Genomic DNA, 56,663 nt, shown 5'->3' on the forward strand with positions numbered 1-56,663 from the left:
GGGCGCGGCCCGGGCTGACACCCGGGCCAAGGCTTGTGGCTGGCGTCGTGGAAGAACGATTTCGTTGTTTCGGGGGGAGCGGGTGCAGGAACGCGCTTTTTCAGCAGCCTCATGGCGGCACCGGAAACGGGTGCCGCCACGCTGATCCGTCCGGGCGCGGTCCTAGTCGGAGCCGCCTGCCACCGGGGCCACGGCGTCATCGGTGCCGTTTACCGTGCTGCCCGTTTCAATCGCGGGCAGCTGATCATCGCCGCCGCCCATCACGGCCAGGAAAAAGACGATCAGGACCATCAGCACACCAAAGACCATGGCCCCCTTGATCCCCAGCAATGCGGGCTTGTGACGTTGTTCCTGCTTGTCGATGTTTGTGTCGGGTGCAGACATCAGGGTGTCCTCCGTGTTGTTTGACTTTCGTTCCATTCGCCCCGTTGCAGGGCAGGTCTCATGGTCATAACGTGCAGCCCAACCGAACCGTTCCGGCAAAAAGAGGTACTTCCATGCGCGACGCGGCCCCCAAGACGATCTATCTGTCCGACTACACACCTTTTGGTTTTGTGGTCGACAGTGTTGCGCTGGACTTTGATCTTGATCCGCACAAGACCCGCGTCAAAAGCAGGATCGCCTTCCGCCCCAACCCCGAGGCGACCGACAGGCGGTTCTTTCTGCACGGTGAAAACCTGTCGCTGATCTCTGCCCGCATCGACGGCAGGGATGTCACCCCGGATCTGTCAGAAGACGGGCTGACCTGCGATACCCCCGACGGCCCGTTCCTGTGGGAATCGGAGGTCGAGATCGACCCCGCGAACAACACCGCGCTGGAGGGGCTTTACATGTCGAACGGCATGTATTGCACCCAATGCGAGGCCGAGGGTTTTCGCAAGATCACCTATTATCCCGACCGCCCGGATGTGATGAGCGTCTTTACCGTCACCATCAACGGCCCCCACCCGGTGCTGCTGAGCAATGGCAACCCGGTCAGCACCGCGCAGCACAGCGCCGAATGGCACGATCCCTGGCCCAAGCCTGCGTATCTCTTTGCCCTGGTTGCCGGTGATCTCGTGGCGCATTCCGATCATTTCACCACCATGACCGGCCGCGAGGTGGCGCTGAACCTTTACGTGCGCCCCGGCGACGAGGGCAAATGCGCCTTCGGGATGCAGGCGCTGAAGGCCTCGATGAAATGGGACGAAGAGGTCTATGGCCGCGCATACGACCTTGACCTGTTCAACATCGTCGCGGTGGATGATTTCAACATGGGCGCGATGGAGAACAAGGGGCTGAACATCTTCAACTCCTCCGCCGTGCTGGCCAGCCCCGAAACCTCAACCGACATGAATTTCGAGCGGATCGAGGCGATCATCGCCCATGAATATTTCCACAACTGGACCGGCAACCGGATCACCTGCCGCGACTGGTTCCAGCTCTGCCTCAAGGAGGGGCTGACGGTGTTCCGCGACAGTCAGTTCACCTCTGACATGCGTTCCGCCCCGGTGAAACGCATCCACGATGTGATCGACCTGCGCGCGCGCCAGTTCCCCGAGGATCAGGGCCCGCTTGCCCATCCGGTGCGGCCCGAAAGCTTTCAGGAAATCAACAACTTCTACACCGCCACCGTCTATGAAAAAGGCGCCGAGGTCATCCGCATGCTCAAAACCCTGGTCGGTGATGAGGCCTATGCCAAGGCGCTGGATCTCTATTTTGAACGCCATGACGGTCAGGCCTGCACGATCGAGGATTGGCTGAAGGTCTTCGAGGATACCACCGGCCGGAACCTCGCGCAGTTCAAGCGCTGGTATTCTCAGGCCGGCACCCCGCGCCTGACGGTCACCGAAGACTGGGACGGCAGCACCCTCACGCTGACCTTCCGGCAGGATACCAAGCCCAGCGCGGCCTCCCCCGATCCGAAACCGCAGGTCATCCCCATCGCCGCCGGTCTGATCGGCCCGGACGGGAGCGAAGTGGGCGAAACCCGCATCCTTGAAATGTCCGAAGCCACGCAGAGCTTCAGCTTCGACGGGCTGGCGGCGCGCCCGGTCCCCTCGATCCTGCGCGGCTTTTCCGCGCCGGTGATGCTGGAGCATGATCTCAGCGATGCCGACCGCGCCCATCTGCTGAGCCATGACACGGATCCCTTCAACCGCTGGGAAGCCGCGCGGATGCTGGCCCGCAAGGCGCTGATGCCGATGATCCACGACGGGGCGGATGCCGATCCCGCCTATCTGGCGGCCATCACCACGGTGCTCAGCGACACCGCACTCGACCCCGCCTATCGCGCGCTGATGCTGGGCCTGCCCACGCAATCCGAACTGGCCGCGCTGATCCACGGCGAGGGCGGCACCCCGATGCCAGAGAACATCCATGCCGGTGTCGAGCGGATGCGCGATGCAATGGCCGATGCCCTGGGCGATGCCGCGCAGCAGATCCACGCCGCCAACCTTGTCACCGCCCCCTATGATCCCGGTGCCGAACAGGCCGGCAAACGCAGCCTTGCCAATGCCATGCTTTCCCTGATCACCCGCCGCGACGGGGGCCGGGCCGCACAGGCGCAATATGATGCGGCGGACAATATGACCAACCAGCTGGCAGCCCTCGCCGCCCTGCTGCACATCGGCAAGGGGGAAAAGGCGCTTGCCGACTTCGAGGCGCAATGGAAGGACGACCGTCTGGTGATGGACAAATGGTTCGGCCTGCAGGTGCAGCAGGCAGAGCCCCGGGACGCCGCCGATGTCGCGGAGAACCTGACCCGCCACCCGGATTTCAACTGGCAGAACCCGAACCGCTTCCGCGCGGTCTTTGGCGCGCTGGCCATGCATCACGCCGGGTTTCACCACGGCTCGGGCAAGGCCTATCGGCTGCTGGTCGACTGGCTGATCCGGCTGGACCCGAAGAACCCGCAGACCACCGCGCGCATGTGCTCCGCCTTCCAGACCTGGAAACGTTATGACACGGACCGGCAAAGCCTCATCGCCGCCGAGCTGGACCGGATGCTGGCCACGCCAGACCTCAGCCGCGACACGACCGAGATGCTGACCCGCATCCGGGGCGCGACATGACCCGGCCGGTCTGCCTGATCACCGGGGCCTCCACCGGGATCGGCGCGGCCTGCGCGCGGCTGGCGGCAACACGGGGCTATGACCTGGTGCTGAATTACCGGTCAGACCATGACAGCGCCCATGTGGTTGCCAGCGATGTGGCCAAGGCAGGCGCGCATGCCCTGCTCTGCCCCGCCGATGTGGCCGACCCCGATGCCATCGAGGACATGTTCGCCCAGATCGACGCCGAGTTCGGCCAGCTTGACGCGCTGATCAACAATGCAGGCATCGTCGACCACCCCTCGCCGGTGACCGCCCTGACCCATGACCGCCTGCGGCGGATGTTCGACATCAACGTGATCGGCGCGATCCTGATCGCCGGCGCTGCCGTCAGACGGATGCAGGCACAGGGCGACGGCGGCGCCATCGTCAATATCTCTTCGGCGGCGGCCCGGCTGGGCTCTGCCAATGAATACGTGGATTATGCTGCCTCCAAGGCCGCGATCGACACCTTTACCAAGGGCCTGTCGGATGAGGTCGCAGCCGAGGGCATCCGCGTCATGTCGCTGCGCCCCGGGCTGATCGAAACCGGCATTCACGCCAAGGGCGGCAGCCCCGACCGGGCCACGCGCCTGTCGGGCAATGTGCCCATGCGCCGCGCGGGCACGGCAGAGGAAGTCGCCCAGGCCGCCCTGTGGCTGCTGTCGGACGAGGCAAGCTATGTCACCGGCTCCACCCTTGATGTGTCGGGCGGCAGATAGGCCCCGTGACCGAGGTCCTGACCGACCCCGTCTTCAGCTACCGCCGCGCGGGCCGCAGCCTGCGCGGCATGGCAATCCTGGCCCTGGTCTGGGCCGCGCTGCTCTGCCTGCTGATCGTCCTTGAGGCCGCACCGATGGTGGTGGCGATCCTCGCCGTCTTTACCCTGCCGACACTCTGGGACCTGATCCGCAATCCGCTGGCGGGCATCGAGCTGAACGCAACCCATCTGCGCTGGTTCACCGGCCCGCGCGACGCGCTGATTGCCCTCAGCGAAGTTGACCACATCCGGCTGGACACACGGCTCGACTTTTCCGTGCGCGCCAGCATCGTCCTGCCGAATGGCCGCAAGATCAGGATGCCCTTTGAAGCCACCCCGCCCCATCAGGCGTTCGAAGAGGCGCTGACCGCACAGGGTGTCACCGTGAAACGGTTCCACTTCCAGCTTTTGCAATAATTTCCTGCCGGCGGCTCAGGGGCGTGCGCGGGGCCGGGTCGCGTTGATCGGCTTGCAATAGGCCTGCTGCCGCAGCCAGCCCGCCATCTCGCGCCGCTTGGCGGCAGAGCGCATCGGCCCCCAGTCCGCGCCGACCCCCTTGTTGCCGCGCGGGCCGGATATCACCCCGTCACGCGGCACGGTATGGGCCATGATCCGCACGGCACAGCTGAGATTTGCCGCACCGCTTTTCAGCGCCGCGCCATCCCCTACGTTACATTTGTACCCCCGTGCGGTGCCCGGCAGGATCTGCAACAGCCCGTACCAGCGCCCGCCGCCGCCCACGGCCCAGGGTTTGTAGGTGCTTTCGTGCTTGGCCAGGGCCGACAGAAACCCCACCCAGAAGGCCCGCCGCCTGCGGTCGTCCGCCTTTGGGTAGGCCGGGCACCAGGTTTCGATGTCGCCCGGCACCATGTCCACCAGCGGCTTGCCATGCGCCTTGAGTGCGGCAAGCGCGGTTCGGGTCCACAGCGCATTGCCCGCCATATGCTGCCAGCGGGTGCGCGGCAGGTTCGGCGCGCGTGCCTTCGGGCGGATGAGCGGCGGACCCGGCACAACCAGAACGGGCGCACCGGGAAGCGCAGCCTCTTCCGGCAGTTCAAGCGGAGCAGCCTGCGCCCGGGCCGGAAGCTGCGGGACAGCAGATGCCTCCACCGGTTCAAGCGCCATGCCGTCAACCTGTGATTGTTCGACGGGAATCGCGCGCGGCTGGGTCCGGAGCGGCGAACGCGCCTCGGCCCAGAGCGGCTCTGACATCATGACGAGCCCGATGGTCAACCCGATAAATTTCATGACGCGCACTATGTGCCGCCATTTTCAAGCTGGCAAGTAGACCGCAAACAAGCAGCGATAAAACGCAACAATGACCGCCTTTCGGTCTGATCGGTGTGAGGCCCGGAACAATCGTTAAAGTTTGAGACGCTGATGTGGAAAATACACCCTATGGATGTATTATTTCCCTGATATCTTCGCACGTCAGCCATGTTTCAGCCCGATTGCAAAGGCAAGCTCACTGCAATCGAGAAATCTGCCGGATACTCCCAGAATGAAAACGCTGCGCTCCCTTCTGACCAAACACATCCGCCCGCTGGAAAACCGGCTGCGTCAGCGCCCGGAACCGGAGCAGGTCTTGCCGCTGCGAACCACCATTCTGCGCCGCCGCCCGCGTGCCGCCGCTGGCACGCCCACCGCCATGCTGAGCATTGCCTGCCCCGATCCCACGGCAGAGGAAAAGATTCGCGACCATTACCTCAACATCGGCCAGCGCATGGTCCGGCAGGAGGACTGGGACGCGCTTTCGGAACTGATCTATCAATCCGACGAGAAACGCGAGCTGACACCGGGTTTCATGCCGGTGGCCGAACTGCTGGCCTATGGCGCGCGCGCCGATGTGATCATGGCGGCGGAACATGCGCTGCTCGACGGGAAACCGGCCAAGGGTGCGCCGCTGCTGGCCGGGATCGAGGCGCTGGAACATGTCCTGGCCGAACGCCCCCGCGACCATATCGTCGGCGCAATTGTTGCCCAGGCGCATATGGACATCGGCTGGGCCTGGCGCGGCACCGGCTGGGATGCGGAAATTCCCGAACGCAACCGCGACGCCTTTGCCGCGCATTTCGACCGGGCCCGGGATATCGTGGCCGCCTACCCGGGCAAGGACTACGACTCGCCCCTGCTGGCGGCGACAAACTGCGCCCTGCTGGCCAATGCCTCGCAGAACGAACACCGCATTGCCAACCACTATGAAGCGCTGATCGACCTGAACCCGGCCAACCCCCGATCCATGCGGGCGCTCGGCAACCACATGCTGCCGCGCTGGTTCGGCTCCTACTCCGGGCTTGAACTGGAAGCGCGCCGCACGGCGTCACGGACCGAAAAGATCTGGGGTGCGGGTGGCTATACCTGGGTCCAGTTCGATGCCATCGCCTGCGATGACCAGGCCTGCGCCAACCTCGATGTGGGTTTCTTCATCGAAGGGCTGCACGACATCCTCAAGCGCCGCCCCAATGCCTATACCGCCAACCTGCTGGCCGCCTATTGCGCCAATTCCGTGGGTCAGGCCTTTTCGGGCAACGATCATGCCGACCAGAACCGCATCCAGATCGCGGAATGCGCCCATGACATCGTGCGCGACCACCTGACAGAGCTGCACCCGATGATCTGGGCCCATGCGGCGCAGGGTTTCGACAACAACCTGCGGGTCCGCTCACCCGCCCGTTTTGCCGCCTCTGGCCGCGAAGACGCGATGCGCATCATCACCTCCCTGTTCAGCCGCGAGATCGCCCAGGGCCACCGCATCGTCTTTACCGACACCGGCCCGCAGACCATCCCCGCCTGACACGGCCCGCAGCAGGCCCTTGCGACACATCGCGCGCTATCCTATGACCCGGATAACCCGTTTATCCCAGACCAAGGTGCGCCATGCTTGACCTGACCTATGAAACCCCGAAACCCAAACGCATCGCGGGGGCCAAGGAGGATTGGGAACTGGTCATCGGGATGGAAGTGCACGCCCAGGTCTCCTCCAACGCCAAGCTGTTCTCGGGCGCCTCCACCCTCTTCGGGTCTGAACCCAACAGCAACGTCGCCTTCGTGGATGCCGCCATGCCCGGCATGCTGCCCGTGATCAACGAATATTGCATCGAACAGGCGGTCCGCACCGGTCTGGGCCTGAAGGCGCAGATCAACCTGAAATCGGCCTTCGACCGCAAGAACTATTTCTACCCCGACCAGCCGGCCGGCTACCAGATCAGCCAGCTTTACGAACCCATCGTCGGCGAAGGCGAAGTGCTGGTGGAAATGGGCGACGGCACCGCGCGGCTGGTCCGCGTCGAACGCATCCACATGGAACAGGACGCGGGCAAATCCATCCACGACATGGACCCCGACAGCTCCTTTGTCGACCTGAACCGCGCTGGCGTCTGCCTGATGGAGATCGTCTCCCGCCCTGACATCCGAGGCCCGGAAGAGGCCGCCGCCTATATCCTGAAACTGCGCCAGATCATGCGCTACCTCGGCACCTGCGACGGCGACATGCAGAACGGCAATCTGCGCGCCGACGTCAACGTCTCGGTCTGCCGCCCCGGCGATTACGAACGCTACCGCGAGACCGGCGATTTTGGCCATCTCGGCACAAGGTGCGAGATCAAGAACATGAACTCCACCCGCTTCATCCAGCAGGCGATCGAGGTCGAGGCGCGGCGCCAGATCGCCATCCTCGAAGCGGGCGGCACCGTCGATCAGGAAACCCGCGGCTTCGATCCGGTCAAGGGCGAGACCCGCACCCAGCGCTCCAAGGAAGAAGCGCATGACTACCGCTATTTCCCCGATCCCGACCTGCTGCCGCTGGAGATCGAACAGGGCTGGGTCGATGACATCGCCGCCCGCCTGCCCGAACTGCCCGACGCCAAGAAGGCCCGCTTCATCGCCGACTTCGGCCTCAGCGATTATGACGCCTCCGTGCTGACCGCCGATCTCGACTCGGCGGGCTATTTCGAAGCGACGGCACAGGGCCGCGACGGCAAGATGGCCGCGAACTGGGTCATCAATGAACTCTTCGGACGGCTCAAGAAAGACGACAGCGACATCACCGACAGCCCGGTCAGCCCCGGCCAGCTTGGTGCCATCGTCGATCTCATCGCCTCCGACGCGATCAGCGGCAAGATCGCCAAGGATGTCTTCGAAATCTGCTACACCACCGGCCGCGACCCCGCCGAGATAGTCGAAACCGAAGGCATGAAACAGGTCACCGACACCGGCGCCATCGAGGCCGCGGTGGACGAGATCATCGCCGCCAACCCCGACCAGGTCGCCAAGGCGCGCGAGAACCCCAAGCTGGCAGGCTGGTTCGTGGGCCAGGTGATGAAGGCGACCGGCGGCAAGGCGAACCCCAAGGCGGTAAACCAGATCGTGGCGGCCAAGCTGGGCGCGTAGCGCCCGCTTGGACGACACGATCAGCGCGAGGCAGGGCATCTGAAAGATGCCCGTTCGCGCCCCTTGCCCGCATCGCCACCAACGCAAATAGCCGCCGGAGAAGCCCCCATGAACGCCCCTTTGCGATCCAGCTTGATGACCGTCAAACCGGAATGGATCGACTTCAACGGCCATCTCAACATGGCCTATTACTCCGTGCTGTTCGACCAGGCGGTGGATGAGGTCTATGGCCAGCTGGGCTTTGGTCCCGACTATCAAAAGACCGGCTGCACCACCTATGTGGCGGAATTCCACATCTGCTACCTGCGTGAATTGCATGAGGGAGACCGCGTGAACGCCGCCTTCCATCTGATTGATTTCGATGAGAAACGCTTTCATTCCTATCAGGAATTGTACCACGAGGACGGCTGGCTTGCCGCCACGGCCGAAGGGCTGACCCTGCATGTCGACCAATCCGGCCCGCGCGTCGCCCCGATGCCGCAGAACATCAGGGACGCGCTGGAGGCCTTCAAGGCCCGCCAGGGCGCGCTGCCCCCCGAAGCCCGCGTCGGCCGCCGCATCGGGCTGAAGCGGTAGGGTGGGGTTTGGCCCAGCCTTGTACTTGCAACCGCTCGCGCCGATTTGGGGTGATCGACAACCATAATTCGGGAAATCGGCAAACTTGTTGCCACTTGTGTGACCTGTATTAGCGCATCCTTGCCGACATCGCTGCCCTGCCACCGGAATAATCCCGGCGCTGCGGTGTGCTTTCGGTGTACAGCCCGTGCACGTTGTGTGACCCTTTCCAATCGGTTAAGAACCCCTCCGAAACCCCCGTCGAAGGATGCCCATGCCCCGTTACGAGTACAAAGTCGTCCCCGCCCCCTCCAAGGGGCGCAAGGGCAAAGGTGTGAAGGGGGCTGAGGCCCGGTTTTCCTATGGGTTGCAAGAGCTTATGAACGAGCTTGCGGGCGAAGGCTGGGAATATCAGCGGGCAGAAACGCTGCCCTCGGTCGAACGCGCCGGCCTCACCTCCACCACCACCGAATGGCGCAACGTGCTGGTCTTCCGCCGTCTGCGCAACAATGATGCGGAGGCCTTCTCCCCCGAGCTTCTGCCCGCCCCGGCGAAAGATGATGCGCCCGGGCAACTGGCGGAAAAACCGGCGGCTGTGGCCGCAATAACCCCGGCCGGAACCGCAGCGCAACAAGCCCCCGCGCCGGTGCAGACCCCCGGCGCCGCACAGGCGTCATCCGATGATCAGCCCTGGGACAATGGCGTCGAGGACACCAGTGATGTGCGTGGGCTAAGCGCCTCGCTTGAGAAGCTGGCAGCGGCAAGGAAGCCTTCTGATTCAGCGTCCTAGACGGCACTCCTAAAGCGCCCGACCTTGGACTGAGGCCCGCATACCCTGCCGCGCCTGCGGCGCTCCCGGGACAGTCGTGTCACAGGATAATTCTGGTTAAAGGTCGGGTGCCTTAAACGTCCAGATCAAGCGCCAGCGCGTGGATGCGCCCGATCAGGTCGGGGCCAAGCGCGGCGTGAACGGCACGATGCCGCGCGATGCGCGACTGCCCCTTGAAAGCCGCCGACCGGATGCGCAGGTTGTAATGCGTTTCCCCGCCCTCGCGATAGCCGCCATGCCCGCGGTGGCTCTCGCTGTCGTCCACCACTTCCAGCTCACGCGGATCGAACGCGGTTTGCAATGCCGATCTGATCTCTTCCGTCTTCGACATTTTTACCGTCATTTTCCTGTCAAGCCCCTTCAATCTCTTCGCGGAAAGTCTAAACTCCTCTCTTCGAGTCGAAAAGGTCAATCGCTATGTCCAAACCAGATCCCTTCGGATTCGACATGTCCGTGTCGTCTTCGAAAAAGAAAAACCCGCGCGGCCGGCGCGGCATGTCCGGCGCGTCTGAAACATCGACCCGGATCTGTGATCATGAGGGCTGCGAAGAGGCCGGGAAATACCGCGCGCCGAAAGCGCCCGACGTGCTGGACGATTACTTCTGGTTCTGCCAGCAGCACGTCCGCGAATACAACCTCAAGTGGAACTTCTTTGACGGCACCACCGAGGCGGAGATGAACGCGCAGCTGTCCGAGGACAAGGTCTGGGAACGCAAGACCAAGCCGCTGGGCGATCCGGAGGCGCGTGCATGGGCGCGGCTGGGCATCGAGGATCCGCATCAGGTGCTGGGCAAGAACGCCACCCAGAACCCCGGTCGCGGTGGCCAGGCGGGGCGCAGGCTGCCCCCCACCGAACGCCGCGCGGTCGAGATCCTGGAGGTCAAGGACACGATGACCAAGCCCGAGATCCGCAAGGCCTACAAGCTGCTGATCAAGGTGCTGCACCCCGACATGAACGGCGGCGACCGGTCGCAGGAGGACCAGCTGCAGCAGGTCATGTGGGCCTGGGACCAGATCAAGGGCAGCCGCAGCTTCAAGGACTGACCGGGCCAGGGTGCAGCATGGCTGCACCCGACGCACCAACAGGTAAGCTACGGGTCCCCCGCACCTTACGTCCGGGAAATCAGGTGGGCGGCCCGGCTGGCCGCAACCCCGCCTGCCCAGACCACAAGGACCAGCAGATCATCTGCCAGAACCTCCAGCACATGAAGTGGTCCGACAAGGCTGCCTGCCACCCAGTCCCGCAGGATTTCCAGCGGCAAGACCTGTCGCCAAAGCGAATCGAACGGCATCAGCAACACCGCGATCACCGCCCCCAGCACGGTGGCCCCAAGAAAGCTGAGCAGCGCGCGCAGCAGTCCCGGAACCCCCTGCCCGCCAAAACCGCCAGCCACCAGCAGCCCTGCCAGAAACGCCCCGGCGGTGGCCACCCGCAGGAAACCGGCGTCACCATAGCCGAAATTCCCCTGCCCGATCATCGCCAATGCGACGCCGCCGCCTGCCGCGCCAATCGCGGTCGCCACGGCAAAGCGCTGTTGTAGTGTCAATGTTGTCATGATGCATTCTCCTGTCTTGCCTGAACCGGAATAGCCCCGCCTGGTGCAGATATTGCCCTCCGGTTGCGCATCTTTCGTGCAGCTCTGCGGAATGTTCTGGGCAAGGCCGGCCCGTCTTGGCATGTTCGGGTACGAAAAAAGGAGCATCGCGATGCGCTATCCCTACGATCTGGGCCAATACACACGGGCCGTCACTACAGGCTCTGCCGATGCGCAACGCTGGTTCGACCGGGGGCTCAACTGGACCTATGGTTTCAACCACAAGGAGGCGATTGCCTGCTTTACCAGGGCCGCCGCCGCCGATCCGGCCTGCGCCATGGCCCATTGGGGCCACGCCTATGCCGCCGGGCCGAATTACAACATGCCCTGGGTCCTGTTCGACAGCAAAGGCCGGGCGGAAGCTCTGGCCGAAGCCTTTGATGCGACCCGGGCCGCGCGCGCCGTGATCGACAATGCCAGCCCGGTCGAAGCGGCATTGATCCGGGCGCTGAGCGCCCGTTATCCGCAACGCGACCCGGTGGAGGATATGGCCCCCTGGGACCGCGCCTTTGCCGATGCCATGCGGGCCGTTCATCAGGCCCATCCGACCGATCCGGACATCGCGACCGTCTTTGTCGATGCGCTGATGAACCTGACGCCCTGGGCCATGTGGGACATCGCAGAGGGTGACGTGGCCCCGGGTGCCGAAACGCTGGAGGCGCAGGCGGTTCTGGAAACCCAGATGGCCCTGCCCGGCGGCATGACCCACCCCGGCATCCTGCATCTTTACGTGCATCTGATGGAGATGTCGCCCTATCCCGAAAAGGCGCTGAAAGCCTCTGACGTCTTGCGCAGGCTGGTGCCTGATGCCGGCCATCTGGTGCATATGCCCACGCATATCGACGTGCTTTGCGGTGCTTACGAGAACGTGGTGCGCTGGAACGAGCGCGCCATCGAGGCGGACCTGAAATATTACGAGGCCGAAGGCGCGTTCAACATCTACACCGGCTACCGGCAGCACAATTACCACTTTGTCATCAGCGGGGCGCTCTATCTGGGTCAGTTCGAACCGGCGATGCGTGCCGTCCGGGGCATGCGCGAGACGACGCCGGATGCCTTGCTGCAGATCAAATCGCCACCGATGGCGGATTTCTTTGAAACCATCCTGGGGATGGAGCCACATGTGCTGATCCGCTTTGGCATGTGGGAGGATATCCTCAAGCTGGAGCTGCCCGAGGATACCGAAACCTACATCATGTGCACCGCCTTCATCGAATACGCCAGGGGGCTGGCCTATTCCGCGCTGGGGCATATCGAGGAAGCGGATGCGCAGCTTGATACCTTCCTTGCGGTCAAGGCACGCGTGCCCGAAAGCCGCCTGTTGCACAATGTGCGCGGCGTCGACTTGCTGGAGGTCGCGGCCGCCATGCTTGAAGGGGAACTGGCCTATCGCAAGGGCGACCATGACCTGGCCTTTGCCCATCTGCGGCGTGCCGTGTCACTGGACGATGCACTGCCTTACGACGAACCCTGGGGCTGGATGCAGCCGACGCGCCATGCGCTGGGGGCGCTGCTGTTCGAACAGGGTCACACCGTGGAGGCAGAGCAGGTGTTTCGCCAGGATCTGGGGCTGGTCCCCGGCCTGCCCCGCGCCTGCGTGCATCCTGACAACGTCTGGGCCCTGCGCGGGCTGTACGATTGCCTGATCGCCAACGGCAAGACGGATGAGGCGCCGCATGTCAAACTGCGCCTCGACCTTGCAGAGGCGCGCGCGGACCGGCCCGTCAAGGCCGCCTGCGGCTGCGCGCAGGTTGCCATTGACGCGATCTGCGCCAGTTAGGCTCATGTGACGCAACAAACCCACAGCCCAACCCTTGCACGTACTCAGGATATGTTGCACCAGAGGCGGGCTGATATTTCCCCAATCGGGGCGAAGACCGAAAAGGACGAGGACAAATGGCTGACGGCGCGCTGGACATCAACACCAAACCCACCGAAGACATCAGCGTCCGCGAGGTTTTCGGCATCGACACGGACATGGTTGTCAAAGGTTTCGCCGCCCGGACAGAACGGGTGCCGGAACTGGACAGCACCTACAAGTTCGATCCCGACACCACACTGGCAATCCTGGCAGGCTTCAGCCACAACCGCCGGGTGATGATCCAGGGGTATCACGGCACCGGCAAATCGACGCATATCGAACAGGTCGCGTCGCGGCTGAACTGGCCTGCGGTACGCGTGAACCTCGACAGCCACATCAGCCGGATCGACCTGATCGGCAAGGATGCGATCAAGCTGCGCGATGGCAAGCAGGTCACCGACTTTCAGGAAGGCATCCTGCCCTGGGCGCTGCGCAACCCCACTGCCATCGTCTTTGACGAATATGACGCGGGCCGCGCGGATGTGATGTTCGTGATCCAGCGGGTGCTGGAGGTGGACGGCAAGCTGACGCTGCTGGACCAGAACCAGGTGATCGAACCGCACCCCTATTTCCGCATCTTCGCCACCGCCAACACCGTTGGTCTGGGCGACACCACCGGGCTGTACCACGGCACCCAGCAGATCAACCAGGGTCAGATGGACCGCTGGTCGCTGGTGGCCACGCTGAACTATCTGTCCATCGACGCGGAAACCGCAATCGTTCTGTCGAAGAACCCGCATTACAACAATGCAGAGGGGCGCAAGACCGTGCGCCAGATGGTCACCGTTGCCGATCTGACCCGCACTGCCTTCATGAACGGGGAACTCTCCACCGTGATGTCGCCGCGTACCGTGATCGCATGGGCCCAGAACGCCACGATCTTCCGCAACATCGGCTATGCCTTCCGCCTGTCCTTCCTCAACAAATGCGATGAGCTGGAGCGTCAGACAGTGGCCGAATTCTATCAGCGCCTGTTTGACGAGGAACTGCCGGAAAGCGCCGCAAGCGTCAGCCTGGGCTGATCCCGGCAGGCCCCCGCACCGCCTGAGTGATTGCAGGCCCGGTCGCGCCTGCGATCGGGCCAGCATCCACCGGTCAGACCGTGCGGCGCATCGTGCCACGCACCTGCGGTTTTGCAGCCCCGGGCACGCATTGAACATGCAGGATCATGCAGAGGTTTCCTCTTCCCAGCGCTTCTGCATCTCTTCGGGCGAAACCGCCTCGATGGTTTGCGACAACATCCACCGGTGACCAAACGGGTCCAGCAGCGTCGCTGTGCGTTCGCCAAAGGATTGATCCGCCGGTGCGCGCAGCAGGGTCGCCCCGGCCGCCACGGCCTGCGCCACATCCCCGTCGACGGAGGTGGTGGCAAGGTGGAAGGTCACGGCGGTCCCGCCCAGCGTGTCGGGGCTGACGGCGCCGAAATCGGGATATTCATCGCTCAGCATGATGCGCGACTCGCCGATGACCAATTCGGCATGGCCAATCCTGCCGTCGCCGGGATCGGTCATGCGGAAGTCTTCCACGGCGCCAAACGCCTTTGCATAGAACTGGATGGCATCATTTGCACCTTTGGCAACAAGGTAGGGGACGATGGTATGGGACATCTTTGGAATCCTTGGCTTGTCATGATAGATTATTTACGTTACGTTTCGTAAAGAAATGAGTCAAGAAAAACAAAATCCGCGCGGCCGCCCGCCCAGCAAGGCCGCCAGAGCCAAGGCGCTGGCCGCTGCCGTCGATATCCTCATGCAAGAGGGTTTCGGGCGATTGACCATTGATGCCGTGGCCCTGCGGTCGGGTGTCGGAAAGCCGACGATCTACCGGAACTGGGCAAACGCCAGCGAATTGGCGATGGCCGCCCTGATGGAGAGCCAGCCGAAGGTGAGCCTGCAAACGGCGGGCAGCCTGTCCGACCGGCTGGAGCATCAGATCATGGCGATCGTGGCCGCCTTTGCGACCACACGGGGCCGTCAGATCGGCCTTGCGCTTGCCGCGGCGGACCGGGACAGCGAAATGACCCGCGCCTTCCGAAACCGTGTGATCCTGTCGGGGCGCGAGGTCGGGCGTGGCCTGATCGCCGAGGCCGTCAGGGAAGGTCAGATTGCCGCGCCGGAGAGCACCGAAGTCATCCTCGACATGATCTATGCCCCGATCTTCTACCGTCTGCTTGTCGGGCATCTGCCGCTGGATCAGCCCTTTGCCAGGGCGCTGGTCGACAAGGGGATGCAGCTTCTTGGTCAGGCGACATCCTGACCAGAGGCTGAAACGCGGCCCGCTGTCAGACCACCGCCCCTCTCAACTGCAAAACCACCGCCGCGGATGCGACGGTGGCCTTGTTCAGCAGCGGGGCGATGTGTCGCCCGGCGCTATCATTCCAGCGGCTGGGACTGGACCTCGCCTTCGGCAGGCATGGATTCAACCGACCGCTGGGCGGCGGCCATGTCCCGCGCGGTGACGAAAGGTTCTGCCGCTTCGAGATCAGCCTTGGTGGCAGAGCTGGTCAGCGTGACATTGCCATTCTCGTCCTGCTGGGCGGACAGGCTGTCCAGTTTCACGGCAACCCATTTCTCACCGATCCCCAGGAAGCCGCCGACACCGATCACGGCACCTTCAACGGAACCGTCGAGGTTCACGATCAGGTCGTCGATCTCGCCGATGCTTTCACCGCTGGCCGAATACACATTTGACCCCATCAGGTCATCTGCAAGGATGGTGTTCTCACCCTGCATGTGGATCTGGCCTTCGACAGGTTTCGCGGTCTCTTCGGGTGCGACCTCGGCGGTCTGGTTCGGATCGCCGGCCAGGCCGTCATCCGCAGGCACCTCGGCGGTGTCGGTCCCATCGGACTGCATCGCATCATCGGCAGGTGCTTCGGCAGTGTCGGTGGCCGTGTCATCGGCAGGTACTTCGGCAGTATCAGAGGCCGCGTCGTCAGCAGGCACCGCTGAATCGGCGGTATCGGTTGTCTCCTCCGCCGGGGCTTCCGCATTGTCCTGTGTCAGCGGCTGCTCGCTCGCGGTTGCAGCATCGTCGGCAGGCGCGGTTGCGGTCTGGGCGGCAAGAATGGCGGGGGTCGCAGTCAGTGTCGCGATCAGCGCCAGAGTACTCGCATGTTGCTTCAAATTGGTCATGGTTTTTCTCCTCACTTGGTTGCAGACGGGCTGACTGTGCAGCGTGCAGCGCCGGTCCCGCCGTTCTGACCAGCCAATTCGCAAACCGGTGGTTCGGTTCCGGTCAATTTTTCGGGAACCGGCAGGTTTCAGCCCATGCAAACCGGGGTCTGACGCAGGTCACCCAGGCAAACGAACCTGAAATCAAGGAGATACAACCAGAGGTTAACAGATGCGGAAAACCGCCGATCCCGACAACCCCGCGACAGGCCTGCCCGGAACATCGCAAAACGCCGACCCCGCCGCGCGGGCCCCGCTGCCTGCAGATGCCAGGGGTTGCGGCACCCCGGCATCATTGCAGGGTCAAATCCAAAAAAATCGCCGCCACGACGCGCAATTCGGGAAATCCGTCATAAACTTGTTACATGATCAGTTCATGCGCGATTCGGATTGCCCTTGCCTGCCTGGCCCTGAGCGGCCCGGCCCGGGCGCTGCCGACCTCCCCTTCCGAACGGGCGACGCTCTTTGCCGCCTGCGCCGGTCGCTACGCCGCGCAGGAGACATTCTGGGGCAGACAACCGGACCAAGACCGGGACAGCGACACATTCGACGCGCTGACCGAAGCCGTGATGCCCGCCGCCATCGACTATGGCATGCCGCCCGCCGTTGCCCGGAACGCCAAGTTTCATGCCTGGCGCGACCATGCCTATCTGCGCAATGATGCCGAATTCTCTCCCGACCAGGGCCGCCGCAGCCGCGCCCGTGACCGGCTGGCGCGGGAATTGACGGAATGCAGCGATCTGATCCGCTGAAAGCCACGCGGCCCGCTGGTCATCCGGTCCCAATCGGCCTAGGTTGCATGGCAGAACAGACCATTGCATGAGTGCCCGATGACCACCAAATCCGACAACCCTGCCGACGCGTTCAAAAAGGCACTCGCCGAGGCCTCCAAGGTCATGGCCAACGACCCGGAGCTGAATGTCAGCTATTCGGTCGATCCCTCCGGCCTGTCGGGCGATATGATGCGCCTGCCGCAGGTCAGCCGCCGCATGACCCGCGAAGAGGTGCTGCTGGCGCGGGGCACGGCGGATGCGCTGGCGCTGAACCGGCGCTATCACAACGGCCAGACCCATGCGCGCTACCAGCCGCAGGGCGAAATGGCCCGCGATCTGTACGAGGCGATGGAAACCGCGCGCTGCGAGGCAATGGGCGCGCGCGACATGCCCGGCACGGCGGGCAACATCGACGTCAAGATCAAGCATGACGCGCTGCGCAAGGGCTATGATCAGGCCCGGCAGGCCAGCGACGTGCCCCTGGCCACCGCGGCAGGCTATCTTGTGCGCCATCTGGCAACCGGCCGCGACCTGCCCGCGGGCGCGGACAATGCGATGGACCTGTGGCGTGGCTTTATCGAGGAACAGGCCGGCGGCGCGCTTGAGACATTGGACGACGTGCTGCATGACCAGTCCGCCTTTGCCAAATTCGCGCGCAAGATGATCTCGGATCTCGGCTATGGCGATCAGCTGGGCGATGACCCCGACCAGATGGACGACGATCAGCAGGACGATGCCGAAGAGGGCGCGGAAGAGGAACAGGATCCCGATTCCACCGGCCAGGACGATCAGGACGAGGATGAGGCCGAAGGCAGCGCCGAACAATCGCAGGAGGATCAGCAGGATGCCTCCGAGGCGCAGGTCAGCATGGACGACATGGCCGATCAGGAGATGGGCGATGAGGCCGAAATGCCCGAAGGCGACGCGCCGCTGGAGCCGCCTGCCCCGCAGCCGGTGTCGGATGCCGATCCCAATTACCTTGTCTACCTCGATGCCCATGACGAGGTGATCGGGGCGGAGGAACTGGCCGAACCGGTGGAGCTGGAGCGCCTGCGCGCCTATCTGGACCAGCAGCTTGATCCCCTGAAGGGGGCGGTCAGCCGTCTGGCCAACAAGCTGCAACGCCGTCTTCAGGCGCAGCAGAACCGGTCCTGGGAGTTTGACCTGGAGGAAGGCACGCTTGACGCGGGCAGGCTGGCCCGTGTGGTGGCCAACCCCACCACGCCGCTGTCCTTCAAGGTCGAGAAAGACACCGAATTCCGCGATACCTGCGTGACGCTGCTGCTGGACAATTCCGGCTCCATGCGGGGGCGGCCCATCTCCATCGCGGCGATCTGTGCCGATGTGCTCGCGCGCACGCTGGAGCGCTGCAACGTCAAGGTGGAGATCCTTGGCTTTACCACCCGCGCCTGGAAGGGCGGACAGGCCCGCGAGGCCTGGCTGAACGAGGGCCGCCCGGTGCAGCCCGGCCGCCTGAACGACCTGCGCCACATCATCTACAAATCCGCCGATGCGCCCTGGCGCCGGACCCGGTCGAACCTTGGCCTGATGATGAAGGAAGGCTTGCTGAAAGAGAACATCGACGGCGAAGCGCTGGAATGGGCGCACCGCCGGATGATGGCCCGCCACGAGGCGCGCAAGATCCTGATGGTGATTTCCGACGGGGCGCCGGTGGATGATTCCACCCTGAGCGTGAACCCGGCGAATTACCTGGAAAAGCACCTGCGCGACGTGATCGCCATGGTCGAAAAGCGCAAGGCGGTGGAACTGCTGGCCATCGGCATCGGCCATGACGTGACGCGCTATTATGACCGCGCCGTGACGATCACGGATGTGGATCAGCTGGCGGGTGCGATGACCGAACAGCTGGCCGCGCTCTTTGACAAGGACCCAAGGGCACGGGCGCGCGTCATGGGCATGCGCCGCGCCGGTTGAAGCCGGGTATTTGTGTATTTTGAAGAACAATGAAGGAGCGGGCATGTTCCAGAGTTTCGAGGTCACCGCGCGGCCGGAACAGGGACCGCCCCGGCTGCGGGCGCTGCGCGCAGAGATTGCCGCCGAGGGGCTGGCAGGGTTCATCGTGCCCCGTGCGGATGCCCATCAGGGTGAATATGTGGCCCCCCGCGACGACCGGCTGGCCTGGCTGACGGGGTTCACCGGCTCTGCCGGGTTCTGCGCTGTATTGGCAGAGGTGGCCGGTGTTTTCATCGACGGGCGCTATCGCACCCAGGTCAAGGCGCAGGTCGCCGCCGATTTCACGCCGGTGCCCTGGCCCGAAACAGGTTTGGGCGAGTGGCTGCGCCGGGAATTGCCGAAAGGGGGCATCGTGGGGTTCGATCCCTGGCTGCATACGCCGGGGCAGATCGCCCAGGTCGAAGAGGCGCTGACAGGCAGTGATGTGACCCTGCGCGTCTGCGACAATCTGGTGGACCGGATCTGGCCCGATCAGCCCGCGCCGCCGATGGGGGCGGCCAAGGTGCATCCCATCGAATTCGCGGGCGAAAGCCATGACGCCAAACGCGCGCGCCTGGCAGCGGCATTGCGCGAGGCGGGCCACCGCGCTGCCGTGATCACCCTGCCCGACAGCCACAACTGGCTGTTGAACATCCGGGGCGCGGACATCGTGCACAACCCCGTCGCCCATGGCTTTGCCGTTCTGCATGACACTGGCGTGGTGGACCTCTTCATGGCGCCTTCCAAGCTGGCGGGCATGGCGGATCACCTTGGGTCCGACGTGCATGTGCATGCGCCCGACAGGCTTTTGGCCTGCCTGTCGGCCCTGGAAGGGCCGGTGCGGCTGGACAAGCAATCGGTGCCCGTCGCCATTGCCGAGGCTTTGGGGGAGCGTGGCATCTGGGGCGATGACCCCTGTGCGCTGCCCAAGGCCTGCAAGAACGAGGCGGAAATCGCGGGATCAGCCGCCGCCCATCTGCGCGACGGCGCGGCCCTGTGCGAGCTCCTGGCCTGGCTTGACGCGCAGCCGGCGGGCAGCGTGACGGAAACCCAGGTGGTGACCGAGCTTGAAGCCAGCCGCCGCCGCGACAATGCCCTGCAGGAGATCAGTTTCGACACCATCGCGGGCACCGGCCCGAATGGCGCGATCATGCACTACCGGGTGACCGAGGAGAGCGATGCCAGGCTGGAAGACGGCCAGCTGATCGTGCTGGATTCCGGCGGCCAATACCTGGACGGGACCACCGACATCACCCGGACCATCGCCATCGGCACCCCGCCCGAGGAGGCGCGCGCCGCCTTTACCCGCGTGCTGGCAGGCATGATCGCGATGAGCCGCCTGCGCTGGCCCGCAGGTCTGGCCGGAAGTCACATAGAAGCCGTGGGGCGCATGCCGCTGTGGCTGGCGGGCCAGGATTTTGACCATGGGCTGGGCCATGGCGTGGGCGCCTATCTGAGCGTGCACGAAGGCCCGCAGCGCCTGAGCAGGCTCAGCAACACGCCGCTGCAGCCCGGCATGATCCTGAGCAATGAGCCCGGCTATTACCGCGAGGGGGCCTTTGGCATCCGCATCGAGAACCTGCTGGTGGTGCGCGCGGCGCCTGCCCTGCCCGGCGGCGACGATCACCGCGCCATGCTGCACTGGGAAACGCTCAGCTTTGCCCCCATCGACCGCCGCCTGATCCTGCCCGAAATGCTGGAGCCTGCGCATATCGCCTGGCTGAACGCTTATCACGCAGCAGTTGCAGAAAAAATCGGGCCGCGGGTATCGCCTGTCACAAAACTGTGGTTGGATGCCGCCACCGCACCACTTTGAAAGGGCGCGGAACGAGGGGAAAGCGATGTCAGACCATATCAAGATCACCAAGGCAGTTGGCACCTGGAGCGTCCGCGCGGGCGGCGCGGTGTTGGGCGAAAGCAGCAATGCGCTGGAACTGGCAGAGGGGGATTATCCCCCGGTGATCTATTTCCCCCGTGGCGATATCGCGATGGCCTTTCTCGACCGGACGGATCACACATCGCATTGCCCGCACAAGGGCGACGCGGTTTATTATTCCGTCGTGACCAAGAGCCGGACACTGGAAAACGCGGTCTGGTCCTATGAGGCGCCCAAGGAGGCCATGGCCCGGATCAAGGACCACCTGGCCTTTTACCCGCTGGACGAGATCACCGTCGAGCAGATCTGACCACCGGCGGGGAAGCCGGTGGTGCCTGCGCATCCCTGATCCGCGCGCAGCGCCGGTCAGGCCCCGGCCTGTTCCGCCGGAACTGCCCTGCGCGCGCTGCGCAGGCTGCGCCCCCACCACAGCAGCTGGTCCAGCATCTTTTCCGCCGAGGTCTCCAGATGGGCGAAATCGGACAGCTGTTTCTCGCCCTTTGCCACCGGCAGGTAATCGCCAAAGTTGATATGGACGGCGGCCTGCATCGTCACCATCTCCAGCTCGGCGGCGATGCCCCGGACATGTTCAACCGCCCGCGCCCCGCCAACGCCGCCATATCCGATCAGCCCTGCCGGTTTGCGGCGCCATTCCGCGTGATCCAGCGCGTTTTTCAGCACCGCGGTCGGACCGTGGTTGTATTCGGCGACGGTGAACACATAGGCGTCGAATTCGGCAATGCGGGCGCGGAAGGCCCCGGCTGCTTGTTTTTGCGCGTCACTCGCCTGCGGGTCGCCGAAAAACGGCAGGGTCACATCGCGCAGGTCGATCCCGCTCACCTCAAAGCCATGTTGCGCCGCCTTGCGGGCGATCCAGCCTGCGGGTTTGTCGGCGAACCTTCCGTCGCGGGTGCTGCCGGTGATCACCGCCAGGCGCAGCGGTGCCGCCTCCCCGACACTACGAAACGCGCCGGCCAGGGTCACCGGCAGTGAATCGACACTTTCGATCAGGGGGGCGATCCGCGTCAGATGTGCGGCAAATTCCGGGGATGCCGCCCATTCCTCCTTGGCCTCTTTCGACTGAAACCGGGTGACAATCACCAACCGGCTGCCGTCCGCCGCGCGGTAGACCTCATTGCCAAGCCAGCCGGTTCTGGTGGCCTTCCCGCGCAGCTTCGCGATCTCATCGAGCTGTACCTTCAGCAAAGCCTCGGCATTGCCGCTCTTTGGTGTGAAGGTGTTTATCAATGTCTCAATGCTCTGGCCTGTCATGGGGATTTTCCTTGCTCTGCTTGCGATTCCGTTACAGGCTTACAATAAGTAAGCCGCTTACGATTAAAAGAACCGGGATCATTGTAAGGAACTGACATGAAAGTAAGCCCTGCGCCCACAGATCCGTCTGATCCGATGCATGCCGATTGCCCCGGTCGCGAGGTGTTCAAGCTGATTACCGGTCGTTGGAGCCTGCTGATCCTGTGGTCGCTGAAATCCGGCCCGGTCCGGTTTCACCGGATCCGGGATACGGTCGAGGGCATCAGCGAAAGGGTGCTGTCCAGCAGCCTCAAGGATCTTTGCCGTCATGGCCTGATCAGCCGCCATGTCGACCCGAGCGTGCCGCCCAAGGTCAGTTACAGCCTCACGCAGAGCGGGGAAGGACTGCTTGATATCACCGATCAGCTGACAGGCTGGATTGCCCGCGAGCTGGACAATATCGACGCGGCCAAACGGCGATATGACAGGGCGCAATAATCTGTGGAACCCCGGACAATCAGCTGGCCGATTTATTGCCTGCTCATAAGGGGTTTGGGGCAGAAGGTGAAAACGGCGCGAGGTTGCCCGCGCGCCGTCTTGCTTGAAACAATGAATGCCGCTCAGGCCGCAGGCGTGGCCGGTGCCTCCGGCACTACCGGCAGCGGTGCCGGGGGTGACGCCTGAACCACATTGGCCAGCCAGTTCGTATCCGCCGCCAGCGCGCTGGCATTGGTGTTCTGCAGCACCGCACAGACCACCCCGTCGAACACCACTTCGGTATCGGTGCCGTTGGTCGCGGCACGGATGTCCAGGCGGCTGTCGTCGGCCTCGATGCTCAGGGGGTCGCCCTGGCTTTGCGCCAGCATCAGCACGTCTTCGTCCGGGTCGAAATCCGTCACCACGATGGCGGCCTCGCCGGTCTGGTCGAACCCCAGCGCCTCGATGATGTCGGCACCTGCCCCGCCGGTCACCGTGTCGCCGTCATTGGCGCGGATCAGGTCATCGTTGTTGCCGCCGTTGAGCACGTCTGACGCTTCATCAGACAGGCCGGGAATCTCGGTGCCATTGGTGGGTGTGCGGTAGCCGATGAGCGTATCCTGCCCCGCACCACCCAGGATGGTATCCGCGCCCAGGCCCCCTTCGAGCACATCATTGCCCAGTTCACCTGCAATGAGGTCATCGCCACGCCCGCCAAAGATGGTGTCACCCTGCGCGCCACCTGACAGGCTGTCGTCGCCACTGTCGCCAAGGATCACATCCGCGCCAAAGCCGCCGTTGATCGTGTCGTTCCCTTCGCGGCCCTGCAGGCTGTCCGCGCCCTGGCGGCCGTCGATCAGGTCATCCCCGCCGCCTGCGTTGATGCTGTCGTCACCGGCAGAACCGTCAAGCGTGTCGTCGCCGCCATAGCCGTTCAGCACGTCATCCCCCGCGCCGGCGCGGAACAGGTCGTCACCACCGGTGCCGATATAGACGTCATCGCCCGAGGTGCCTTCTGTCACCGGTTCTTCGGGTGTCTCAGGCGTTTCCGGTTCTTCGGGTGTTTCCGGCGTTTCGGGTGCCGGCGTGTCATCATCGTCATCGTTGAAAATGGCCCCGATCAGGCCCAACCCCAAAAGAGGCAAGAGGAAATAGGCGAGCATGGCAGATCATTCCTTATTTTTGACATATTCCAGAGTTTAAGAATTTGTTAACCTGATAAGGAAGCCCCCAATCCGGCGTTTTTCGCTCTTTGGTGCGCGCATGGAAACAATGCCGGTAAATCCGGCGAATATGCATGGAATCAGAAACGCTTAGCTGTGTTCTTCGGCTGCGGTCGCGGCCAGCGCCCGGTTATAGGCTTTCAGCGCATCGACATGAAAAAGCGCCCCCAGCAACTCCGGGGTGGTATCGGCCGACAGTGTTACAACCGGAATGAAGCGTGCGCCGGAACTCTCGAAAATCGGCATCGCCGATTCGAGGGTCGCCGTGGCGTCGATATAGGTGCCTTCGTCGATCAGGGCCCAGCATTGCTCAGCATTTGCCGCGCGCGGGTCTTCGGGCCGCCGCATGACCCGGGCCGCCGTGAACATCGCCAGCAGGTAAGCCTGCGGCCCCGCCGCAAGGTGAATGCCCCGCCGTTCGATCTGGGTGAGGAAGAAACTGCGGTCCACCAGGCGGCTGCCAAGCGCGGTGGACATGCTGACCGCCACCATGACCGCCAGCCCGGTCTGCCAGTCGCCGGTCATCTCGAAGACGATCAGGGTGGTCGAAATCGGCGCGCCCAGCACGGCGGCGGCCACCGCCCCCATGCCCGCCAGCGCATAAAGGCTCGACGAGCCGGACACATCCGGGAACACGCCCGTGGCGATCAGCCCGAAGCCCAGCCCGGTGAGCGCCCCGATCATCAGCGAGGGGGAAAACACCCCGCCCCCCATCCGGCCCCCCAGCGTGATGGCCACCGCCGCCACCTTGAGCACGGCGAAAACGATCACCTCGTTCAGGGCCAGCGATCCGGTCAGGGCGCGCGAGGTCGTCTCATAACCGACGCCGATGATATGGGGAAACCACAGCGCGATCACGCCCAGCAAAGCCCCGGCCACCATCGGCCGCAGCCAGCGCGGCAGACGGGTGCGCCCCTGCAGGTAATTCCCGAAATCCTCGGCCCAGAAGATGCTGCGCATCAGCGCCACGGCGACGATGCCACAGGTCAGACCAAGCAGCAGAAACGCGGGCAGCTCGACATAGAACTGCAGATCGCCATAGGTCGGCAGGGCAAATTCGGTCACCCCGCCAAATTCCAGCCGGTTGATGACCGTGCCCGCCGCCGATGCGATCACGATGGGGGCAAAGGCATGGACGGCAAAGTGGCGCAACACCACCTCCAGCGCAAAGAGCGCCCCCGCGATCGGCGCGTTGAAGCTGGCCGAGACCGCCGCCGCCACCGCACAGCCCAGCAGGTCGCGCCCGTTGACGCCGTCGGCGTGGATCAACCGGCAGATCTTGGTCGAGATGACGGCGGCCAGATGCACCACCGGTCCCTCGCGTCCGGAGGAGCCCCCGGTGCTGAGGGTGATCCATGACGCCACCGCAGAGGCCAGCCCGGCACGGGTTTCCACCCGCCCCTCGTGCAGCGCGGCCCCCAGGATGACATCACCCACTGACCGTGCCCGCGCGTCCGGGGTGAAGTGGTGCAGGATCACCCCGACAATCAGCCCGCCGATGGCCGGGATCAGGACAACCCAGTACCATTCAAGGCCGGTGATGAAACTATGCAGGGAATTGACATCTTCGGTCCCGTAAAGAGTGGCCTGTAACCAATTGATCCCTTTACGGAAAAAGAGCGCGGCAAAGCCCGCCGCAATGCCGATCACAAGCGCGATGAACCAGAATTGTACCTTGCCCGGCCCCTGTTGCTTCAACACCTTCCAGCCGTGGCGGCAGGCATTTGTGGCCCCGCTGATCTGGCCGGAAACAAAGGAGTCCTCCGGCCCGTTCATGTGACGCTCCGCAGGCATGTCGCGCATTGTCCGGCCCCGGTAAGGTCAGCGGGCCGCAGCGGCCTGGGAGAGGCACCGGGCAAACCCACTACCCTGCCAACAAAGCCTCTGCCGCCGCGCGGGCCGCATCGGTCACCTGATCGCCGGACAACATCCGCGCGACCTCGTCCACCCGTTCGGGCGGGCTGAGCGGGACAACGGTCGAGGTGGTCATGCCCTTGCTGACCGCCTTGGCCACACGCCAGTGATGCGCGCCAAGCGCCGCGACCTGCGGCGAATGGGTCACCACCAGCACCTGCCCCCCGGCGGCCAGCGCCGACAGCCGCCGGCCCACGGCATCCGCGGTTGCCCCGCCGACACCCCGGTCGATCTCGTCGAAGATCAGGGTCAGGCCCGGTTGCCCCTGGGTCAGACAGACCTTGAGCGCCAGCAGGAAGCGGCTCAGCTCCCCGCCCGAGGCGATCTTGCCCAGCGGCCCGGCGGGCGCACCGGGGTTGGTGGCCACGGTGAAAGACACGGTGTCCCGCCCCTCGGGGCCGGGCTCTTCCGGTTCGATCCGGGTTTCAAAAACCGCGCGTTCCATTTTCAGCGGCGCAAGTTCCGCCGTCACCGCCTTGTCCAGCTTTCGGGCGGCCCTTGCCCGTGCCGCGCTCAGCGCCTCGGCCGCAGCGTCGTAATCCGCCTCGGCCTCGCGCACCGCCTTTTCCAGCCCCGCCTGTGCCGCCTCTCCTGCGTCCAGCGCCTCCAGCTTGGCGCGCAGGGTGCCTGCGAAACCGGCCAGCTCGTCCGGCGCCACGTCATGTTTGCGCGCCAGGGCGCGGATCGCGAACAGCCGTTCCTCGGTCTCTTCCAGTTCCAGCGGGTTGAACGACATCTGGTCGATGGCATCGGCCACGCCTGACATCGCCTCGTCCAGTTCCACCATGGCGCGGTTCAGCGCGGCCATCGGCGCTTCCAGCGCGCCCTCGGCACGGGCCGCCGCCCCGTCCAGCCAGCGCAGCGCATCGCCAAGCTGCTGTTCCGCGCCGTTCTGGCCCATGATCTCATAGGCGTTGACCACATCGGCGCGGATTTTCTCCGCCCCCTGCATCAGGCGGCGCTTGGTATCCAGCGTGGCTTCCTCGCCCTCCTGCGGATCAAGCTTGTCCAGCTCGGCCACCGCGTGACGCAGGAATTCCTCCTCCGCCGCGATGGCATCGCGCTCTGCCGCGGCCACCTGCGCTGCCTTGCGGGCCGCCGACAGGGCCGCCCAGGCCCGGCGGCAGCGCCCAATCGCATCCGCGTTGCCGGCAAAATCGTCCAGGATGCTGCGGTGGCCGCGCGGGTTCAGCAGGCCGCGGTCGTCGTGCTGGCCATGCAGTTCCACCAGCGTATCGGAGAGCGCGCGCAGCACCTCGCCGGAACAGCGGCGGTCGTTGACCCAGGATGTCTTGCGCCCGTCAGAGCTGTTGATGCGCCGCAGGATCAGCTCATCCCCGCCCGGCAGCCCCGCCTCTTCCAGCACCGCATGGGCAGCATGTCCCGGCGGCAGATCGAACCAGGCGGTCACCTCGCCCTGCTCTGCCCCCTGCCGGACCAGATCGGCACGCCCGCGCCAGCCCAGCACGAACCCCAGACTGTCGAGAAGGATGGATTTGCCCGCCCCGGTTTCACCGGTCAGCACGTTAAGACCCGGCTGAAAGCCAAGCTCCAGCCGGTCGATGATCAGCATATCCGAAATATCGAGTCCGCGCAGCATGACAGCTTTCCGATGGGCCGGTGGTTATCCCACCTTGCTTACAACCACTCGCCCTTGATGGTCTGCCGGTAAATCGCGCCCAGCCAGTTGTTCTTGTAAAACTTCGGCTCCAGCCCCTGCCCGGTCAACAGCTTGTAGCTGTCCTCGTACCAGTCACTGCCCCGGAAGTTATGTCCAAGGATCGCACCGGCGGTCTGCGCCTCGTGGTTCAGGCCCAGCGACAGGTAGGATTCGACAAGACGGTGCAGCGCTTCGGCGGTGTGGCTTGTGGTCTGGAAATCCTCGACCACCACACGGAACCGGTTGATCGCCGCCGTGTAATGGTTGCGCCGCAGATAGTAGCGACCGATCTCCATCTCCTTGCCGGCCAGATGGTCGAAGGCCAGGTCGAACTTGAGAATCGCCGCCTTGGCATATTCGCTGTCTGGATAACGTTCGATCACGTCACGCAGGGATTGCAGCGCCTGAAAGGTCAGGCCCTGGTCCCGGCCCACTTCGTCAATCTGGTCGTAATAGCTCAGCGCCAGCAGGTACTGGGCATAGGCCGCATCGTCATCGTCGGGATAAAAGTCGATGAAACGCTGCGCGGCGGAACGGCTGTTGGGGTAATCCTGATCCTGATGATAGGAAAACGCCTGCATGATCAGCGCGCGCTTGGCCCATTCGGAATAGGGATAGAGCCGCTCGATCTCGGCAAAGTAGAAGGCCGCTTCCTCGGGCTGGCGGCGGTTCAGCTCGAATTCACCGCGTTCGAAAATCTGCTCCGCCGAATAGGTCTCAAGCGGAATTTCCTGCGGATTGAAGAAACTCTTGGTAAGGCGGCCCGTATTCTGACTGCCCCCACAGGCGCCGAGGGTGGCAACAAGGAGCACGGTGCCGATCATGCGCTTGCGCGACATCTTTCGAGACATGCGTTACCCCCTTCGTCCGGTCCTGGCGAGGGTCTTGTGACCCCTGTTAAGCATCTGACTAGCACAATATTTTGCGATGCAAAACTTCGTTTCCACGCTTTGTAGCAAGGTGGCGTTCAAAAGTTGCACAACAATTGCGCCAGATGGCGTTGCATTGGAAATACAGCGCCTTGTGGCATGATTCAATGGGGGTAAATCGACTTAGGCGACCTGCGGGATCTCGTCCCAGACCAGCCCGTAGCCGGGCAGCCGGGCCGCCATTGTCGGATCGCATTTCACCAGCCGGACCGCGTCCGGGGTGGCGAAAAGCGCGCGCAGCAGCGTGTTGGTCAGCGAATGGCCCGCGCGATACCCCGTGTAATGGCCCAGCAGCGGCGCACCGGCCAGCGCCAGGTCGCCCAGGGCATCCAGCATCTTGTGGCGCACGGGCTCATCCGCATGGCGCAGCCCGCCCGGCGTCAGGATCGCGGCACCATCGACCACCACGGCGTTTTCCGCCGTGCCGCCGAGCGCCAGACCGTTGGCACGCATCGCCTCCACGTCTGCGCGGCGGCAGAAGGTGCGGCTGTCGCAAAGCTCGCGCGCAAAGGAGCCGTTGTTCATCACCAATGTCTTTTGCTGGTGCCCGATGGCGGCATCGGCAAAGTCGATCTCGAAATCAATGCGCAGCGTATCGGCGGGCGCCAGGGTTGCACGTGCTTCCCCATCGGTCACGGTCACTTCCTTGAGCACTTCAAAGGCCATGACCGGGGCCGCCAGCACACGGATGCCGCGCTGCATGAAACCGCGCACGAATTGCACGGCGGACCCATCCAGGATCGGCACTTCGGGGCCGTCAATCTCGATCAGGGCGTTGTGGATGCCACAGCCTGCCAGCGCCGCCATGATATGTTCCACGGTGGAGACATGCAGACCGGCGGCATTTTCCAGCTTTGTGCAGAGCGGCGAACGGTTGACCGCATCCCAACGCGCCGGGATCATCCGGTCGCCCAGGGCGATGTCGGTCCGCTTGAACCAGATGCCGTGATGCGCGCTGGCGGGATTCACGGTCACCGTGGCGGGCGCACCGGAGTGCAGGCCATGGCCACCGAAGGAGATCGGAGATTTGATGGTTGTTTGCACGGGCTCGTCCTCAGGGTTCATAGATCGCTGTCTAAGTTGAACCCACAAGTAGGGATGCCGTTCGTTACACTCAATTCAATCTTTGCAACCGACTGAAACATGACCGTAACAATTGGGCACAAATGTGCTGGGGCATCTGCAATTCATTGATAACAAAAGAAAAGGGCCGCCAATTGGCGGCCCGCTTCGTCACATGATGTGAGGTCTCAGTTTGCCTGACGGCGCAGGAAGGCGGGGATTTCGATGCGTTCCTGGTCCGGATCGGCCTCATGCGAGGGCTGAGGTGCCGCCGATGCGCTGCGCTGGGGCGCCTGCTGAACCGGGGGCTGCTGGCGCACCGGGCGCTGCTGCGGCTGGGCCTGGGCTTCGCCTTCGCCATGGCCGGTCATGCGGTTGATCAGGGAGTTGATGCCGAAACGTGGCTTGTCCTGACCACCCTGCCCGGCCGGTGCGGCCTGCTGCGGGCGTTGCTGCGGTGCCGCGGCACGGGGCTGCTGCTCCGGGTTGGCCTTTTGCGCAGCGGCGCGCAGACGGGCCAGCGCCTCGGGCGACGGGGTGCCGGGTGCGGGCGCACGGGGCGCGACATAGCTTTCCGCCTCGGCTTCCGCCTCGATGCTGTCTTCCTCATGGCGCGGTTCGAAAGCGGCAACCTGAGGCTGATAGGCAGGTGCCGGCAGGCCGTCGTTCTCGTCAGCGGATTCATCGGCAAAGATATCCTCTGCCTGCTCTTCGGCGGCGACACGCTGCACATCCATGTCATTGAACAGCGGCTGCTGGTCTTCCTGCGCGACAGAGGCAACAGGCGCTTCTTCGGTCACGGCCTGCGGCTTCAGCGGCTGGCTCATGGAGCGGCGCGGCACCGGCATTTCGGTGTTCACATCGGTGGCGTCGATCCCTGTCGCCACGACGCTCACGCGCATCACGCCGCCCATGCCCTCGTCCATGGTGGAACCGACGATGATGTTGGCCTCGGGGTCCACTTCCTCGCGGATGCGGTTGGCGGCCTCGTCCAGTTCGAACAGGGTCAGGTCGGCACCGCCGGTGATGTTGATCAGCACGCCTTTGGCACCGCGCAGGCTGATTTCGTCCAGCAGCGGGTTGGCAATGGCCTTTTCGGCGGCCTGGATTGCGCGATCTTCGCCTTCGGCCTCGCCGGTGCCCATCATCGCCTTGCCCATCTCGTCCATCACGGCGCGGACATCGGCAAAGTCGAGGTTGATCAGGCCCGGACGGACCATCAGGTCGGTCACGCCCTTGACGCCCTGATACAGCACGTCATCGGCCATCGAGAAGGCTTCGGTGAAGGTGGTTTTCTCATTCGCCAGCCGGAACAGGTTCTGGTTGGGGATGATGATCAGCGTGTCGACAACCTTTTGCAGCGCCTCGACGCCGTCCTCGGCCTGACGCATCCGCTTGGCACCCTCGAACTGGAACGGCTTGGTCACGACGCCGACGGTCAGCACGCCCAATTCGCGGGCGGCCTGCGCGATGATCGGGGCTGCACCCGTCCCGGTGCCGCCGCCCATGCCCGCAGTGATAAAGCACATATGCGCCCCGGCCAGGTGGTCGACGATCTGTTCGATTGATTCTTCGGCGGCCGCAGCACCGACGGAGGCGCGCGCCCCGGCGCCCAGACCCTCGGTCACTTTGATGCCAAGCTGCACCTTGTTCTCTGCGCGGGCCTGCTGCAACGCCTGGGCGTCCGTGTTGGCCACGACGAAATCCACGCCATCCAGTTGTTTTTCGATCATATTATTGACCGCGTTACCACCGGCGCCGCCAACACCGAAAACGGTGATGCGAGGTTTCAGATCGTCCTGTCCGGGCATAGAAAGGTTCAGTGTCATGTGCTGTCCGCCTGTTTTTTAGCCCACGTCCCATGAGCGCTTCTTCGTCATAAATTCAGGCGATCTTAACGGTCTGAGGCCGTATCGTCACCTATAAAACACCATAATTACGCAACATATGGGCAAATTCTTGCTGATTTTGCCTCTATGTCGGTCCCGCCACTCCATATTGCGATCACCAGTTGTCACGGAACCATTTGACCGCACGTTTGAGCGACCGTGCCGGGTATCTGTCGGCGGGAATGTCGAAATCCCACCATTCGTCCTGTGGATGCGCCGCAAAGAGCGACAGGCCCACCGCGCTGGCAAAACCCGGGCCCGTTGCCGCCTGGGGCAGGCCATGCACCCGCAGCGGGCGACCCAGCCGCACCTGCTGACCCAGGATCTTGCTGGCCAGCCCGTCCAGACCCGGAATCTGGCTGCCGCCGCCGGTAAGTACAATCTGTTGGCTGGGCAGGTGGTCGAATCCGGCGGCATCCAGCCGGACCCGGACCTCTTCCAGAATTTCCTCCACCCTGGGCCGCATGATGCCGATCAGTTCGGCGCGGCTGGCGGTCCGGCGGTCATGTTCGTAATCGCCGGTCTCGCCGCCGATCTCGATCATCTCGCGGTCGTCCATCCCGGTGGCATGCACGCCACCATAGAAGGTCTTGATCCGCTCGGCGTTTGCGGTCGGCACCTGCAGCCCCATGGAAATATCCGAGGTCACGTGATCGCCGCCCATGCGCACGCAATCCGCATAGATCATGTGTTTCTTGATAAAGATCGACACCCCGGTCGACCCGCCGCCCATGTCGATACAGGCCGCGCCCAGTTCCTGTTCATCCTCCACCAGCGAGGAAATGCCCGAGACATAGGCCGAGTTCGCGATACCGGCCAGTTCCAGGTCGCAACGTTTGATGCAATGCGCCAGGTGCTGCACGGCGGCGGCATCGACGGTCAGCATGTGCATGTCCACCGACAGGCTGTTGCCCAGCTGGCCCCGCGGGTCGATCAGCCCGGACCGGTGATCCAGTGCAAAGTTCACCGGCTGCGCATGCAGCACTTCGCGGTCCTCGCCGTATTCGGGCACATCGCAATTGGCCAGCACCTGAGCCACGTCCTGTTCGGTCACCGCCTGACCTTCCAGGTCGATCTGGGCATCCAGCCCGTAGCTGCGCGGCTCCGCCCCGGAGAAACAGGCAATCACGTGATCGACGCGGATGCCGGCCATCTTCTGCGCCGCCTGCAGGGCGGTGCGGATGGCACGCTCGGTCTCGCTCATCACGCAGATTTCGCCAGAGCGGACCCCGCGCGACCGGGTTGTCGCGGCACCGATGACGCGGAATCCCGACTGACCGGCCAGCGATCCGATCTCGCCCTCTTCGCCCAGTTCGCCACTGCCGTCGAAGCGCAGCACAAGACATGCGATCTTGGAACTGCCCACGTCGAGAATGGCCACAACGCCCCGCTGCATCGCAACCCTGCGCATGTTCCGCATCGAGCGTTGACTGTCGTAAAGGTCCATCATCGTGTCACTGCCTTGTGATATGGCCGGGACTTATTGTCCCGTGCTCTGCCTTATGTCCCACCACGCTTCGGTGGCTTCTTGTGTCAACCTGACCGTGGGCCGCTGGGCCAGCCGCATGTCCACGCGGGACACGTCGCGGCTGAGCACCTCCTGCGCGCCTTCCAGCGCGATGACCCGCTCCAGCGCCGGGATCGCGTCATATTCGGGCAGCATGATCCGCTGGTCGCGGTCCAGCACCACATCCCAGCGCCGCGCACCCATCCGGACCAGCCCGCGCAGGCGCCCGGCGATCGGTTTGGTTGTCTTGATCAGCTCCAGCGCCTCCGGCACATGGCGCGCCGCCCCTTCGCCCGCGATCAGCGGCAGATCAGGGCGCAGGGCCCGGTTGGCGATCTGGCCCACGGGCGCACCGCCATCATCCACAAGCGTCAGACCCTCGGCCGTGCGCCAGATTGCCACCGGCACCCGGGGCTTCACGATGACCTGCAACACCCCGCCCGGTTTGATCCGGACATTCGCATTCTTCACGCTGCTCAGGGATGTGATCGTGCTGCGGACCTGGCCCAGGTCCAGATCGAAGGAACTGAGCGGAAACTCGATGGGCACGGCGGTTCGGATTTCGGCGGCCAGCGGCCCGTCAGCCCCGTCGATGGCCATCAGTTTGACCATGAATTCGGGCCGCTCCTCGACCGCGCGGCGCGCATCGGCCACGGCCTCGGTGATTGCGCTCCGGCGCGCGTCGTCGGCCAGATAGATTGTCCCGGCCAGCAGCGTCAGGCAAAAGGGCACCCCTGCCCGCAGCATCAGCCGGAATCCCGGCGTCAGCATCAGCCGCTGCATCCGCCAGGCCCAGCGCGAGGGGGCGGGATCGGCCTTGACCGATGTGGGGGCCTTGCGCCGGATCAGCGACCGCATGAGGCATCCTCCACCATCCAGGCGCAGAAGTCGGGAAAGGACATGCCGCAGCTCTGCGCCTGTTCGGGTGACAGCGAGGTGGCGGTCATGCCCGGCTGGGTGTTTGTCTCCAGCAGAATCAGCCCGTCGGCGCCGCGTGTCTCGTCCCAGCGGAAATCGGTGCGGCTGACCCCCCGGCATCCCAGCGCCTCATGGGCGCGCAGGGCATAATCCAGGCACAGGTCGAAGATTTCCTGCGGGATGTCGGCGGGCACCACATGGGTCGATCCGCCTTCCTTGTACTTGGCATCGTAGTCGTACCAGCCGGTTGTGATGATGTCGGTCACCGTCAGGGCGCGCGCGTCGCCGCCAGCCCGGGAGCCCATCACCGTGGTGGTCAGCTCGCGCCCCGGCGCATAGGTTTCGACCATGACGAACTCAGGCATGGCATCGTCAAGCTGCGGCGGACCGTTGTTTTCCGCATTCACCAGATAGACCCCGACAGAGGAGCCTTCGTTGTTCGGCTTGACCACATAGGGCGGCGGCATGACATGCTGCGCCATCACCTCGGCCTTGCGGCAGATCACGCTGTCCACCACCGGCAGACCTGCGCTGCGATAGACTTCCTTGCTGCGCTGCTTGTCCATCGCCAGGGCAGACGCCAGAACGCCCGAATGGCTGTAGGGCAGTCCCATCCATTCCAGCAGACCCTGCACGCAGCCATCCTCGCCCCAGCGTCCATGCAGGCAGTTCAGGATGGCATCGGGATTGAGATCGGTCAGAACGGCGCAAAGATCGCGGCCTGCATCGACCTCGACCACGTTATATCCGCCATGTTCCCGCAGTGCAGCGGCGCATGCGCGCCCGGATGAGAGAGACACCTCGCGCTCTGCCGAGAGTCCGCCCAATAGTACCGCCACTGTCGGGGTTGTCCTGCTCGACGTACCCACTGGAGTGCCTTTGTCCCGGACCGTTCTGGCCCATTGTTCTTATTGTTTTCGCCGTTTTCGGCTTATGCCTCTGCGTCCGGCGCGCCTTGAAATTCGCCGATCCGCATGATTTCCCATTCTAGCGTGATCCCGCTTGAATCGTAAACCTTTTTTCGCACCTGCTCACCAAGGTTTTCCAGGTCAGCCGCGGTTGCGTTCTCCGCATTGATCAGAAAGTTCGGGTGTTTCGGGCTCATCTGTGCCCCGCCCAGGCGCGCGCCGCGCATCCCGGCCTCGTCGATCACCTTCCAGGCTTTCAGATCATGCACGTCATCGGCCTGCCCGGTGCTGGAAAACCCTGCCGGATTGCGAAAGGTACTGCCTGCGGAACGGTCCTTGGTCGGCTGGGTTTCATCGCGCCTGGCCAGTTGCGCGGCCATCCGCGCATGCAGCGCCTCCGGGTCGCCTTTTGGCGGGGCGAATACCGCGCTGACAATCACTGCGCCATCGGGCAAGTCACTCTGGCGATAGCGGAAATTCAGGTCCCCGGCGGTCAGGGTCACGATCTCTCCCGCACGGGTGACCACCTGCGCACTGACGAAGTGATCCGCCGTATAGCTGCCGTAACAACCGGCGTTCATGCGCACCGCACCGCCGATGCTGCCCGGGATCGTGCGCAGGAATGTCAGGTCCAGACCGGCATCCGCCGCCTTGCGTGCCACATGGGCATCCAGCGCCGCGGCCCCGGCGATGACATGATCCCCGTCAATCTCTATCCCGTTGAAGCCGCGCCCCAGCCGGATCACCACGGCGCGCAACCCGCCGTCGCGCACGATCAGGTTGGAGCCGACCCCCATGGGGAAAACCGCCACCTCATCGGACAAATCGCGCAGAAAACCGCTCAGGTCCTCCGGATCGGCGGGCTGGAACAGGTAATCCGCCGGGCCACCGACACGCAGCCAGGTCAGATCATTCAGCGGGCGTCGCGCCGTCAGCTTGCCGCGCACGGCCGGAAAGGAAATCTTGTTCATACCGCCCGATTAGCCGCAAAGGCCGGAGCCGTCAAACCGTGGCGCGCGCACGGCGGCTCAGCGCGTCTGGTCATCCACCCGGCTGGCCCGGAACTGCCGCACCAGGCGACCGGCCAGCCAGCCGAAACCGAAGGCGCAAAGCCCGTAGAGCACCAGCGCCGCCTGCGCCATCAGCGCATTGCCCTCAAGCGGGGTGGCATTCAGATGCAGGGCCATCCACAGCATGTTCAGTGCCATGCCCATGATCAGCACGCCCAGAAAGCCCAGGAACCGCGCGCGGTATCCCTGTAAGGCACAGGCCAGCATCCAGACGGCAAGCACCGCGATCAGCGCCATGATGGTCGGGCTCATTCCGCAGGCCCCTTGATTTCAACCCGGCCCGCGCCCCGGCGCAGCCAGCGCATCAGGTAGATCACCGGCCAGCGCAGCACCGAACAGCCGCCCGCCAGCACCAGCAGGCCGATCCAGGGCCCATGCTGCATCGTGACATAGCCCAGAATCGGAATACCGATGGCAATCAGGATATAGGCGTTGCGCCAATGGTAGTCCTTGCTGGGTGTCATCGCGATGACATTTGCCGAAAGCGCCCAGAGACAGGCCAGGATGAGCGATGGGCTCACTGCGGGACCTCAAAGCTCTGACCGCGCAGCCGGGCGATCAGGTAGCGCAGGGGGTTGCGGTACATCGACACGAAGGCGGCGATGGCCAGAAGCGCCATGAACCAGCCGACATGAAGCGCAATCGCGATGATCAGCACCGGTGCCGACAGCAGCAGGGCCACCCCCGGCACATATTGCCGGCGCATCGGCAGCATTGCCACCGCCGCTGATGCCAGCACCCATAGAACGGAAATCCACAATAATGTCATAGCTGCTGCTCCTTCTTCGTCTCGTCGCCGCCCCTTTCCGGGGCTCTTTGATCAGCCGGGCCGCGGTGTTGGATCACAGGCAAGCGGCAGAATTATGGCCAAGAGGCCCGCCGTCAGGCGGCGGCCCCCTTGAGAGCGCGTAGTTTATCCGGCAGCGCATTGGCCCAGGCGCTGATTGTCCCTGCCCCGAGACAAACCACCATGTCGCCCGGTCCGGCCTGTTCGCGCACCAGGCGCATCAGATCTTCCTCGTTCTGGACCGCACGGGCGTGGCGATGGCCATGGCGGATCAGCCCCGCCACCAGACCGTCCCGGTCCGCGCCCTCGATCGGGTCTTCGCCTGCGGCATAGACCTCGGCAATGCCCACCACATCGGCATCATTGAAACAGGCGCAGAATTCCTCGAAATGGTGGTGCAGACGGGTGTAGCGGTGCGGCTGGTGCACGGCGATCACCCGGCCCTCCGTCGCCTGACGCGCGGCTTTCAGCACCGCGGCAATCTCGACCGGATGGTGGCCATAGTCGTCGATGATGGTGACCCCGTCCACTTCGCCCACCTTGGTAAAGCGCCGGTTGACCCCGCCAAAACTTTTCAGCGCCGCGCGGATCTCGTCGCGCTTCATGCCCAGATGGCGCGCCACCGCAACGGCACTCAGCGCGTTGGAGACGTTGTGATCCCCCGGCATCGGCAGTTCGCAGCCTTCGATCACCGCCCCTTCGGCCTGCAGGTGAATGTCGAAATGCGCCACGCCGCCCTTGTAGGTCAGGTTCCGCGCGCGCACATCGGCCTGGGCGTTGAACCCATAGGTGACAACGCGGCGGTCGGTGATCTTGCCCACCAGCGCCTGCACCTCGGGATGATCGGTGCAGCAGACCGCCAGACCGTAGAAGGGAATGTTGGACACGAAATCAAGGAAACCCTGCCGCAGCCTGTCGAAATCGCCCCAATGCTCCATATGCTCGGGGTCGATGTTGGTGACGATGGCAATGGTTGCAGGCAGGCGGTTGAAGGTGCCGTCGCTTTCGTCGGCCTCCACCACCATCCATTCGCCCTGCCCCATGCGCGCATTCGATCCATAGGCATGGATGATCCCGCCATTGACCACCGTGGGGTCGATGCCGCCCTTGACCAGCAGTTCCGCAACCATGGTGGTTGTCGTCGTCTTGCCATGGGTGCCCGCGACCGCGATGTTGGATTTCAGCCGCATCAGCTCTGCCAGCATCTCTGCCCGGCGCACGATGGGCAGGCCCGCCAGCCGCGCCGCGTCCAGCTCGGGGTTGCCGGGCTTGATCGCCGAAGAGATGACCACCACCTCGGCATTTTCGATGTTCTCGGCCTTTTGCCCCTCGAAAATCACCGCCCCCAGCTCAGCCAGCCGGTCGGTGATCTTGGTCGTCTTCAGGTCGGAGCCCTGCACCCGGTAGCCGTGGTTGATCAGCACCTCGGCAATGCCCGACATGCCGATGCCGCCAATGCCGACAAAATGGATCGGGCCCACATCGGTGGGCAGTTTGGTGGCCGCTGCTGCGTTCATTTTCGTTTTCCTTCCTGGGCCAGGGTCTCGACCATCTGCGCCAGGGCTTGCGCCGCTTCGGGCTTGCCCACCGAATGGGCCGCCCGCGACATCTGCAATGCGGCGTCGGGCTGTTCGAGAATGCTTTGTATCTGTTCGGCCAGCGCCTCGGGGCTGAGCCTGCTTTCGGGAACCATGATCGCGGCCCCCGCCTCGACCAGCCCGCGCGCATTGGCGGTCTGGTGGTCACCTGTCGCGGCGGCAAAGGGGATCAGGATCGAGGGTCGCCCGATCACCGAGATATCCGCGACCGAAGAGGCCCCCGACCGGCTGATGACCAGCTGCGCCTCGGACATCCGGCGCGGCACATCTTCAAAGAAGGGCTGCACGTCCGCGTCAATAGCGTTCTCGGCGTAGTAATCGGCAACCCGCTGGCCGTCCTCGTCGCGGGCCTGATGGCTGACGCGGATGTTCTTGAGCATGGCAAGCGGCAGTGCGGCCAGCGCGGCGGGCACCACATCGCTCAGGATGCGTGCACCCTGCGAGCCGCCCATCACCAGAATTTCCATCGGATAGTCACCGGGGGGGATATAGCCCGCGCCTGCCCGGTCGAGTACCGCGGCGCGCACCGGGTTGCCCACATGCACAGCTTCCACCCCCTCGGGCAACTCCGTCGGCCAGGTGCCGCAGGCCATGGCATCGACCCGTTTGGCAAAGATCGTGTTGACCCGGCCCAGCACGCCGTTCTGTTCATGGATCATGCGCGGCACCCGCAACAGGGTTGCCGCCGACAGCGCCGGGATCGACGGATATCCGCCAAATCCCACAACCACGGCCGGCCGGTCGCGCATCATCCGCAGGGCAGCCCCCAGCGCCCCCGCACCGATGCGCAGCGGCACCATCGCCTTGGCCAGCACGCCGCCCCGCGCAAAGGTGGCGGAACTGACCTGGCTGATTTCGACCTCTGCCGGGAACCCGCCGGTATAGCGCGCGCCGCGTGCGTCGGTGGACAGGCGCACCCGCCAGCCGCGCGTCAGCATCACCTCGGCCAGGGCCTGCGCGGGGAACATGTGGCCCCCGGTGCCTCCGGCTGCGATGATCAACAAGGGTGCGGTCATGGTGTCCTCCGTCCGGGCGCGCCTTCAGCGGGCGCGGCCCCGGCCAAGAATGTCAGAAATCTCGCCCTGCGGCCTGCTGCGCGTGAAGGCCAGCAACATCCCCACCGCGATGCCCGAAGCGATCACCGAAGACCCCCCGTAGCTGACAAAAGGCAGGGTCATCCCCTTGGCCGGCAGCAGCCGCACGGCGACGCCCATGTTTATCATGGCCTGCACGCCAAAGATACAGGCAAGCCCGGTGCCCGCAAGCCGCGTGAAAGGGTCCCGTTCACGCACCAGACGCAGCAGCGACCGGACCACGATCACGGTGTAAAGCGCGATGATGCAGAGCACCAGAACCAGCCCGTATTCCTCTGCCGCGACGGCAATGATGAAATCGGTATGGGCATCGGGCAGCGACCATTTCACTTCGCCCTCGCCCACGCCGACACCAAAAAGACCGCCCTCGCGGATCGCATTGGTGGCATAGCCCAACTGCGTGGTCGGATCGACATCGGGGCTGAGAAAGCCATCGATCCGGCGCGCGAAGTGTTCCGAACTGGAATAGGCGAAACTGCCCGCGATCACCACCATCGCGGCCATGCCCACCAGCAGCAGCATCGGCGCCCCGGCGACAAAATACATCACGCCCCAGCCGAACAGCACCAGACAGGCCTGACCGAAGTCGGGCTGCAATGCCAGCATCAGCACGATCGACATGCACAGGGCAAAGGACCAGGCCTTGCCCGGCGGGCCATTGATCTCAAGGCTCGCGGCCAGAAGCCAGGCGGTTGCCACGATAAATCCGGGCTTGAGAAATTCCGAAGGCTGCACACTGGCAAATCCCAGCGAATACCAGCGGGTCGCCCCCTTGCCAAAGTCGGTGCCGAAAAACGGCAGCAGCGCCAGGGCGATAAAGGCGCCGATAAAGCCCAGCACCGCCAGGCGGCGCACCACCACAGGCGACATCATCGAGGTCAGCACCATCGCAAAGATCGCAAGCCCGCCAAAGAAAGCCTGCCTCTGGACATAGTGGAACGGGTCAAACCCGTTCTTGGCAGCCAGCGGCGGCGATGCGGCCAGCCCCAGCAACATGCCGACCGCGAACAGCATCAGCACGCAGGACAAGGCCCAGCGATCCACCGTGCGCCACCATTTTGGAAGAATTGGCTCGCCTTCCCGAACGGGAACCGCGCCATAGACCATCTCTGTCATGGATACACTGCCTTAAACTGCCTCGAACGCCCCATTTTCTGGGGTCTAACTGTCAGCATAACGCCATTTTGCGGATCACGCCAGTCAATTTCCGCTGCGCGCCACCGGCACGCCGTGCAATGACGGCGGGCAAAGCGGCGGCACAAGGGGCATCACACCAACTTGACCCCCCGCTCCGAACCGGGCAAGCCGCTGGCATGAAAGTGGATACGGCAATCATTGGCGCGGGTGCGGGCGGCATGATGTGCGCGGCACATGCCGGGGGGCGTGTGCTTGTGGTCGATCACGCCAGGGCACCGGGCGAAAAGATCCGCATCTCCGGCGGTGGCCGCTGCAATTTCACCAACCTCCACTGCGACCCCTCCGCCTTTCTCAGCCAGAATCCGCATTTCGCGAAATCCGCGCTTGCCCGCTATACCCAATGGGATTTCATCGCATTGGTCGAAGCCCATGGCATCCCCTGGCATGAAAAGACATTGGGGCAATTGTTCTGTGACACCTCCGCCAAGGATATCGTCGCGATGCTGCGCCGGATGATGCGGGTGGCCGGGGCTGAGCTGCATTTGCAAACTACCGCATCACAGTTTGCAAAGTCACCGGAGGGCTTTACCTTTGAGCTGCAAGGCCCTGATTATACTGGAAAGATCACCGCCAGAAATCTTGTCGTCGCTTCGGGGGGCAAATCCATCCCGAAAATGGGCGCAACCGGCCTTGCCTATGAGATCGCGCGCCGCTTCGATCTGCCGGTGACGGAAACACGCGCGGGCCTTGTGCCCTTCACCTTTGCCGATGGCCGCTTTGCCGAGATATCCGGCGTCGCCACACCGGCCCGCGTCACCGCAGGCGGCACCAGCTTTGACGAGGCGCTGCTGTTCACCCATCGGGGCCTCTCCGGCCCTGCCGTCCTGCAAGCCTCCTCCTATTGGAAAGAGGGTGAGGACATTACGATAAACCTTTGCCCTGAAACAAATATCCTCGAAGAGCTGAAGGCACGCCGTCAGGCACGGGGCCGCAAGAACCTGACCACGGTACTGGCCCAGCATCTGCCCGCGCGGCTGGTCGAACACCTGGCCAGCCAGCTGGACCTGAGCGGCAATCTGGCGGATTGGTCAGACACACATTTGCAAAATCTCGTGACGCATTTGCAAAACTGGCATCTGACCCCCGGCGGCACCGAAGGTTACCGCACCGCCGAAGTCACCCTTGGCGGTGTCGATACTGCCGCGCTCTCCTCCCGCTCGATGATGAGCAAGACGGTGCCCGGGCTTTATTTCATTGGCGAAGCGGTGGATGTCACCGGCTGGCTGGGCGGCTACAATTTCCAATGGGCCTGGTCCTCCGCCATGGCGGCCGCCCGCGACATCGCCGGTTGATCAGCCGCCTGTCGCTGCCGCGACCCGTGCCGCGAAATCCTCGCCCCGGCGTTCGAAACTGTCATATTGGTCAAAACTGGCCGCCGCCGGCGCCAGCAGCACCACATCCCCCGGTTCCGCCTCTGCCACCGCGCGGGCCACGGCGACCTCCATCGTGCCACAGACCTCTGCCTCCACGTTCAGCTGCATGGCAAATCCGGCAGCCTCGCGCCCGATCACATAGGCCTTGCGCACGCCGCCCGTGGCAGCGGCCAGCCCTTCCAGCCCGCCTTCCTTCTCAAGCCCGCCGCAAATCCAGCGAATCTTGTCGAAAGCCGCAAGCGCCTTGGCGGCGGAATCCACATTGGTCGCCTTGCTGTCGTTGACATAGCGCACGGCGCCCACCTCCGCGATTGTCTGGGACCGGTGCGGCAAGCCGCCAAAGCTGTGAAACGCAGCCTCGATCACCCGTGGCGCCAGCCCCAGCGACCGGCAGGCGGCATAGGCCGCGCAGGCATTCTGATGATTATGCGCCCCCGGCAGCCCCGCCACAGCGCGCAGATCCACGGAAGCCACCTGCTTGCCCTTGCGGTATTCCGACAGGAACCCCTTGCGCGCAAAGACCTGCCAGCCTGGCCCGGTCAGCTTGCGCGTCACGCTGACCCGGATCACCCGGTCATCGGCCCGGCCTTCGGTCATCTGCCCGGCCAGGTATTGCCCCTCCACCTCGTCCACGCCGATCACCGCGCGGTCCGGCCCGCCCTCGGCAAAGAGCCGCCGCTTCGCCGCGAAATAGCCGCCCATCCCATGGTGCCGGTCCAGGTGATCGGGGCTGAGATTGGTGAAGACCGCCACATCCGGCGTCAGCGCCCGCGCCAGATCGGTCTGGTAGCTGCTCAGCTCCAGCACCACGACCTCGCCGTCCACCGCAGGCTCCAGGTCCAGCACCCCGCGGCCGATGTTGCCAGCCAGCTGGCAGGGCCGCCCGGCCTCTTCGAGAATGTGATGGATCAACGCCGAGGTGGTGGATTTCCCGTTCGATCCGGTCACCGCCACCACCCGCGGCATCACGTCGAACCCGTTCCAGTCCGATGTGGCAAAGCTTTGAAAGAACAGGCCGATGTCATTGTCCACCGGCACGCCCGCGTCCAGCGCCGCCGCCACCACCGGGTTCGGTGCCGGATAAAGATGCGGAATACCGGGGCTGACGATCAGCCGGGCGATGGCATCGAAGGCACCGGGTTTCTTCAGATCGGCACAGGTCAGCCCCTCGGCCTCTGCCCTGGCGCGGGCATCGGGATTGTCGTCCCAGCACAGCGGCAGGGCACCGCCCGCCACCAGCGCACGTGCCGCCACCAGGCCCGACCGGCCCAGCCCCAGCACCGCCACCTGCGCACCTTCCAATCCCCGTACTGGAATCATTGCATCACCCCTGCTACCCGTTGGCCCGCAGAATGGTCGCAATACGCGCCCTTCACAAGCCGGAGCGCCCAGAATGCCGAACCTCGATACCATCCTGCACCAGCTTGACCAAAAGGCCCGCCTCGATGCCGACTGGGGCCAGGTGGCCAGCTACATTCCGCAGCTGGCCCGGGTCGATCCGGCACAATTCGCGATTTCCGTCGTCACCGCCGATGGCCAGCTGCACCAGGCCGGCGACCATGGCGTGGCTTTCTCCGTCCAGTCGATCACCAAGGTTTTCACCCTTGCCATCGCCCTTGGCCGCTCGGGCGACCAGCTCTGGACACGGGTGGGCCGCGAGCCCTCGGGCCGGGCCTTCAACTCCATCGTCCAGCTCGAACAGGAAAACGGCCGCCCCCGCAATCCCTTCATCAACGCAGGCGCCATCGTCACCACCGATGCGGTGCTGGGCAACCGCGCCCCGCGCGAGGCCCTGGCCGAGATCATCCATTTCGTGCGCAGCGCCGCCGGATCCGGCGATATCCACATCAACGAAACCGTCGCGGCCTCGGAAACCGCCTATGGCCACCGCAACTTCGCGCTTGCGCATTTTCTGGCCGCACATGACAATCTGACCAACAGCCCCGACAAGGTGCTGGGCACCTACTTCCACCATTGCGCCATCGAGATGACCACCGCCCAGCTGGCCATGGCGGGCCGCTTCCTGATTCACGCGCCAAACATGCCGCGGCTGGTCTCACCCCGCCGCATCCGCAGGCTGAACGCGATGATGCTCACCTGCGGCCATTACGACGGCTCGGGCGACTTCGCCTACCGTGTCGGCATTCCGGGCAAAAGCGGCGTCGGCGGCGGCATCCTCGCCATCGTGCCGCACCAGGCCGCCATCGCGGTCTGGAGCCCCGGTCTCAACCGCTACGGCAATTCCCACCGGGGCACCGAAGCGCTCGCCGAACTGACCACAAGGATGGGCTGGTCGATCTTCTAGAGCGTGCGCCTTTGCCCTGAGGCAGATGACAGCGCCATGTCCCGAGAGCGCGCCGCGCAGCAGGGTATTGGCGCTGCAACTTCAAGACGGGCGCGTTGGCCCCCGCTTCATTGTTCCCCAAATATACCGGAGGTGTGGAGGCAGCGCCTCCACCGGCGCGCGCCCCGGCGCGCCGCCCCCGCCCGCGGCACGCGGCGCGCCAGCGCGGTTACCGGACCTTCAGCGTCGCCAGACCGATCATGGCGAGGATCAGCGAGATGATCCAGAACCGGATCACGATCTGCGGCTCGGCCCAGCCCTTCTTTTCATAGTGATGGTGGATCGGCGCCATCAGAAAGACCCGTTTGCCGGTGCGCTTGAAGTAGAGCACCTGAATGATCACCGACAGCGCCTCCACCACGAACAACCCGCCGACAATCGCCAGCACCAGCTCGTGCTTGGTCGCCACCGCAATCGCCCCCAGGGCACCGCCCAGGGCCAGTGACCCGGTATCGCCCATGAAAACCGCAGCCGGCGGCGCGTTGTACCACAAGAAGCCCAGTCCCCCGCCGAACAGACCGGCAGTAAAGATCAGGATTTCACCGGTGCCGGGCACGTAATGCACATCCAGATAATCGGTGAAATCGACCCGCCCCACCGCATAGGCAATGACCCCCAGCGTGCCGGCCGCGATCATCACCGGCATGATCGCAAGACCGTCCAGACCGTCAGTCAGGTTCACCGCATTGGCCGCCCCCACGATCACGATGATCGAGAAGGGCACAAAGAGGACCCCGAGGTTGATCAGCGTATCCTTGAAGACCGGCAGCGCCAGCTGATATTGCAGCGCTTCGGGATGATATTGCGCGGCCCAGAAACCGGCAATTCCCGAAATCAGAAATCCCAGCAATAACCGTATCTTGCCGGACACACCTGATGTGTTCTGCTTGCTGACCTTGGCGTAATCATCCGCAAATCCGATGGCGGCAAAGCTCATGGTCACGAAAAGCACCAGCCAGACAAAGGCATTGTCGAGCCGCGCCCAGAGCAGCGTCGAGGTCAGCAGCGCCCCCACGATCAGCAGCCCGCCCATCGTCGGCGTGCCCGCCTTCACGAAATGCCCCTCGGGGCCATCGTCGCGGATCGGCTGGCCCTTGCCCTGCCTGCGGCGCAGCACCGCGATCAGCGGCCGCCCGAAGAGAAAGCCGAACACCAGCGCGGTCAGGAAAGCCCCCCCGGCACGGAAGGTGATGTAACGAAACAGGTTAAAGAAATCACCGCCATCCGAAAGCAGGGTCAACCAATAGAGCATTCAAACGCGTCCTTACTCAACATCTTGTCACATGACCCCGGGTTACAGGGTTTCAACCGGATGGCCCATTTTGCGGATGGCGTCAACAATCGCCCCCAGTTTCATTGAAAGCGACCCCTTGGCCAGCACCACATCCCCGGAATCGAGCAGCCCGCGCAGGTCCGGCAGGACCTCGGCAGAGGTTTCGGCCCGGATTCCGCGCTGGTGTTCGGGCAGCAGGTCATGCAGCGATCCCATCAGCGGGCCGATGCAATGCACCACATCCAGCGCCTGGGTCGCAGGCAGATGGGCAAGGCCCGCGTGCAGCGCCACCGCATCGGGGCCCAGTTCCTTCATGTCACCCAGAAAGGCGATCCGCCGCCCCTTGCTGACCCGGCCGATGTCATGGGTCACCTCTGAGGCGGCCAGAACTTCAAGTGCGGCGGCCATCGAGGTCGGATTGGCATTGTAGCTGTCGTCGATCAGGGCCAGCGTCAGATGGGTTTCGATCGGGTCGAGCACGATCACCTCGCGCACGCCGCGCCCCTTGTAGGGCTGCCAGCGGCCCAGCGATTGTGCCGCCAGCGCCATATCGACCCCCAGCGCATGGCAGACCGCCAGCGCCCCAAGGCCGTTCATCGCGAAATGGCGCCCCGGCGTGGCGATCTTGAACAGGATCGGGACATCCTCATGGCTGGCCTGGACCACGGTGGTATCCGCCTGCACATGCACGTCCAGCAGTTTGAAGTGATGGCCATGCACGCCGAATTCCAGCTCCCGCAAGCGGCAGTCCACCGCCTTGGCCATCAGGATCGCCGCATGTTCGATATCGGCGTTGATCACGGCCCAGCCGCCCGGTTTCACCCCTTCAAAGATCGAGGCCTTTTCAACGGCGATCCCGGCCAGATCGTCGAAGGCCTCCAGATGGGCGGCGGCAACGGTGGTGACCATCGCCACATCCGCCTGCGCCATCCGCGCCAGCGGGGCGATCTCTCCGGGGTGGTTCATGCCGATCTCGATGATGGCGAATTCGGTGTCGGCAGGCATCCGCGCCAGGGTCAGCGGCACCCCCCAGTGGTTGTTGTAGCTGGCCACGCTGGCATGGGTCCGGCCCTGGTCGCCAAGCATCGCCAGCAGCATTTCCTTGGTCGAGGTCTTGCCGACACTGCCGGTCACCGCGACCACCCTGGCCCGGGTCCGCGCACGGGCCGCCTGCCCCAGCTTTTCAAGCCCCGCCAGCACGTCATCGACAATCAGCAATGGCGCATCCTTGGCCAGGCCTTCGGGGATGCGCGACACCAGGGCGGCACCCGCGCCGCTCTCCAGCGCCTGCGCCACAAAGTCATGGCCGTCGCGGACATCCTTCAGCGCGACAAAGAGGTCGCCCTTTTCTATTGTCCTCGTGTCGATGGACACGCCGTCACAGGTCCATTCCCCCAGCGCCCGCCCGCCGGTGGCTGCCGCGGCCTCCGCTGCCGTCCAGAGCGTCATGCAAGCCTCCCGTCCAGCGCCGCCACGGCAACGCTTGCCTGTTCCACATCGTCAAAGGGCAGCACATCCTGCCCCACGATCTGCCCCGTCTCATGGCCTTTGCCCGCGATCAGCAGCGCATCACCCGGTCCCAGCAGGTCGATGCCGCGCAGGATCGCCTCGGCCCGGTCGCCGACTTCCATCGCCCCGGGGGCGCCTTCGAGGACCGCCGCGCGGATGCTTGCGGGATCTTCGGAGCGGGGATTGTCGTCGGTGACGATCACCGTGTCGGCATGGGTCATCGCCGCCGCCCCCATCAGGGGCCTTTTGGCCCGGTCACGGTCACCGCCCGCGCCGACGATGGCAATCAGACGGCCCATCACATGCGGGCGCATCGCGGCCAGCGCGGTGGCAATGGCATCGGGCGTATGGGCATAATCGACAAAGACCGCCGCCCCGTTGCCCCGGGTCGCGGCAAGCTGCATGCGGCCCCGTACCGTGGTCAGATGCGGCAATGTATCAAAAACCTCCTGCGGTTGCCCGCCGCAGGCGATCACGAGGCCTGCAGCCAGCAGCACATTGTCGGCCTGAAACCCGCCGATCAGTTCCAGCCGTTTCTGCACCGCCTTGCCCTGCCATTCAAAGCGCAGGTCCTGCCCGGTCGCGTCATAGCGCTGCGCCGTCAGGTGCAGATCGCCGCCGTCGCGGCCCACGGTCAGCACTTCGCAGCCGCGCGCGCGGGCAATGGCGGCCATGTCGACCCCGCGGGGGTCGTCGGTGTTGATCACCGCCGTGCCATCCTCTGCCAGCACGCGGGCAAACAGCCCCGCCTTGGCGTCGAAATAGGCGTCAAAGGTCTCGTGATAATCCAGATGATCCTGGGTGAAGTTGGTAAAGCCCGCGGCGCGCAGGGTCACGCCATCAAGCCGCCGCTGGTCCAGCCCGTGGCTGGAGGCCTCCATCGCCGCATGGGTGATGCCATTGTCCGCTGCCGCGCGCAGGGTGCGATGCAGGGTGATCGGCTCCGGCGTGGTATGGGCCAGCGGCGCGGTCCAGGCCCCCTCCACACCGGTGGTGCCAAGGTTCACGGCAGCAAAGCCCATCTCGATCCAGATCTGGCGCACAAAGGTCGAAACGGAGGTCTTGCCATTGGTCCCGGTCACCGCCGTCATGGTTTTGGGCTGCCCGCCGAACCACAGGGCCGCGGTGCGCGCCAGCGCCTCGCGGGGGACGTCAGAGACCACCAGCGCGGCCCCGGCGGCGCGGATCGCATCACCTGCCATCGCGGCCCCCTCGGGGTCGGTCAGAACCGCCACGGCACCGTCGCCAAGCGCCTTGCCGATGAACCGCGCGCCATGGACCTGGGTGCCGGGCATCGCTGCAAACAGGCACCCCGGCCCGACCTTGCGGCTGTCCACCTGCAGGTCTTCGATTGTCGGATTCGCCCCATTGGCCGCCATCAGGCCAAGGGAGTTCAGAGATGTTTTTCGGGGGCTGCTCATGGCTGCGCCTTTGCGGCTTGGTTCTTGAGGCTAGTTGTTGCCCGCAAGCGTTACCACAGCCTCCTCAAGCGGTTCAACAGTGGGTCGCAGCCCCAGCAGCGGCGCAATCCGGCGGATCATCTCTGCCGCAACCGGCACGGCGGTCCAGCCCGCGGTACGGCGCGGTTTCGCGCCGGAGGTTTCGACCGCTTCGTCCAGCGTGACGATCAGCACATATTTGGGATCATTTGCCGGGAAAAAGGATGCGAATGTCGCAATCACCTTGTCCTTGTAATATCCGCCCGTGGGTTTGGGTTTGTCCGCTGTACCGGTCTTGCCCGCGATCTGGTAACCCGGCACTTCGGCAAAGCTTGCGGTGCCGTCGGTGACCACCTTGCGCAGGATCCGGCGCGCATCGGCCGAGGCATTGGCCGAGATCAGGCGCGGCCCGAGCTGGGGGGTTTCCTGTTTGATCAGCGTCGGTTTGACCTGATATCCGCCATTGGCCAGCATCGCATAGCCCGCCGCCAGATGCATCGGGCTGCTGGACATGCCATGGCCATAGGAAATCGTCACCGATGACAGTTCGGTCCAGCGTTTCGGCAGCAATGGCTTGCCACCTGCGGCCTCCACGATCTCGAAGGGGGTCGCCTCGAAGAAACCCAGCTTCTTGAGGAATTCCTGCTGTCTGGCCGCCCCGATCTGCAGGGCGAGCCGCCCGGTGCCCCGGTTCGACGAATGAACGATGATATCCGCCACGCTCAGCTTGCCGTAGTTCTTGCCATGGAATTCGCCGATCCTGAAACCGCCGACCTTCATCGGCCCGGCGGTGTCGATCACGGTGTCTGCATTGACCAGCCCCAGTTCGATCGCCTGTGTTGCCGCAAAGATCTTGAAGGCCGAGCCCAGTTCGTAAACCCCCTGAACGGAGCGGTTGAACAGCGGGCTGTCCGAGGCATCCCCCTTTGTCGCAGGCCGGGGGCGGTCGTTGGGATCGAAACTAGGCAAGGAGACGACACTGACCACTTCGCCGGTCTTCACGTCCATCAGGACCGATGTGGCGCCCTTTGCATTGAACAGTTTCATCCCGCCCGCCAGCACCTGTTCGGCGGCCGCCTGAACGGTCAGGTCCAGCGACAGCTGCAGCGGCTTGTTGCCGTTGGCAGGGTCGCGCAAATAATCGTCAAAGTATTTCTCGACGCCCGCAACACCGATGACTTCGGCGGCATGCACGCCTTCCTTGCCAAAGCTGGCGCCGCCCATCACATGGGCCGCCAGCTTGCCATTGGGATAAAGACGCATGTCGCGCGGTGCGAACAACAGGCCCGGATCGCCGATGTCATGCACCGCCTGCATCTGTTCGGGGCTGATTTTCTTCTTGATCCACAGGAACTTGCGCTTGCCGGTGAAATCCTTGAGCAGAAGTTCCTCGTCCAGGTCCGGGAAGACGCCTACCAGCTTTTTGGCCGCGGCGGCCGGGTCCACCATATGGCGGGGCTGGGCATAAAGCGCATGGGTCTCGAAATTGGTCGCCAGAATGTTGCCGTTGCGGTCCACGATATCCGCCCGCGAGGCCGAGATCACGGCACCCGGCGCATGGGCGCGCGGCTCCACCGCTTCGGAAGTTGCCAGAAGCCCCATACGCGCGCCCACCACGGAAAAGGCGCAGAAAAAGAACACGCCCAGCACCAGCAGCCGCCCTTCGGCGCGTTGCCGCGACCGGTCGCGCATCTGCTCGTGCCGGATGCGCTTGTTCTCGCGTTCGATGGCGTCGGGGTTCTCGCCCCGCTGGCGGGCATCCAGAATACGCGCCAGCGGGCGCAGCGGTGTGCGGATCATAGCGGGTCCTCCTGGCTGTCGGGTGCATTCATGGTCGAGACATCGACCGGATCGGTGATCGGCAGCAGCGGTGCCGGCGGATAGGCCACCTGGTCCACCGCGCCGAACTGGTCGGGTTGCAGCGGCAAAAGCCCCAGCCGGTCAAAGTTGAGCACCGCCAGGTCGCGCAGCCGTTCGGGGCGGTTCTGATAGGCCCATTCCGCCTTGAGCACGGCGAGGCGCGCATAGGCGCCGCGAATATTGGCATGCAGCTTGTCAGCCTCGCTCAGCGCCTGCTGGGTCGCGTAATTCTCGCGGTAGGCCCAGAAAGCCAGTCCGATGACCGCCATGGAGGTGAGAACGTATAAGACTGCTCGCATCGTTACTGTCCCTTGACCATCGGCATCCCGATGGATTTCGCATCAACCGCACCGCTGGGTGCATCCGTTCTGATCGCCACCCGCAGCTTTGCCGACCGGCTGCGCGGGTTTTCGTCCAGTTCCTGCGCGTCCGGCCCGATGGCCTTGCGCTTTTCCACCCGGAACTGCGGCTCCGGGCGGTCAACCTCGGGGGCAAAGCGGTTGGCGTTGCCGCCGCCGCCCGACCGGGCCGTCAGGAATCGTTTGACCATCCGGTCCTCGACCGAGTGAAAGGTCACGACAGCCAGTTGACCGCCGGGCCGCAGGGCGCGCTCCGCTGCCATAAGACCCTGGAAAAGCTCGTCATATTCATCGTTGACCGCAATGCGGATCGCCTGAAAGCTGCGGGTCGCCGGATGCGACTGGCCGGGCTTGGCGCGCGGCAGGCAGCCTTCGATCAACTTTGCCAGTTGCAATGTGGTGGTGATCGGCGCCTCGGCACGTGCACGCGCAATCGCCTTGGCGATGCGGCGGCTTGCGCGTTCCTCGCCATATTGGAACAGGATGTTGGCAATCAGCTCTTCGTCGCCCTCGTTCACCAGATCGGCAGCCGAGGGGCCGTCCTGCGACATGCGCATGTCCAGCGGCCCGTCGCGCATGAAGGAAAAACCGCGTTCGGCCAGGTCCAGCTGCATCGAGGACACGCCGAGGTCGAGCACGATCCCGTCGAGATCCTGCGCATAGGTGTCCATCTTCGAGAACACGCCCTGCTGCATGGTGATCCGCTCGCCATAGGCATCGGCCCATTCCGCCGCCATCTCGAAGGCCAGCGGGTCGCGGTCCACCGCGATCACCCGGGATGCCCCCGCCTCTATCAGGCCGCGGGTATAGCCGCCTGCCCCGAAGGTGCCATCCAGCCAGACACCCGACACGGGTGCGACGGCAGCCAGCAAGGGGCGCAGCAGAACGGGAGTGTGGGGGGCAGTCTGTTGAGGGGAGGCCGCAGCAGCCATCAGGTTCAGGCCTCCTGATCGCCGTCCAGGAAGGCCATCGGATCGAAATCCTCAGGCAGGTCGGTTGCCCAGGCTTCCTCTTCGGCTTCGTAGGTTTCGGGTTTCCAGATCTGGAAGGTATCGCCGGTGGCGAAAAAGAACGCCTCCGCCTCCAGGTCGATCTTCTTGCGCAGCTTGGCGGGGAGCACCAGGCGGCCGGTTTCATCCACCGTGGTGGGAAAGGACTGACCATGGAACAGTCGTTGCAGCGCCTTACGGGCAACCGATCCACGCGGCAGCGCGTCGATCTTGCTGTCCACCTCGTCGATGGCTTCCATTGTATAGCATTCAAGGAAATTGCGCTTGGCATCGCCATAGACGATCACAAGCTCGGGGTTCTCGCCGGATTTCCAGTTGGGGTCGCCGGCCTCCAGCACACGCCGAAAAGAGGCCGGTATGGATACCCGCCCCTTGCTATCGACCTTGTGCTGGCTTTCGCCTCTGAACCTGCGGCCCACTTGTTTTCCTGCCTGCGCGCTTTGCGCTTATCTTCTTGTCGCGCCCCCGCGAATTTTCTGTCCTCTGGTCCGAAGTGATCTCCGGACATGGAAACGGCGGGTTGATCTGCTGCCACTGATCAACCCGCCGCCCTCGTCCCGCAGCTTGGCGGGGAAGTCCGACTGCGCGCGCCACCTGGGGGGATGTCTGCTCGCCCGCGCGCCGGATCTCTTTGGTCTGATGAAAGCGAGGTGCCTGTATGAAACCTGCTAGGTTTTATTTTTATTTGGGGTCGTTTGGTGCCCCGTGTCCCGTTCTCATCCGATGCACTAGGGATGCCACGGGAAATCATGGGCGTCTACATTTTTTTTGCCACAAACCCACGATATTTAGTTTTACACATGCTGGTGAGACTAAATCTGGTGGCGAAATTCCGGCCATTTTCCGCCTATTAAGTATGATTTTCAGAGATTAACACAATATATAGGGTCGCGTCATCGCGCGCCAAAACTTCCCACGAATTCCCAGAAAAATTCATCCGCAGATTTATCCACAGGGTATGTTCCACTCCTGTTCCATAAAACGAAGGCCAGATTCAAGGGAGATCAACCCATTTCCCATAAATTTGATTCGTATTCGGCAGGTTCTGGCCGAATCACCGGCCCGGGCCCCTCCCATTTCCCCCGATTTCCCAGAACACCGCCCCTGATGAGCGGTCTGTCCCATGATTGCCCAGAGAAAGCCCCCGGAACCTTTCCACCGGACCGGATTTCCCGTATAAAGGGAAAGATCACCAGGGTTTCGCCTTGCCGCCTGCACCGGCGCGGACCTTTTTCGTTCACAGGAAAAGCCCAGAAAAAACCAAAAACAGGGCGAACCATGACCGCATTCCTGCCGTCAAACAGGTTTTAATCTTTCGACCCGATAACTAAGCGTCAGCCGTCCGGCGCCCACGATCAAAGGAATGATGAATGAGTATCGCTTCTGATATCGAAGCTTACATGTTGACGCTGATCAACGAGGTACGTGCCGAACATGGCCTGGGGGCGCTGACCCTTGAAATGAATCTGAACCAATCCGCAGACGACCATAGCGACTGGATGATCCGGACCGATACCTTCAGCCATACCGGCGTCGGTGACAGCACGTCGAACGATCGCATTCGGGCCGCAGGCTTTGACCTTTCCGGCGCCTGGCGCACGGGAGAGAACCTTGCGGTGCAGACCATTCGCGGCCCGGATGGCCTGTGGGACGATGTGCGCGACCTGCATGAGGGGCTGATGAACTCCGCCTCGCACCGGGCGAATATCCTGAATGCAAGCTATACCCACATCGGCATCGGCATTGACGTCGGCCCGATGAGCTATGGCACCGGCACCTTTTACAACTCCATCGTCGTCACCCAGAACTTTGGCGCGACCCAGGGCGCCCTGGACGAGCAGATCATGGGTGACGCCCGCGCCAACGTGATCGAAACATCCTTTGGCGAGGATTATATCACCGGTGGCGCAGGCAATGATCTGATCAGCACCGGCAGCGGCCACGACACCATCGACGGCGGCGGCGGCAATGACAGCGTCCGCGCAGGCGATGGCGCGGACTTTGTACGGGGTGGCATTGGCGCGGACGATCTGCACGGCAATGCCGGGTCTGACACCATCCTGGGTGATATCGGCAATGATGCCATCCTCGGCGGCAACGGGAACGATCTGCTGCGCGGCGGCGCGCAGGAGGACAGCATCGCCGGTGGCGAGGGCAATGACCGCATCTTTGGCGAAGGCGGCTTTGACCTGCTGCGCGGTGGTGCGGGCAATGACACCATCGACGGCGGGGATCAGGCCGACAACCTATATGGCGACGGTGGTGACGACCTGCTGCTGGGTGGTGCCGGCTTCGACCGGCTGTTCGGCGGCGACGGCAATGACATGCTCCTTGGCGGCGATACCGGTGACGCCCTGTTCGGCCAGCTGGGCAATGACACCCTGCGCGGCGAAGACGGCGATGACCGCTTTTTCGGCGGTGAGGGCAATGACCTGATCGAGGGCGGCAACGGCAATGACGCCATGAGAGGCGGTGCGGGCTTTGACCGGCTGGACGGGGGGGCTGGCAATGACGTGCTGGTCGGCCTCTTCAATGCCGATACCTTTGTCTTTGCGGATATGGCTGGCGGCTTTGGCAACGACACCATCAATGATTTCGACGCCAACAACCGCTTTGAGCGGATCGACCTCAGCGCGGTACATGCGATTACCGATTTCAACGACCTGATCACGCACCACGTGCAGCAGGTCGGCCGCAGCGTGCTGATCGACGCGGGCGACAACAGTTCCATCCTTCTGCTTGGCGTCAGCCTGGGCGATCTCGACGGGACCGATTTCATCTTCTGACCTGCCCGGTTGAATGTGCCGATGGCCTGAAAGCTGCGGGAAGCCGCAGCTTTTTCATTTCCAGCCGGATTGCTGACCTCCTGATCAAGAATTTGACGGCATCTGCTTGCACCGGCGCGGCACATTAGCCAAAAGGTTTATAACTTCAGGAGCATACTTTTGACCGTCGGACTAGCCATCATCGCCCATGCCATACGCATGTTGATTCATGAGCCGGGCACCACCCTGCGGGTGATCCTGCCGGGGCTGGCCATGGTCCTGCTCAGCACCATCGCCGCGACAGTGCTGGTATCCGATGTGATTGCCGCCCTCTCCGGCAGCAACGCCAATGCGATACTTCAGATCGCCCCCGCCGATGTCCTGCTGATGCTGGCGCTGGGGCTGACCGGGCTGCTGGGCTATGCCCTGATGGCGATCCACTGGCACCGCCATGTCCTGCTGAACGGCCCGGAGCGCGCCCGGGATCTGCGTCCGGGCTGGAGCGTCATTGCCTTCTACATCTGGCGGGCCATCACCGTTGCCCTTGTCCAGATGCTCGCAGCCGTTCCGATTCTGACTGCCCTCACCGTGCTGGCCGGGTTCACCGGCTGGCAGGCCACGCCGGGCCAGACCGGTTCCTCCATGATCCTCGGGCTTCTGGCGGGCATCGCCTTTGTCTGGATCGCCCTGCGGTTCAGCATCACCCTGCCCGCCGCCGCCATGGGCCAGCGCATGGGCCTGCTGCAAAGCTGGATCGTCTCTGCCCCGATGTCCGGCGCGATCCTGTCGGTTGCGGCCCTGCTGTCCCTGATCAACGTGGCGACAAGCGTTATCCTGTCGCTGCTGCTGCCGGGACCCGGCCCCGCGGGCCTGCTGCTGGAAACCTGCGTGTTCCTGGCCGAAGGGATCATCTTTGTCTCGGTCCTGACCACGCTCTACGGTCATCTGGTGGAAAAACGCCCCCTGGGCTGAGGCGGCGGCGGCTCAGGCCATGCCGCCCTTGACCAGCCCTTCCGCAATCCGCGCATAGGCCTGCGCCATCGGGCCGTCACCGGCGGCCACCGGCGTGCCCGCATCCCCCGCCAGACGGGTTTCCAGATCAATCGGCAAAGCCCCGAGCAAGGGCACGCCCATCTTCTCGGCTTCCGCCGCGACACCGCCATGCCCGAATATCGCATGTTCCGCCCCGCAATCGGGACAGACGAACATCGACATGTTCTCGATCAGCCCCAGAACCGGGGTCTTGAGCGTCGCGAACATGTCGATGGCCTTGCGCGCGTCGATCAGGGCCACGTCCTGCGGCGTGCTGACAACAATCGCCCCGGTCAGTTCGGACTTGGTACAAAGGGTCAGCTGCACATCCCCCGTGCCCGGCGGCAGATCGACCAGCAGCACGTCCAGCTCCCCCCATTGCACCTGCCCCAGCATCTGCTGCAATGCGCCCATGAGCATCGGTCCGCGCCAGACCACCGCCTTGCCCTCTTCCATCATGAAGCCGATGGACATCATGGTGACCCCATGCGCCTGCAGGGGAATGATCGTCTTGCCATCCGGGCTGGCGGGACGCTTGTTCACCCCCATCATGCGGGGCTGGCTGGGGCCATAGATATCCGCGTCCAGCAGCCCCACCCGGCGGCCCTGACGCGCCAGCGCCACGGCAAGGTTGGAACTGACGGTGGATTTGCCCACCCCGCCCTTGCCAGAGGCAATGGCGAGAATGCGGTCCACCCCTGCGGGCCTGACCGGGCCCTCCTGCGGCTTGGGATGGCCCCCGATCTTCAGGCTGGGCGGTGCCGGCGGTTTCCTGGCCGGCCCATGTGCCGTCAGGGCCACGGATACGCTGCGCACCCCCGGCAATTCCGCGACAACCTTTTCCGCCGCGTCGCGCAGCGGGCCCATGGCCTGCGCCACCTCGGCCGAGGGCGCCTCGATGACAAAGCGCACCACATCATCCTCGATCCGCAAGGCCCGGACCAGATCATGTTCGATCAGGTTCTTGCCATCGGGCAGGCTCACACGGGAAAGCGCGGTTTCGATATCGGTCTTGGTGATCGGCATGGTAATCTCCTGTGGCTGCCCCTGACATGCCAGTTTCTGCAAAAATCACAAGGGGAGGCGCGCATCTGCCCAAGTCTTCGGCACAGCGCCCAGGAAACGTACCGGAAAACCATGTTTTTGCTGCATAGCAGCATTGCAAAACTATTCATTGTGCAGACGCAGCATTACGGCGATATTGTGTACAAGAAGCGCGGCAACGCCCTTCGAGAGAAAGACCAGACGGGGTCATCCTCCTCCCGACACCGTCTGTGATTGGCGGCGACATCCTCCTCCTCCCTGATGTCGCCGCCCTTTTTCTGTTCCACCCCCCTGCCCGCAAGTACCGCGCCCTCCACAGCGCGGCGTTTCCGCATT

General features: G+C 64.0%; 52 protein-coding genes. 20 read left to right on the top strand and 32 right to left on the bottom strand.

Annotated features, from left to right (window positions below):
- Nucleotides 1-162: 162 nt before the first annotated feature.
- A complete protein-coding gene (locus tag O4H53_RS10590; RefSeq protein WP_269363637.1) occupies nt 163-384 on the bottom strand; it encodes a hypothetical protein in 222 nt (73 codons plus the stop codon).
- Between the two features lie 113 nt (nt 385-497).
- Between O4H53_RS10590 and pepN the strand changes: the two genes are divergently transcribed.
- From pepN to O4H53_RS10605, 3 genes are read left to right on the top strand one after another with little or no spacing between them, the layout of a single operon-like run.
- On the top strand, nt 498-3,053 hold the full coding sequence (gene pepN / locus O4H53_RS10595; RefSeq protein WP_269363639.1) for an aminopeptidase N: 2,556 nt from the start codon (nt 498-500) through the stop codon (nt 3,051-3,053).
- On the top strand, nt 3,050-3,793 hold the full coding sequence (locus tag O4H53_RS10600; RefSeq protein WP_269363641.1) for an SDR family oxidoreductase: 744 nt from the start codon (nt 3,050-3,052) through the stop codon (nt 3,791-3,793). The genes pepN and O4H53_RS10600 overlap by 4 nt, the downstream gene beginning before the upstream one ends.
- Nucleotides 3,794-3,798: 5 nt before the next feature.
- Entirely contained in the window at nt 3,799-4,248 is a 450-nt protein-coding gene (locus O4H53_RS10605) for a hypothetical protein (RefSeq protein WP_269363642.1), read from the top strand.
- Nucleotides 4,249-4,263: 15 nt separating this feature from the next.
- Here the strand turns inward: O4H53_RS10605 and O4H53_RS10610 are convergent, their stop codons facing one another.
- Nucleotides 4,264-5,079 (bottom strand): transglycosylase SLT domain-containing protein, encoded by an 816-nt coding sequence (locus tag O4H53_RS10610; protein ID WP_269363644.1) that lies wholly within the window; start codon nt 5,077-5,079, stop codon nt 4,264-4,266.
- A 253-nt stretch (nt 5,080-5,332) separates the two neighbouring features.
- Between O4H53_RS10610 and O4H53_RS10615 the strand changes: the two genes are divergently transcribed.
- The 4 genes from O4H53_RS10615 (at nt 5,333) to O4H53_RS10630 (ending at nt 9,565) form a co-directional block, all read left to right on the top strand.
- Nucleotides 5,333-6,625 carry a hypothetical protein gene (locus tag O4H53_RS10615; protein ID WP_269363646.1) on the top strand — a complete coding sequence of 431 codons (1,293 nt, stop codon included), beginning with the start codon at nt 5,333-5,335 and terminating at the stop codon, nt 6,623-6,625.
- Between the two features lie 83 nt (nt 6,626-6,708).
- A complete protein-coding gene (gene gatB / locus O4H53_RS10620) occupies nt 6,709-8,220 on the top strand; it encodes an Asp-tRNA(Asn)/Glu-tRNA(Gln) amidotransferase subunit GatB (RefSeq protein WP_269363648.1) in 1,512 nt (503 codons plus the stop codon).
- Between the two features lie 108 nt (nt 8,221-8,328).
- Entirely contained in the window at nt 8,329-8,796 is a 468-nt protein-coding gene (locus O4H53_RS10625) for a thioesterase family protein (protein ID WP_443069601.1), read from the top strand.
- 253 nt (nt 8,797-9,049) lie between these two features.
- The gene (locus O4H53_RS10630) at nt 9,050-9,565 is read left to right on the top strand and encodes a DUF4177 domain-containing protein (protein ID WP_269363652.1); all 516 of its coding nucleotides are present in this window, start codon (nt 9,050-9,052) and stop codon (nt 9,563-9,565) included.
- 112 nt (nt 9,566-9,677) lie between these two features.
- On the opposite strand, the gene O4H53_RS10635 is transcribed toward O4H53_RS10630, so the two are convergent.
- Nucleotides 9,678-9,935 (bottom strand): BolA family protein, encoded by a 258-nt coding sequence (locus O4H53_RS10635; RefSeq protein WP_269363654.1) that lies wholly within the window; start codon nt 9,933-9,935, stop codon nt 9,678-9,680.
- Nucleotides 9,936-10,021: 86 nt separating this feature from the next.
- Between O4H53_RS10635 and O4H53_RS10640 the strand changes: the two genes are divergently transcribed.
- Complete coding sequence (locus O4H53_RS10640; protein ID WP_067287897.1) at nt 10,022-10,648, top strand: J domain-containing protein; 627 nt, start codon at nt 10,022-10,024, stop codon at nt 10,646-10,648.
- Between the two features lie 65 nt (nt 10,649-10,713).
- Here the strand turns inward: O4H53_RS10640 and O4H53_RS10645 are convergent, their stop codons facing one another.
- Nucleotides 10,714-11,160 (bottom strand): hypothetical protein, encoded by a 447-nt coding sequence (locus tag O4H53_RS10645; RefSeq protein ID WP_269363656.1) that lies wholly within the window; start codon nt 11,158-11,160, stop codon nt 10,714-10,716.
- Nucleotides 11,161-11,311: 151 nt separating this feature from the next.
- On the opposite strand from O4H53_RS10645, the gene O4H53_RS10650 reads away from it, so the two are divergent.
- Nucleotides 11,312-12,979, top strand: a complete 1,668-nt coding sequence (locus O4H53_RS10650; protein WP_269363657.1) for a hypothetical protein — start codon at nt 11,312-11,314, stop codon at nt 12,977-12,979.
- Nucleotides 12,980-13,095: 116 nt separating this feature from the next.
- On the top strand, nt 13,096-14,082 hold the full coding sequence (gene cobS, locus O4H53_RS10655; protein WP_269363659.1) for a cobaltochelatase subunit CobS: 987 nt from the start codon (nt 13,096-13,098) through the stop codon (nt 14,080-14,082).
- Between the two features lie 144 nt (nt 14,083-14,226).
- Here the strand turns inward: cobS and O4H53_RS10660 are convergent, their stop codons facing one another.
- Nucleotides 14,227-14,667 carry a VOC family protein gene (locus tag O4H53_RS10660; RefSeq protein ID WP_269363660.1) on the bottom strand — a complete coding sequence of 147 codons (441 nt, stop codon included), beginning with the start codon at nt 14,665-14,667 and terminating at the stop codon, nt 14,227-14,229.
- 55 nt (nt 14,668-14,722) lie between these two features.
- Between O4H53_RS10660 and O4H53_RS10665 the strand changes: the two genes are divergently transcribed.
- Nucleotides 14,723-15,316 carry a TetR/AcrR family transcriptional regulator gene (locus O4H53_RS10665; RefSeq protein ID WP_269363662.1) on the top strand — a complete coding sequence of 198 codons (594 nt, stop codon included), beginning with the start codon at nt 14,723-14,725 and terminating at the stop codon, nt 15,314-15,316.
- A 116-nt stretch (nt 15,317-15,432) separates the two neighbouring features.
- On the opposite strand, the gene O4H53_RS10670 is transcribed toward O4H53_RS10665, so the two are convergent.
- The gene (locus O4H53_RS10670) at nt 15,433-16,194 is read right to left on the bottom strand and encodes a PRC-barrel domain-containing protein (protein ID WP_269363663.1); all 762 of its coding nucleotides are present in this window, start codon (nt 16,192-16,194) and stop codon (nt 15,433-15,435) included.
- 404 nt (nt 16,195-16,598) lie between these two features.
- Between O4H53_RS10670 and O4H53_RS10675 the strand changes: the two genes are divergently transcribed.
- The 4 genes from O4H53_RS10675 (at nt 16,599) to O4H53_RS10690 (ending at nt 21,145) form a co-directional block, all read left to right on the top strand.
- Complete coding sequence (locus tag O4H53_RS10675) at nt 16,599-16,985, top strand: hypothetical protein (protein ID WP_269363665.1); 387 nt, start codon at nt 16,599-16,601, stop codon at nt 16,983-16,985.
- A gap of 78 nt (nt 16,986-17,063) precedes the next feature.
- Nucleotides 17,064-18,941, top strand: a complete 1,878-nt coding sequence (cobT, locus tag O4H53_RS10680) for a cobaltochelatase subunit CobT (protein WP_269363667.1) — start codon at nt 17,064-17,066, stop codon at nt 18,939-18,941.
- Between the two features lie 43 nt (nt 18,942-18,984).
- Nucleotides 18,985-20,775, top strand: coding sequence for an aminopeptidase P family protein (locus O4H53_RS10685; RefSeq protein ID WP_269363668.1), 1,791 nt, complete (start codon nt 18,985-18,987; stop codon nt 20,773-20,775).
- Nucleotides 20,776-20,800: 25 nt separating this feature from the next.
- Nucleotides 20,801-21,145: a DUF427 domain-containing protein gene (locus O4H53_RS10690; protein ID WP_114276560.1), complete on the top strand. Its 345-nt coding sequence runs from the start codon at nt 20,801-20,803 to the stop codon at nt 21,143-21,145.
- Between the two features lie 56 nt (nt 21,146-21,201).
- Here O4H53_RS10690 and O4H53_RS10695 read toward each other — a convergent pair whose 3' ends face one another.
- Nucleotides 21,202-22,107 carry an NAD(P)H-dependent oxidoreductase gene (locus tag O4H53_RS10695; RefSeq protein WP_269363670.1) on the bottom strand — a complete coding sequence of 302 codons (906 nt, stop codon included), beginning with the start codon at nt 22,105-22,107 and terminating at the stop codon, nt 21,202-21,204.
- Between the two features lie 96 nt (nt 22,108-22,203).
- Here O4H53_RS10695 and O4H53_RS10700 point away from each other — a divergent pair, with 96 nt between their 5' ends.
- Nucleotides 22,204-22,584 carry a winged helix-turn-helix transcriptional regulator gene (locus O4H53_RS10700; RefSeq protein ID WP_269363672.1) on the top strand — a complete coding sequence of 127 codons (381 nt, stop codon included), beginning with the start codon at nt 22,204-22,206 and terminating at the stop codon, nt 22,582-22,584.
- 122 nt (nt 22,585-22,706) lie between these two features.
- Here O4H53_RS10700 and O4H53_RS10705 read toward each other — a convergent pair whose 3' ends face one another.
- The 16 genes from O4H53_RS10705 to ftsW all read right to left on the bottom strand — a co-directional run bounded on the left by O4H53_RS10705 (nt 22,707) and on the right by ftsW (nt 40,238).
- Nucleotides 22,707-23,726: a calcium-binding protein gene (locus tag O4H53_RS10705; RefSeq protein ID WP_269363673.1), complete on the bottom strand. Its 1,020-nt coding sequence runs from the start codon at nt 23,724-23,726 to the stop codon at nt 22,707-22,709.
- A gap of 150 nt (nt 23,727-23,876) precedes the next feature.
- Entirely contained in the window at nt 23,877-25,562 is a 1,686-nt protein-coding gene (locus O4H53_RS10710; protein WP_269363900.1) for a chloride channel protein, read from the bottom strand.
- Between the two features lie 88 nt (nt 25,563-25,650).
- Nucleotides 25,651-27,300, bottom strand: a complete 1,650-nt coding sequence (recN, locus tag O4H53_RS10715) for a DNA repair protein RecN (protein WP_269363675.1) — start codon at nt 27,298-27,300, stop codon at nt 25,651-25,653.
- Between the two features lie 38 nt (nt 27,301-27,338).
- The gene (locus tag O4H53_RS10720) at nt 27,339-28,211 is read right to left on the bottom strand and encodes an outer membrane protein assembly factor BamD (protein WP_114276565.1); all 873 of its coding nucleotides are present in this window, start codon (nt 28,209-28,211) and stop codon (nt 27,339-27,341) included.
- Nucleotides 28,212-28,412: 201 nt separating this feature from the next.
- Nucleotides 28,413-29,333: a UDP-3-O-acyl-N-acetylglucosamine deacetylase gene (gene lpxC, locus O4H53_RS10725; protein ID WP_114277492.1), complete on the bottom strand. Its 921-nt coding sequence runs from the start codon at nt 29,331-29,333 to the stop codon at nt 28,413-28,415.
- A gap of 206 nt (nt 29,334-29,539) precedes the next feature.
- The gene (gene ftsZ, locus O4H53_RS10730; RefSeq protein WP_269363677.1) at nt 29,540-31,180 is read right to left on the bottom strand and encodes a cell division protein FtsZ; all 1,641 of its coding nucleotides are present in this window, start codon (nt 31,178-31,180) and stop codon (nt 29,540-29,542) included.
- A 175-nt stretch (nt 31,181-31,355) separates the two neighbouring features.
- On the bottom strand, nt 31,356-32,690 hold the full coding sequence (ftsA, locus tag O4H53_RS10735) for a cell division protein FtsA (protein WP_269363679.1): 1,335 nt from the start codon (nt 32,688-32,690) through the stop codon (nt 31,356-31,358).
- A 30-nt stretch (nt 32,691-32,720) separates the two neighbouring features.
- A complete protein-coding gene (locus O4H53_RS10740) occupies nt 32,721-33,605 on the bottom strand; it encodes a cell division protein FtsQ/DivIB (RefSeq protein ID WP_269363681.1) in 885 nt (294 codons plus the stop codon).
- Entirely contained in the window at nt 33,593-34,534 is a 942-nt protein-coding gene (locus tag O4H53_RS10745; protein ID WP_269363682.1) for a D-alanine--D-alanine ligase, read from the bottom strand. The genes O4H53_RS10740 and O4H53_RS10745 overlap by 13 nt, the downstream gene beginning before the upstream one ends.
- A 62-nt stretch (nt 34,535-34,596) precedes the next feature.
- A complete protein-coding gene (gene murB / locus O4H53_RS10750) occupies nt 34,597-35,544 on the bottom strand; it encodes a UDP-N-acetylmuramate dehydrogenase (protein WP_269363683.1) in 948 nt (315 codons plus the stop codon).
- Nucleotides 35,545-35,601: 57 nt separating this feature from the next.
- Entirely contained in the window at nt 35,602-35,895 is a 294-nt protein-coding gene (locus O4H53_RS10755) for a hypothetical protein (protein ID WP_269363685.1), read from the bottom strand.
- Nucleotides 35,892-36,164, bottom strand: a complete 273-nt coding sequence (locus tag O4H53_RS10760) for a DUF2484 family protein (RefSeq protein WP_269363687.1) — start codon at nt 36,162-36,164, stop codon at nt 35,892-35,894. Before O4H53_RS10760 ends, O4H53_RS10755 begins: the two co-directional genes overlap by 4 nt.
- Nucleotides 36,161-36,412, bottom strand: a complete 252-nt coding sequence (locus O4H53_RS10765) for a DUF2484 family protein (RefSeq protein ID WP_269363688.1) — start codon at nt 36,410-36,412, stop codon at nt 36,161-36,163. Before O4H53_RS10765 ends, O4H53_RS10760 begins: the two co-directional genes overlap by 4 nt.
- A 113-nt stretch (nt 36,413-36,525) precedes the next feature.
- Nucleotides 36,526-37,947 carry a UDP-N-acetylmuramate--L-alanine ligase gene (gene murC, locus O4H53_RS10770; protein WP_269363689.1) on the bottom strand — a complete coding sequence of 474 codons (1,422 nt, stop codon included), beginning with the start codon at nt 37,945-37,947 and terminating at the stop codon, nt 36,526-36,528.
- The gene (gene murG, locus O4H53_RS10775) at nt 37,944-39,044 is read right to left on the bottom strand and encodes an undecaprenyldiphospho-muramoylpentapeptide beta-N-acetylglucosaminyltransferase (RefSeq protein ID WP_269363690.1); all 1,101 of its coding nucleotides are present in this window, start codon (nt 39,042-39,044) and stop codon (nt 37,944-37,946) included. Before murG ends, murC begins: the two co-directional genes overlap by 4 nt.
- 24 nt (nt 39,045-39,068) lie before the next feature.
- Nucleotides 39,069-40,238 (bottom strand): putative lipid II flippase FtsW, encoded by a 1,170-nt coding sequence (gene ftsW, locus O4H53_RS10780; protein ID WP_269363692.1) that lies wholly within the window; start codon nt 40,236-40,238, stop codon nt 39,069-39,071.
- Nucleotides 40,239-40,435: 197 nt separating this feature from the next.
- Here ftsW and O4H53_RS10785 point away from each other — a divergent pair, with 197 nt between their 5' ends.
- Nucleotides 40,436-41,611: an NAD(P)/FAD-dependent oxidoreductase gene (locus O4H53_RS10785; protein WP_269363694.1), complete on the top strand. Its 1,176-nt coding sequence runs from the start codon at nt 40,436-40,438 to the stop codon at nt 41,609-41,611.
- Here the strand turns inward: O4H53_RS10785 and murD are convergent, their stop codons facing one another.
- Nucleotides 41,612-43,012 (bottom strand): UDP-N-acetylmuramoyl-L-alanine--D-glutamate ligase, encoded by a 1,401-nt coding sequence (gene murD, locus O4H53_RS10790; RefSeq protein WP_269363696.1) that lies wholly within the window; start codon nt 43,010-43,012, stop codon nt 41,612-41,614.
- Between the two features lie 73 nt (nt 43,013-43,085).
- On the opposite strand from murD, the gene O4H53_RS10795 reads away from it, so the two are divergent.
- The gene (locus O4H53_RS10795; RefSeq protein WP_114276578.1) at nt 43,086-43,997 is read left to right on the top strand and encodes a glutaminase; all 912 of its coding nucleotides are present in this window, start codon (nt 43,086-43,088) and stop codon (nt 43,995-43,997) included.
- A gap of 208 nt (nt 43,998-44,205) precedes the next feature.
- Here O4H53_RS10795 and mraY read toward each other — a convergent pair whose 3' ends face one another.
- From mraY to mraZ, 7 genes are read right to left on the bottom strand one after another with little or no spacing between them, the layout of a single operon-like run.
- The gene (gene mraY, locus O4H53_RS10800; RefSeq protein ID WP_269363699.1) at nt 44,206-45,288 is read right to left on the bottom strand and encodes a phospho-N-acetylmuramoyl-pentapeptide-transferase; all 1,083 of its coding nucleotides are present in this window, start codon (nt 45,286-45,288) and stop codon (nt 44,206-44,208) included.
- Nucleotides 45,289-45,330: 42 nt separating this feature from the next.
- Nucleotides 45,331-46,758, bottom strand: coding sequence for a UDP-N-acetylmuramoyl-tripeptide--D-alanyl-D-alanine ligase (locus tag O4H53_RS10805; protein ID WP_269363700.1), 1,428 nt, complete (start codon nt 46,756-46,758; stop codon nt 45,331-45,333).
- Nucleotides 46,755-48,239: a UDP-N-acetylmuramoyl-L-alanyl-D-glutamate--2,6-diaminopimelate ligase gene (locus O4H53_RS10810; RefSeq protein ID WP_269363702.1), complete on the bottom strand. Its 1,485-nt coding sequence runs from the start codon at nt 48,237-48,239 to the stop codon at nt 46,755-46,757. Before O4H53_RS10810 ends, O4H53_RS10805 begins: the two co-directional genes overlap by 4 nt.
- A 30-nt stretch (nt 48,240-48,269) precedes the next feature.
- Nucleotides 48,270-50,057 carry a peptidoglycan D,D-transpeptidase FtsI family protein gene (locus O4H53_RS10815; protein WP_269363704.1) on the bottom strand — a complete coding sequence of 596 codons (1,788 nt, stop codon included), beginning with the start codon at nt 50,055-50,057 and terminating at the stop codon, nt 48,270-48,272.
- A complete protein-coding gene (ftsL, locus tag O4H53_RS10820; RefSeq protein ID WP_114276583.1) occupies nt 50,054-50,416 on the bottom strand; it encodes a cell division protein FtsL in 363 nt (120 codons plus the stop codon). Before ftsL ends, O4H53_RS10815 begins: the two co-directional genes overlap by 4 nt.
- Before the next feature lie 2 nt (nt 50,417-50,418).
- Nucleotides 50,419-51,408, bottom strand: coding sequence for a 16S rRNA (cytosine(1402)-N(4))-methyltransferase RsmH (rsmH, locus tag O4H53_RS10825; RefSeq protein WP_269363706.1), 990 nt, complete (start codon nt 51,406-51,408; stop codon nt 50,419-50,421).
- 5 nt (nt 51,409-51,413) lie between these two features.
- On the bottom strand, nt 51,414-51,905 hold the full coding sequence (gene mraZ / locus O4H53_RS10830; protein WP_269363708.1) for a division/cell wall cluster transcriptional repressor MraZ: 492 nt from the start codon (nt 51,903-51,905) through the stop codon (nt 51,414-51,416).
- A 951-nt stretch (nt 51,906-52,856) separates the two neighbouring features.
- Here mraZ and O4H53_RS10835 point away from each other — a divergent pair.
- Both O4H53_RS10835 and O4H53_RS10840 read left to right on the top strand, forming a co-directional pair.
- Nucleotides 52,857-54,272 carry a CAP domain-containing protein gene (locus O4H53_RS10835; protein ID WP_269363709.1) on the top strand — a complete coding sequence of 472 codons (1,416 nt, stop codon included), beginning with the start codon at nt 52,857-52,859 and terminating at the stop codon, nt 54,270-54,272.
- Nucleotides 54,273-54,431: 159 nt separating this feature from the next.
- Nucleotides 54,432-55,223 (top strand): hypothetical protein, encoded by a 792-nt coding sequence (locus tag O4H53_RS10840; RefSeq protein WP_269363710.1) that lies wholly within the window; start codon nt 54,432-54,434, stop codon nt 55,221-55,223.
- Nucleotides 55,224-55,235: 12 nt separating this feature from the next.
- On the opposite strand, the gene O4H53_RS10845 is transcribed toward O4H53_RS10840, so the two are convergent.
- Entirely contained in the window at nt 55,236-56,309 is a 1,074-nt protein-coding gene (locus O4H53_RS10845; RefSeq protein WP_269363712.1) for an Mrp/NBP35 family ATP-binding protein, read from the bottom strand.
- Between the last annotated feature and the right edge of the window lie 354 nt (nt 56,310-56,663).

Origin of the sequence: Sulfitobacter sp. G21635-S1 (assembly GCF_027213915.1) — a bacterium.
In the GTDB taxonomy this organism is placed as follows: Bacteria; Pseudomonadota; Alphaproteobacteria; order Rhodobacterales; family Rhodobacteraceae; genus Sulfitobacter.

Excerpts from the sequence above, each read along its gene's own strand:
- O4H53_RS10640 (WP_067287897.1), top strand. The coding sequence starts at position 10,022 with ATGTCCAAACCAGATCCCTTCGGATTCGACATGTCCGTGTCGTCTTCG.
- O4H53_RS10785 (WP_269363694.1), top strand. The coding sequence starts at position 40,436 with ATGAAAGTGGATACGGCAATCATTGGCGCGGGTGCGGGCGGCATGATG.
- cobT (WP_269363667.1), top strand. The coding sequence starts at position 17,064 with ATGACCACCAAATCCGACAACCCTGCCGACGCGTTCAAAAAGGCACTC.
- O4H53_RS10590 (WP_269363637.1), bottom strand. The coding sequence starts at position 384 with ATGTCTGCACCCGACACAAACATCGACAAGCAGGAACAACGTCACAAG.
- O4H53_RS10600 (WP_269363641.1), top strand. The coding sequence starts at position 3,050 with ATGACCCGGCCGGTCTGCCTGATCACCGGGGCCTCCACCGGGATCGGC.
- O4H53_RS10660 (WP_269363660.1), bottom strand. The coding sequence starts at position 14,667 with ATGTCCCATACCATCGTCCCCTACCTTGTTGCCAAAGGTGCAAATGAT.
- mraY (WP_269363699.1), bottom strand. The coding sequence starts at position 45,288 with ATGCTCTATTGGTTGACCCTGCTTTCGGATGGCGGTGATTTCTTTAAC.
- O4H53_RS10815 (WP_269363704.1), bottom strand. The coding sequence starts at position 50,057 with ATGATCCGCACACCGCTGCGCCCGCTGGCGCGTATTCTGGATGCCCGC.
- ftsZ (WP_269363677.1), bottom strand. The coding sequence starts at position 31,180 with ATGACACTGAACCTTTCTATGCCCGGACAGGACGATCTGAAACCTCGC.
- O4H53_RS10740 (WP_269363681.1), bottom strand. The coding sequence starts at position 33,605 with ATGCGGTCGCTGATCCGGCGCAAGGCCCCCACATCGGTCAAGGCCGAT.
- murC (WP_269363689.1), bottom strand. The coding sequence starts at position 37,947 with ATGAACGCAGCAGCGGCCACCAAACTGCCCACCGATGTGGGCCCGATC.
- O4H53_RS10625 (WP_443069601.1), top strand. The coding sequence starts at position 8,329 with ATGAACGCCCCTTTGCGATCCAGCTTGATGACCGTCAAACCGGAATGG.
- O4H53_RS10665 (WP_269363662.1), top strand. The coding sequence starts at position 14,723 with ATGAGTCAAGAAAAACAAAATCCGCGCGGCCGCCCGCCCAGCAAGGCC.
- O4H53_RS10630 (WP_269363652.1), top strand. The coding sequence starts at position 9,050 with ATGCCCCGTTACGAGTACAAAGTCGTCCCCGCCCCCTCCAAGGGGCGC.
- O4H53_RS10810 (WP_269363702.1), bottom strand. The coding sequence starts at position 48,239 with ATGAGCAGCCCCCGAAAAACATCTCTGAACTCCCTTGGCCTGATGGCG.
- O4H53_RS10615 (WP_269363646.1), top strand. The coding sequence starts at position 5,333 with ATGAAAACGCTGCGCTCCCTTCTGACCAAACACATCCGCCCGCTGGAA.
- O4H53_RS10845 (WP_269363712.1), bottom strand. The coding sequence starts at position 56,309 with ATGCCGATCACCAAGACCGATATCGAAACCGCGCTTTCCCGTGTGAGC.
- O4H53_RS10685 (WP_269363668.1), top strand. The coding sequence starts at position 18,985 with ATGTTCCAGAGTTTCGAGGTCACCGCGCGGCCGGAACAGGGACCGCCC.
- O4H53_RS10690 (WP_114276560.1), top strand. The coding sequence starts at position 20,801 with ATGTCAGACCATATCAAGATCACCAAGGCAGTTGGCACCTGGAGCGTC.
- cobS (WP_269363659.1), top strand. The coding sequence starts at position 13,096 with ATGGCTGACGGCGCGCTGGACATCAACACCAAACCCACCGAAGACATC.
- O4H53_RS10835 (WP_269363709.1), top strand. The coding sequence starts at position 52,857 with ATGAGTATCGCTTCTGATATCGAAGCTTACATGTTGACGCTGATCAAC.
- O4H53_RS10670 (WP_269363663.1), bottom strand. The coding sequence starts at position 16,194 with ATGACCAATTTGAAGCAACATGCGAGTACTCTGGCGCTGATCGCGACA.
- O4H53_RS10650 (WP_269363657.1), top strand. The coding sequence starts at position 11,312 with ATGCGCTATCCCTACGATCTGGGCCAATACACACGGGCCGTCACTACA.
- O4H53_RS10645 (WP_269363656.1), bottom strand. The coding sequence starts at position 11,160 with ATGACAACATTGACACTACAACAGCGCTTTGCCGTGGCGACCGCGATT.
- O4H53_RS10610 (WP_269363644.1), bottom strand. The coding sequence starts at position 5,079 with ATGAAATTTATCGGGTTGACCATCGGGCTCGTCATGATGTCAGAGCCG.
- O4H53_RS10805 (WP_269363700.1), bottom strand. The coding sequence starts at position 46,758 with ATGACGCTCTGGACGGCAGCGGAGGCCGCGGCAGCCACCGGCGGGCGG.
- murD (WP_269363696.1), bottom strand. The coding sequence starts at position 43,012 with ATGATTCCAGTACGGGGATTGGAAGGTGCGCAGGTGGCGGTGCTGGGG.
- O4H53_RS10795 (WP_114276578.1), top strand. The coding sequence starts at position 43,086 with ATGCCGAACCTCGATACCATCCTGCACCAGCTTGACCAAAAGGCCCGC.
- O4H53_RS10720 (WP_114276565.1), bottom strand. The coding sequence starts at position 28,211 with ATGTCTCGAAAGATGTCGCGCAAGCGCATGATCGGCACCGTGCTCCTT.
- ftsL (WP_114276583.1), bottom strand. The coding sequence starts at position 50,416 with ATGCGAGCAGTCTTATACGTTCTCACCTCCATGGCGGTCATCGGACTG.
- O4H53_RS10765 (WP_269363688.1), bottom strand. The coding sequence starts at position 36,412 with ATGACATTATTGTGGATTTCCGTTCTATGGGTGCTGGCATCAGCGGCG.
- O4H53_RS10695 (WP_269363670.1), bottom strand. The coding sequence starts at position 22,107 with ATGACAGGCCAGAGCATTGAGACATTGATAAACACCTTCACACCAAAG.
- O4H53_RS10710 (WP_269363900.1), bottom strand. The coding sequence starts at position 25,562 with ATGAACGGGCCGGAGGACTCCTTTGTTTCCGGCCAGATCAGCGGGGCC.
- recN (WP_269363675.1), bottom strand. The coding sequence starts at position 27,300 with ATGCTGCGCGGACTCGATATTTCGGATATGCTGATCATCGACCGGCTG.
- rsmH (WP_269363706.1), bottom strand. The coding sequence starts at position 51,408 with ATGGCTGCTGCGGCCTCCCCTCAACAGACTGCCCCCCACACTCCCGTT.
- gatB (WP_269363648.1), top strand. The coding sequence starts at position 6,709 with ATGCTTGACCTGACCTATGAAACCCCGAAACCCAAACGCATCGCGGGG.
- murB (WP_269363683.1), bottom strand. The coding sequence starts at position 35,544 with ATGAACAAGATTTCCTTTCCGGCCGTGCGCGGCAAGCTGACGGCGCGA.
- O4H53_RS10755 (WP_269363685.1), bottom strand. The coding sequence starts at position 35,895 with ATGAGCCCGACCATCATGGCGCTGATCGCGGTGCTTGCCGTCTGGATG.
- murG (WP_269363690.1), bottom strand. The coding sequence starts at position 39,044 with ATGACCGCACCCTTGTTGATCATCGCAGCCGGAGGCACCGGGGGCCAC.
- O4H53_RS10705 (WP_269363673.1), bottom strand. The coding sequence starts at position 23,726 with ATGCTCGCCTATTTCCTCTTGCCTCTTTTGGGGTTGGGCCTGATCGGG.
- O4H53_RS10700 (WP_269363672.1), top strand. The coding sequence starts at position 22,204 with ATGAAAGTAAGCCCTGCGCCCACAGATCCGTCTGATCCGATGCATGCC.
- ftsA (WP_269363679.1), bottom strand. The coding sequence starts at position 32,690 with ATGATGGACCTTTACGACAGTCAACGCTCGATGCGGAACATGCGCAGG.
- O4H53_RS10635 (WP_269363654.1), bottom strand. The coding sequence starts at position 9,935 with ATGTCGAAGACGGAAGAGATCAGATCGGCATTGCAAACCGCGTTCGAT.
- O4H53_RS10675 (WP_269363665.1), top strand. The coding sequence starts at position 16,599 with ATGATCAGTTCATGCGCGATTCGGATTGCCCTTGCCTGCCTGGCCCTG.
- ftsW (WP_269363692.1), bottom strand. The coding sequence starts at position 40,238 with ATGACAGAGATGGTCTATGGCGCGGTTCCCGTTCGGGAAGGCGAGCCA.
- pepN (WP_269363639.1), top strand. The coding sequence starts at position 498 with ATGCGCGACGCGGCCCCCAAGACGATCTATCTGTCCGACTACACACCT.